Source organism: Streptomyces sp. NPDC046335 (genome assembly GCF_055587985.1).
Window position 1 is genome coordinate 1 of sequence record NZ_JBVJFF010000019.1, and the last position, 57671, is coordinate 57671.

General features: G+C 68.8%; 41 protein-coding genes and 3 pseudogenes (1 of these 44 running past the window's edge). 20 read left to right on the forward strand and 24 right to left on the reverse strand.

Translation table 11 applies throughout. The features are described from left to right. Positions 1-32: 32 nt before the first annotated feature. The 3 genes and pseudogenes from ACZ6JY_RS35940 to ACZ6JY_RS35950 all read left to right on the forward strand — a co-directional run. Positions 33-149 (forward strand): annotated as a pseudogene (locus ACZ6JY_RS35940) (AAA family ATPase); the annotation flags it as partial. Between the two features lie 68 nt (positions 150-217). Beyond that, positions 218-583 carry a hypothetical protein gene (locus ACZ6JY_RS35945; protein ID WP_469202947.1) on the forward strand — a complete coding sequence of 122 codons (366 nt, stop codon included), beginning with the start codon at positions 218-220 and terminating at the stop codon, positions 581-583. 111 nt (positions 584-694) lie between these two features. Beyond that, positions 695-1261, forward strand: coding sequence for a hypothetical protein (locus tag ACZ6JY_RS35950; protein ID WP_469202949.1), 567 nt, complete (start codon positions 695-697; stop codon positions 1259-1261). Between the two features lie 125 nt (positions 1262-1386). On the opposite strand, the gene ACZ6JY_RS35955 is transcribed toward ACZ6JY_RS35950, so the two are convergent. The 8 genes and pseudogenes from ACZ6JY_RS35955 to ACZ6JY_RS35990 form a co-directional block, all read right to left on the reverse strand. Further along, entirely contained in the window at positions 1387-4926 is a 3540-nt protein-coding gene (locus ACZ6JY_RS35955) for a DEAD/DEAH box helicase (protein ID WP_469202951.1), read from the reverse strand. 982 nt (positions 4927-5908) lie between these two features. Beyond that, complete coding sequence (locus ACZ6JY_RS35960) at positions 5909-6454, reverse strand: Lsr2 family DNA-binding protein (protein ID WP_469202952.1); 546 nt, start codon at positions 6452-6454, stop codon at positions 5909-5911. Next, positions 6430-7238, reverse strand: a protein-coding gene (locus ACZ6JY_RS35965; RefSeq protein ID WP_469203216.1) for an IS5 family transposase whose coding sequence is annotated in 2 segments (ribosomal slippage) — positions 6430-6885 and positions 6888-7238 — 807 coding nt in all. Because the reading frame shifts where the segments join, the coding sequence is not laid out codon by codon here. Before ACZ6JY_RS35965 ends, ACZ6JY_RS35960 begins: the two co-directional genes overlap by 25 nt. Before the next feature lie 178 nt (positions 7239-7416). Further along, positions 7417-8829 (reverse strand): annotated as a pseudogene (locus ACZ6JY_RS35970) (restriction endonuclease); the annotation flags it as partial. 330 nt (positions 8830-9159) lie between these two features. After that, positions 9160-10698, reverse strand: coding sequence for a hypothetical protein (locus ACZ6JY_RS35975; RefSeq protein ID WP_469202954.1), 1539 nt, complete (start codon positions 10696-10698; stop codon positions 9160-9162). A gap of 1032 nt (positions 10699-11730) precedes the next feature. Further along, positions 11731-12390: a hypothetical protein gene (locus tag ACZ6JY_RS35980; RefSeq protein ID WP_469202956.1), complete on the reverse strand. Its 660-nt coding sequence runs from the start codon at positions 12388-12390 to the stop codon at positions 11731-11733. 47 nt (positions 12391-12437) lie between these two features. Beyond that, complete coding sequence (locus tag ACZ6JY_RS35985; RefSeq protein WP_469202958.1) at positions 12438-13355, reverse strand: 5'-methylthioadenosine/S-adenosylhomocysteine nucleosidase family protein; 918 nt, start codon at positions 13353-13355, stop codon at positions 12438-12440. Continuing rightward, positions 13352-14608, reverse strand: coding sequence for a hypothetical protein (locus tag ACZ6JY_RS35990; RefSeq protein WP_469202961.1), 1257 nt, complete (start codon positions 14606-14608; stop codon positions 13352-13354). The genes ACZ6JY_RS35985 and ACZ6JY_RS35990 overlap by 4 nt, the downstream gene beginning before the upstream one ends. A 577-nt stretch (positions 14609-15185) precedes the next feature. Here ACZ6JY_RS35990 and ACZ6JY_RS35995 point away from each other — a divergent pair. Beyond that, positions 15186-15908, forward strand: a complete 723-nt coding sequence (locus ACZ6JY_RS35995) for an NUDIX hydrolase (protein WP_469202963.1) — start codon at positions 15186-15188, stop codon at positions 15906-15908. Between the two features lie 1176 nt (positions 15909-17084). Here ACZ6JY_RS35995 and ACZ6JY_RS36000 read toward each other — a convergent pair. Beyond that, positions 17085-18301, reverse strand: a pseudogene (locus ACZ6JY_RS36000) (CoA transferase). 689 nt (positions 18302-18990) lie between these two features. On the opposite strand from ACZ6JY_RS36000, the gene ACZ6JY_RS36005 reads away from it, so the two are divergent. Then, the gene (locus ACZ6JY_RS36005) at positions 18991-19200 is read left to right on the forward strand and encodes a hypothetical protein (RefSeq protein ID WP_469202965.1); all 210 of its coding nucleotides are present in this window, start codon (positions 18991-18993) and stop codon (positions 19198-19200) included. Between the two features lie 203 nt (positions 19201-19403). Here the strand turns inward: ACZ6JY_RS36005 and ACZ6JY_RS36010 are convergent, their stop codons facing one another. After that, the gene (locus ACZ6JY_RS36010) at positions 19404-19973 is read right to left on the reverse strand and encodes a hypothetical protein (RefSeq protein ID WP_469202967.1); all 570 of its coding nucleotides are present in this window, start codon (positions 19971-19973) and stop codon (positions 19404-19406) included. 570 nt (positions 19974-20543) lie between these two features. On the opposite strand from ACZ6JY_RS36010, the gene ACZ6JY_RS36015 reads away from it, so the two are divergent. From ACZ6JY_RS36015 to ACZ6JY_RS36040, 6 genes are all read left to right on the forward strand, one after another. Then, on the forward strand, positions 20544-21689 hold the full coding sequence (locus tag ACZ6JY_RS36015) for a hypothetical protein (RefSeq protein WP_469202969.1): 1146 nt from the start codon (positions 20544-20546) through the stop codon (positions 21687-21689). A 358-nt stretch (positions 21690-22047) separates the two neighbouring features. Further along, the gene (locus ACZ6JY_RS36020) at positions 22048-22737 is read left to right on the forward strand and encodes a hypothetical protein (RefSeq protein ID WP_469202972.1); all 690 of its coding nucleotides are present in this window, start codon (positions 22048-22050) and stop codon (positions 22735-22737) included. Between the two features lie 662 nt (positions 22738-23399). Beyond that, on the forward strand, positions 23400-25697 hold the full coding sequence (locus ACZ6JY_RS36025; RefSeq protein ID WP_469202974.1) for a sensor histidine kinase: 2298 nt from the start codon (positions 23400-23402) through the stop codon (positions 25695-25697). Further along, entirely contained in the window at positions 25694-26098 is a 405-nt protein-coding gene (locus ACZ6JY_RS36030; protein WP_363311559.1) for a roadblock/LC7 domain-containing protein, read from the forward strand. Before ACZ6JY_RS36025 ends, ACZ6JY_RS36030 begins: the two co-directional genes overlap by 4 nt. Continuing rightward, the gene (locus ACZ6JY_RS36035) at positions 26098-26469 is read left to right on the forward strand and encodes a DUF742 domain-containing protein (RefSeq protein ID WP_469202977.1); all 372 of its coding nucleotides are present in this window, start codon (positions 26098-26100) and stop codon (positions 26467-26469) included. The genes ACZ6JY_RS36030 and ACZ6JY_RS36035 overlap by 1 nt, the downstream gene beginning before the upstream one ends. Next, positions 26456-27070 carry a GTP-binding protein gene (locus ACZ6JY_RS36040; protein ID WP_469202980.1) on the forward strand — a complete coding sequence of 205 codons (615 nt, stop codon included), beginning with the start codon at positions 26456-26458 and terminating at the stop codon, positions 27068-27070. The genes ACZ6JY_RS36035 and ACZ6JY_RS36040 overlap by 14 nt, the downstream gene beginning before the upstream one ends. A 145-nt stretch (positions 27071-27215) precedes the next feature. Here ACZ6JY_RS36040 and ACZ6JY_RS36045 read toward each other — a convergent pair whose 3' ends face one another. The 3 genes from ACZ6JY_RS36045 to ACZ6JY_RS36055 form a co-directional block, all read right to left on the reverse strand. Continuing rightward, on the reverse strand, positions 27216-28082 hold the full coding sequence (locus ACZ6JY_RS36045; protein WP_469202982.1) for a carbohydrate ABC transporter permease: 867 nt from the start codon (positions 28080-28082) through the stop codon (positions 27216-27218). Then, positions 28079-29050 carry a carbohydrate ABC transporter permease gene (locus tag ACZ6JY_RS36050; RefSeq protein ID WP_469202984.1) on the reverse strand — a complete coding sequence of 324 codons (972 nt, stop codon included), beginning with the start codon at positions 29048-29050 and terminating at the stop codon, positions 28079-28081. The genes ACZ6JY_RS36045 and ACZ6JY_RS36050 overlap by 4 nt, the downstream gene beginning before the upstream one ends. A gap of 91 nt (positions 29051-29141) precedes the next feature. Next, on the reverse strand, positions 29142-30461 hold the full coding sequence (locus ACZ6JY_RS36055) for an ABC transporter substrate-binding protein (RefSeq protein WP_469202986.1): 1320 nt from the start codon (positions 30459-30461) through the stop codon (positions 29142-29144). A gap of 270 nt (positions 30462-30731) precedes the next feature. On the opposite strand from ACZ6JY_RS36055, the gene ACZ6JY_RS36060 reads away from it, so the two are divergent. Together ACZ6JY_RS36060 and ACZ6JY_RS36065 are read left to right on the forward strand one after the other, a co-directional pair. Further along, positions 30732-33167 carry a glycoside hydrolase family 2 protein gene (locus ACZ6JY_RS36060; protein WP_469202988.1) on the forward strand — a complete coding sequence of 812 codons (2436 nt, stop codon included), beginning with the start codon at positions 30732-30734 and terminating at the stop codon, positions 33165-33167. Continuing rightward, complete coding sequence (locus tag ACZ6JY_RS36065) at positions 33164-34201, forward strand: LacI family DNA-binding transcriptional regulator (protein ID WP_469202990.1); 1038 nt, start codon at positions 33164-33166, stop codon at positions 34199-34201. Before ACZ6JY_RS36060 ends, ACZ6JY_RS36065 begins: the two co-directional genes overlap by 4 nt. On the opposite strand, the gene ACZ6JY_RS36070 is transcribed toward ACZ6JY_RS36065, so the two are convergent. The 9 genes from ACZ6JY_RS36070 to ACZ6JY_RS36110 all read right to left on the reverse strand — a co-directional run bounded on the left by ACZ6JY_RS36070 (position 34202) and on the right by ACZ6JY_RS36110 (position 43981). After that, positions 34202-35221 carry a LacI family DNA-binding transcriptional regulator gene (locus ACZ6JY_RS36070; protein ID WP_469202992.1) on the reverse strand — a complete coding sequence of 340 codons (1020 nt, stop codon included), beginning with the start codon at positions 35219-35221 and terminating at the stop codon, positions 34202-34204. It abuts the gene before it with no gap. Positions 35222-35311: 90 nt separating this feature from the next. Beyond that, positions 35312-36667 (reverse strand): cellulase family glycosylhydrolase, encoded by a 1356-nt coding sequence (locus tag ACZ6JY_RS36075; protein WP_469202994.1) that lies wholly within the window; start codon positions 36665-36667, stop codon positions 35312-35314. A gap of 343 nt (positions 36668-37010) precedes the next feature. Continuing rightward, positions 37011-38864: an asparagine synthase (glutamine-hydrolyzing) gene (asnB, locus tag ACZ6JY_RS36080; RefSeq protein ID WP_469202996.1), complete on the reverse strand. Its 1854-nt coding sequence runs from the start codon at positions 38862-38864 to the stop codon at positions 37011-37013. 29 nt (positions 38865-38893) lie between these two features. Beyond that, positions 38894-39589, reverse strand: a complete 696-nt coding sequence (locus ACZ6JY_RS36085; protein ID WP_469202998.1) for a DUF2461 domain-containing protein — start codon at positions 39587-39589, stop codon at positions 38894-38896. Then, entirely contained in the window at positions 39579-39920 is a 342-nt protein-coding gene (locus tag ACZ6JY_RS36090; RefSeq protein WP_469203000.1) for a TfoX/Sxy family protein, read from the reverse strand. The genes ACZ6JY_RS36085 and ACZ6JY_RS36090 overlap by 11 nt, the downstream gene beginning before the upstream one ends. 14 nt (positions 39921-39934) lie before the next feature. Then, positions 39935-42415 (reverse strand): DHA2 family efflux MFS transporter permease subunit, encoded by a 2481-nt coding sequence (locus ACZ6JY_RS36095; RefSeq protein ID WP_469203002.1) that lies wholly within the window; start codon positions 42413-42415, stop codon positions 39935-39937. A gap of 38 nt (positions 42416-42453) precedes the next feature. Continuing rightward, positions 42454-42786: a YciI family protein gene (locus ACZ6JY_RS36100; RefSeq protein ID WP_469203003.1), complete on the reverse strand. Its 333-nt coding sequence runs from the start codon at positions 42784-42786 to the stop codon at positions 42454-42456. Positions 42787-42845: 59 nt separating this feature from the next. Beyond that, positions 42846-43628: a class I SAM-dependent methyltransferase gene (locus ACZ6JY_RS36105; RefSeq protein ID WP_469203005.1), complete on the reverse strand. Its 783-nt coding sequence runs from the start codon at positions 43626-43628 to the stop codon at positions 42846-42848. Positions 43629-43651: 23 nt separating this feature from the next. Further along, the gene (locus ACZ6JY_RS36110) at positions 43652-43981 is read right to left on the reverse strand and encodes an SCP2 sterol-binding domain-containing protein (protein WP_469203007.1); all 330 of its coding nucleotides are present in this window, start codon (positions 43979-43981) and stop codon (positions 43652-43654) included. A 384-nt stretch (positions 43982-44365) separates the two neighbouring features. Here ACZ6JY_RS36110 and ACZ6JY_RS36115 point away from each other — a divergent pair, with 384 nt between their 5' ends. Further along, positions 44366-45184, forward strand: coding sequence for an AfsR/SARP family transcriptional regulator (locus tag ACZ6JY_RS36115; RefSeq protein ID WP_469203009.1), 819 nt, complete (start codon positions 44366-44368; stop codon positions 45182-45184). A gap of 53 nt (positions 45185-45237) precedes the next feature. Here ACZ6JY_RS36115 and ACZ6JY_RS36120 read toward each other — a convergent pair whose 3' ends face one another. Next, positions 45238-46083, reverse strand: a complete 846-nt coding sequence (locus ACZ6JY_RS36120) for a TetR/AcrR family transcriptional regulator (protein ID WP_469203011.1) — start codon at positions 46081-46083, stop codon at positions 45238-45240. Between the two features lie 173 nt (positions 46084-46256). On the opposite strand from ACZ6JY_RS36120, the gene ACZ6JY_RS36125 reads away from it, so the two are divergent. Beyond that, positions 46257-47120, forward strand: coding sequence for an AfsR/SARP family transcriptional regulator (locus tag ACZ6JY_RS36125; RefSeq protein ID WP_469203013.1), 864 nt, complete (start codon positions 46257-46259; stop codon positions 47118-47120). A gap of 6 nt (positions 47121-47126) precedes the next feature. On the opposite strand, the gene ACZ6JY_RS36130 is transcribed toward ACZ6JY_RS36125, so the two are convergent. Beyond that, entirely contained in the window at positions 47127-47504 is a 378-nt protein-coding gene (locus ACZ6JY_RS36130; RefSeq protein WP_469203015.1) for a nuclear transport factor 2 family protein, read from the reverse strand. A gap of 386 nt (positions 47505-47890) precedes the next feature. Between ACZ6JY_RS36130 and ACZ6JY_RS36135 the strand changes: the two genes are divergently transcribed. The 5 genes in view from ACZ6JY_RS36135 to ACZ6JY_RS36155 are tightly spaced (at most 35 nt apart) and all read left to right on the forward strand, a layout consistent with a single transcriptional unit that may run on beyond the window. Continuing rightward, the gene (locus ACZ6JY_RS36135; protein WP_469203017.1) at positions 47891-49741 is read left to right on the forward strand and encodes an NAD(P)/FAD-dependent oxidoreductase; all 1851 of its coding nucleotides are present in this window, start codon (positions 47891-47893) and stop codon (positions 49739-49741) included. Continuing rightward, a complete protein-coding gene (locus ACZ6JY_RS36140; RefSeq protein WP_469203019.1) occupies positions 49734-51425 on the forward strand; it encodes an NAD(P)/FAD-dependent oxidoreductase in 1692 nt (563 codons plus the stop codon). Before ACZ6JY_RS36135 ends, ACZ6JY_RS36140 begins: the two co-directional genes overlap by 8 nt. Positions 51426-51460: 35 nt before the next feature. Next, positions 51461-53176 (forward strand): NAD(P)/FAD-dependent oxidoreductase, encoded by a 1716-nt coding sequence (locus ACZ6JY_RS36145; RefSeq protein WP_469203021.1) that lies wholly within the window; start codon positions 51461-51463, stop codon positions 53174-53176. Further along, complete coding sequence (locus ACZ6JY_RS36150) at positions 53173-54051, forward strand: thioesterase II family protein (protein WP_469203023.1); 879 nt, start codon at positions 53173-53175, stop codon at positions 54049-54051. The genes ACZ6JY_RS36145 and ACZ6JY_RS36150 overlap by 4 nt, the downstream gene beginning before the upstream one ends. After that, a protein-coding gene (locus ACZ6JY_RS36155) for a type I polyketide synthase (RefSeq protein WP_469203025.1) crosses the window boundary here: on the forward strand, positions 54048-57671 show its 5' portion. The gene runs 2007 nt beyond the window's last position; the window shows 3624 of its 5631 coding nt (coding positions 1-3624); its start codon is at positions 54048-54050; its stop codon lies off the right edge, out of view. Before ACZ6JY_RS36150 ends, ACZ6JY_RS36155 begins: the two co-directional genes overlap by 4 nt.

The window sequence follows — 57671 nt, forward strand, 5'->3', positions numbered from 1 at the left end:
TTCACCACCAAGCCGAGCACGAAGGAATCGTCTTGAGCGAGCTGGTCTCCACCCGCATCCGCAACACGGCCGGCAAGCTGGGACTGCCCCACCTGGCCAAGGCCCTGACCCAGTACGCCCAGCGGGCCGACGAGGCCAAGATGGGCTGGCGAGGCACGTCACCGGTCGCGGGTGGCGTGCTACTAGCGTCGCGTTCGAGACCACCCGCCCGTGCACGGTGATTGATTTCACCCGACTGGCGCCGGTGTTGACCCTCTTCGACACAGATCGGTCGCATGTGCGGCATGCGCTGAACTTCCTGCACGAGTTCACCGAGCGAATTAGCGCCGACACTGACGGCCACGAGTATCTCGCCTATGTGCCCACACAGATCGTCACCGAGTACCTGCTCAAGGTGTTTGGTGCGCAACGCCCCGTCGACGGGCTCGTCTTCACATCGTCCGCGGCCATCGACAGCGGCGTCTGTACCGTGCTCGACATCCCGCAGAACCGCTGCTTCGACCCCACCGGCCCAGAGCCCGACGGTCATCCCGCCCTGCGGATGGTCCCCAGCACACTGCTATCCGATCAGCCCCTGCTGTAGCGGCGGGCAGTGCACCAATAAGCGCCCACCCGCGCATCGATAGAGTCGGGCGCAATCCACATTCGGGGCGAGCGCAAAGGGGAGCGTGTGGTGGGTAAGGAGTGGGTTACTTTGGCGGCAGCTGTAGCTGGTGTTCTGGGCACACTCGGCGCGGCTCTCCTTACGCAACGACGGGCGGACCAGACCAAGCGGATGGAGCTGCAGGCCGTTGCATCCGCCCAGCGAGAAGAACGTCAGCACACCGAACAGATGCGGCGGGCCGAGCTGGCGGAGGCGGCGCGTCGCGAACTGATTGATCTGAGACGTGCTTGCTACATCGGCTTCAATACGGCAGCTCGCCAATACCAGACAGCTCAGGTCAACCTGATGCATGCCCTGCGCTCCAGTACCGATGCGGATGAGTGCAGGGAGCAACTCGAGGCCCGGCGTCTGGCCCATCGGGACAGCTATGCGGAGGCGCAGATGATTCTGCCTCCGGGAGTATTCTCAGCGGCACAGGATGTGAACCAACAACTTAACGCCAGCTATGGTCGACTCATACGACTCCATGGGCAACCACCGACGAGTGAACGTGAACTCGTAGCGTTCGAGGCGGACATCGAGGTGTCCTGGACGTTGCTGAGCCAACTGCGGCATGCCATGCGGCACGACCTCGGTGTGGATCAGGCCTCGATCTGAAGCCGCATTGCCGGGTACTGCTCTCGGCCCGCCCGACGCTCCGTCGATACGGAAAAGGATCATGGTGATGGCAAGAGGCGCCGAAGCAGGGGGCGTTTCCTGAGGGCTCTGTCAGGCCTTAGAGATCACTGCTGCCAGTCGGCCGCGTTCGCGTGATGGAGCAGCGGATGTGCGGCGAGGGCGGAGAAGTATTGGTGGCGCGACCAGGTCGTCCGGTCGCCGATGACGATCAGTCGGCGGCGGGCCCGGGTGACGGCGACGTTGAGCAGGTTGGGGCTCTTTGTTGCCCACTGGCGTGAGCCGGCTGCGTTCGCGGCCGTACCGAGCACGATCACGACGATGTCGGCCTCCTTGCCTTGTGTCGTGTGCACGGTGCCCACGCGTGCCTGCGGTAACTGTGACGCGGCCGAGCGGCGCAGTGCTGTCGAGACCTCGCGGAAGGGGCTCACCACGAACACCGACTCCCCGAGGCGCCGGGGGATATCCGCGTGCTCCGCCCCGGGCTGTTCCGCGATTCGCTGCTCCACCAGTCGCAGCGTCTTCTCCAGACAGTTGCCCTCTTCGGGGTTCCATTTCCCGCCAGCGGACGCGGACGGCACGTGCAGCCACACGCTCCGGTGGAGGGGCACCCCGTCGTCGTGGCGCTCGTTCACCCCGTAGACCATCATCCCGTCGTAGGCGATTTCGTTGCTGACGTCGAACATCAGCCGGTCGCAGCGCCGGTGGACCCGAAGCGGTGAACCGACCCACACCGGGCCCTGCTCCTCCCCGCCGAGCCACGTCCCGTACCGCGTCTGCCGGTCGGCAAGGCTCTGCACCGAGCCCGCCCCCGGCGCCCACTGCCCGTCCACACCGAAATGGCGACAGAGCCGCTTCTGCGCGGTCAGCGGCAGCGTCACGACTGGCTCGAGCTGTAGCGGATCGCCGACGATGACAGCTCGCCGACTACGCCAGAGCGCCCCCACGGCCTGCTGCGGGGCGGCCTGTCCCGCTTCGTCGATCAGGAGCCAGCCGATCGACTCACGGCCGATCCCTTCGAACATCCGACTCAGCGAAGCGAAGGTGGTGGACACCACTGGGACGACGAGGAACAGCATCTGCCAGGACGCGAGGATTGTCGCGGCCGGCAGGCCCGGCGGAGCCGACCCCTTGATCACCTCCATCGCGGCGAACAGGTTTTCCCGGACGGTCTTCGCGGCTCCGGCGAGCAGAGCCTGGTGCAGGTCGAGGGCGGCTAGGAACAGCTGGGTGCGAGCAGAGGCGAACTCCGGATCCATCCATGGCGCCGACAGCTCCCGCGTCTCCATCGCCGCCCGGTCGTCCGGGCCGGCCAGCCACTCCTCGCCCGGGAACGTTGCCCCCCACCGCTCCCGAGTCCGATCCAGCTCTTGCTGTTCCGCATCGAGCTTCGCCAACCGTGCGTGAACCTGTTGCTCACCGGCGGCCATATCCGCCCTGGCCCGCTCCAACTGTCCCAAGACCAGGCGGGCGTCGCGCTGCAGGGTATCGGTCGTGGCAGTGAGCTGCTGAAGCCGGTAGCGCTCGCCGAGCAGCTCGTGATCGCGCTGCCCGTGTGCCTGTTCCGCTTGCCTTAACAGCTCATCCGCTTCGCAGAGTCGCGCGACGAACGGCGCCCGTTGGGCTTCCCAACGAGCCACAGCGCCGCGGCCCAGGACGCGGCGAACCAGGCCGGGAGGGGGGTGGCGGGCATCCTGCTCTCGCAGCCGGGCCTCGGTGTCCCCGACTGTCCCGGCTGCTCGGCCTACGATCTCTTCCGCCGCCCGCCAGACCTCCACCGCTCGTTCAACGTGACGGCGTTGCTCTTCGGCCCGTCCGATGGCTGCAGCGATAGCGGCGCGCTGCCGCTCGTACTGGTCCTGAAGGCCTGCGAGCGATCGGCGGAAGTCCGCGACGCCCGAGCGGAGCGACTCCAGGAGCGGGTCGGGCACCGCCAGCCGCTCTGCCAGATCGGCCAGGCGGGTCCGCTCCCGCACGAGAGCGTCGACCTTCGCCCGCGCGGTGCGGAAGCGGGCGGTGGCCTGCGTCCAGGAGAGCGCGGACAGCGGCGGATCATCCTGCGCTGCAGCGGTGCCGCGCTCGGCGTTGATGTGATCGGTGAGCAGTTGCCGAAGGCCCCGTGGCGGGCTGCCGCTGTCGGCGGCCTGGGTCCGTCGATCCTTCGGCTGCCCCCACCAGAACGCCTCGACGAAGTCGGAGCGCAGCTGCCGCTTGCCCAGGCATGCGGCGACCGCGCCCCAGGCCGGGGTGGAGTCGAGCAGGAGGCCGGCGGGTTCCCGGAGGTAGGCGGCATGCCCCTGCCAGCTGGGTCCGACGGATTTCTCGGCAGGGATCTCCAGTGTCACGTTCTTCACCGCGCCGTTGTTCGACGAGGCGATCACCATCTCAAAGCCTGTGAGGTCGTCGATCAGCGGCCGGAGCTTCCTGACCGATCTGCGTCCACTCACCGGATCGGTCTCCCAGGTCAGTGGCTTCTTGCGGAAAGCGTCCTGCGGAGTCGCCAGCTCGGCGAGCCGCTCCGCGCGGCGCACCACGATCGCGGCGACGAGATCCCGCAGCATAGTCGTCTTCCCAGTGCCCGGCGGGCCGTTCACCGCGTACAAACCGGACGCGTCTGCCCCGCCCAGCCGGTTCATGATCTGGTTGACGGCGAACTGCTGGCTCAGCGCAAGGGGCTGATCCGTCTCGGCCGGCCACCGGCCCGCAGGTGTCAGGTCGGGCCGAACGCCACCGAGTACGTCGAGGAGCCCGGTGCGTACGTCGACTCGGGTGGCCGGATCAACGGACTCCTCGGGCGTGAGGAAGTTGACGAGAGCTTGACCTGCGTCGCCCCCGGTGACGGCGTCGGCCACCCGGGCCAGGTCTTCGGCGAAGAAGCTGTTCATGAGCGCATCACTGCCAGCCTCGTCCGCCCGATCCTCCCGCACTTGCTGGCTCTTGACGCGAATCGAGTCGGGCGCCAGTGCCTCGCCGACGCCCAGCTGCTGTGTCACCCAGCGGGTGATAGCGACGAGGTCATGAATGTCCAGGCGCTTGGTGCCGACCTCGGGCGGGGGCTCGAGCCGGTTTGCCGCCCTCTTGCTGCCGTCGTTGTCCCCCTGGCTGCTCTGCCAGGCTCGGTTGAGCAAGGCGTCGCTCAGCTCCTCGGTGATGTTCGCGGCCGCCGCGCCCGCAATGGGCCCGAGCCCAAGCCCTGCCGCAGCAACGTCCGCAGCACCACTGATTCCACCCTTCACCGCGGCAGTCACCAGTGAGGACATGAGTCCGGCGACGGGACGGCCCGACAGTTCCGGAGCACCCTCGCCACGTGCGAGATCACCGTACGGCCCGTTCTGACTTGGGGCCGCGGCCGCGGCCGGGGCCGGGTCCTGGTGCACTGGGATGTGGCCGTCGGCCACATCGAGCAGAGTCTCGACGAGGGTGCGCTCACTGACCTCGAAGCCTTCCAGCCACGCCTTGTCATGAGGGCCTGGTGCCAGCGTGCGACTCACCGCCCAACCGCAGGACGACAGCGTCACGCTCCCTTTGATCAGCCGACCGTCGTGGTTGATGGTGAAGCTGAGCAAGGCGCTCTGACCCGAGATTCGGCCGTCGAAGTCGGCTTCCTCGCCCGGCGAGCGGAACGCCTCCATCAGGACGTCCCGCATCCTGGAAATGTCAAAGACACCCGCGTAGACGGTGTGTTGCCAGACACAACGAGGATGCAGGGTCCGGGAGGACAGCGGCGAACCGGGCTCCCAGGCTAGCGGCCGCCCCGGACGCGCCGCGAAGACACCCTGGGACGGATCAACCCGATCCACAGCGGGCGGACTGAAGTACTCTGCCGCCCGCCACATCTGGAGAATTCCAGCGCGGCGCTCTTGCTCGGTGCGCGATCCGCTTGCATCGGCCGCTGTCGTCGACGTACGGCAAGTGCCAGGCCATCCTGAAGAACTCACGGTATCCCGTTCCCACCGTCCTGTCGGGTCGGTGACGGCTTGTCATGTCAACAGTCCGTGCAGCCTAGCGGTGTTGATCCGTTTGGAGTGATCATCATTAAGAGTTCGGGCAGGTTGAGTGTCATCCAGGCGGCCGCTGCCTGGACGGGCGGTTCGCGCGCGTTCGTCCTCGCTCAGCCGGTCTCTATGGAGTCCGTGTCGGACGCGTCGAAGGGGAGGACCCGGTGTCCTGCCAGAGACTGACGATGCCTGCGTACTGGTGCACGTCGTTGTCGAGGGTGTTCCGATGCCGTTCAGGGCGTTGTCGAAGAACAGGAGGACGTCATGGTCTTCGAGGAGGAGTTCGCGGGGCGGAGCCCCAGGCCCAGTCGGAGGGGTGGTTGGGTAGGCCGGCCAGGGCGCGGGTGACGATGTGGAGTTGTTCGGTGCGCAAGTGTGGGGCGCGGACCAGGGCTAGGTGCAGCGCCATTTCCTCGCCGGTGCAGCGTGGGCGCGGCTCACCGTCCTGGTCGAGGTTCTTGGCCAGGTCGCGGAAGGCCCGAGCGAATCGGGAGCGTTAGGCAGCGGACCGGCCGAAGGTGAGGCGGAGGGGGGTGAGTTCAGGACGTGGGCTACTGACTCACGTGAGTCGGTAGCCCTGATCCCATTGAACGTTTGGTTCAGTGAGATTTGAACCACCCTGCTCGGTCATTCATTCACGGCCGTGGACCTGTTTGTACTCCTTGACCAGGTTCTGCGGCAGTCTGCCCCGTTCGTTGACGGCCCGTCCCTGTGCCTTGGCCCAGGCGCGGACCAGAGGCGCTGTGACGTCTGCGCACGAATCCTGTTGCCGCGGCACAGACGGATTCCCAGACGGCTCAGGATCTGATCCTTTGAGAGGAGTGGGAGGTTCCTCTCCTCTACGCCTCCAGCGAGGCCCTTCCCCGTCGGCCGATTCAATGACAGCAGCCAGCGCCCGCAGGCGGGAGGCGATCAAAGAGGGCGGCGCCGTGGCGACATGGTTACCGCCCTGCCGTTCCACTCCAGCGATGAGAGGAGACACCAGGAACGTCAGAGCCTCCTCGATCTCGCTGCTGTCCAGAGGGGTTTCAAGTACTCCCTTCGTTTCTCGCCAGATGTCGCTGACCCCCAGCACCCCGGCGGTGTAGCGGATGTCAACAGGATCGTTCCCGCTCTTCCACAGGGTGTGCAGTACCAGGCTTAGACGCCATTTCACTTGGCGAGGCGGCGATGGCATATGAGGGTCGCGGCGATGGCGGTGAAGGCGAGGAAGTGTTCCGGCTTGCGTTCGTAGCGGCGGTGCAGACGGCGGCAGCCGGACAACCAGGACACGGTCCGCTCTACGACCCAGCGGTGCCGGCCCAGGCGCTGGGATGACTCGATGCCCTTGCGAGCGAGGCGATGTCGGACGCCGCGGGAAGCGAGCCACCGTCGCAGGTGGCGGTAGTCGTAGCCCTTGTCACCGTGCAGTTTGCCGGGCCGCCGGCGTCGTGGGCCGCGACGGGAGCGTATGGGCGGGATGCCGCGGACCAGGGGGATGAGGGCTTGGCTGTCGTGGAGGTTGGCAGCCGAGATGCCGATCGACAGGGGCAGGCCCTGGCGGTCGACGATGAGGTGGATTTTCGATCCCTTCTTGCCACGGTCGGTCGGACTCGGTCCCGTCAGCTGCTCCCTTTGAGAGCCCGGACGCTGACGGAGTCGATCGCGCACCGTGACCAGTCCAGCTCGCCCCGGGCACCGAGTTCGTCCAGAACCAGGCGGTGGAGCTTGGCCCACACTCTGGCTTCGGTCCACTCGGTGAACCGTCGGAAGGCGGTCACCCCCGACAGTCCAAAGCCCGGCGGTAGTTGGTTCCAGGTGCAGCCCGAGGTGGCCACGAAGGCGATCGCGGCCAGCACCTCGCGGTCCCCGCGCCGGCGGTGCCCTCCGCCCTGCGGGCGAACCGGCGCCGGCGGCACTACCCGCTGAAAGAGGCTCCACAGGCCTTCTGGCGCCATCCGCTCGACAAGCGCAGCAGTCATCACTCCAGACTGCCGCAGGATCACGCCAAGTGAAATGGCGTCTTAGGGCTTCCTGCCGCCGCTCCGCCTCCCGCCAGGTGAGTTCCAGTGCCTCTGCTTCTTCTCCGGCGGTCACCATCGCCGCGATCTCGCGCGGCGAGAGCGGTGTACGGCTGTGGCGCGTGACGGCATCCGCGAGCTCTCGCGCGGTGAGCAGAGCCACCTTCTCCCTTGCCGCTTCCTGCGTGACCCGGGCGTCGAACTGGGGGCCGACCAGGAGGGTGCTCTGGGCCAGGTGGCGTTCGCGGTGTTCACCCAGTCTCCAGAATTTGACGTCCTGATCGGTCACCAGTCCTGCGCCGTCCGTCTTGGCTTCCACTGCGACGCGCTGCCGGTCGGTCGGCGACTGCCATAGCTCGATGACCACATCGGTCGTCTTCGGCCCGCCGTGTGTTTCGACGTCGACACCAAGTGCATGAAATGCAGCCGCAACAGCCTGTTCAAAGCGTTGGTAGTCGGCGCTGTCGGTGGCGGCCTGTACGACTTCGGCAGCCAGCAAGCCGAAGCTGCGCTTGCCGGTATCGGTCAGGGCAGCTTCGTCTGAGCCTCCTTGGGAAGCACCTTCATCAGCGTTGCCGGGGTAGTCGGAGGTCGCGGGCTCGAGGAGTGGCAACGTGTGGACCAGTGCGGTTCCCAACTCCGTTCGCCGGACGGTAAGTCCGATGCGCTCGGCGAGGCCGGTCTCCAGGAAGAGCGCGATGCGGCGTGTGACGTCTTCCCGTGTGAGCTGCACGTCGGGGTATCGCTCTGAGAGAACGCGATGGAGTGTGGCCGTGTGCGCCTCGTCTTCCAAGGCATCAAGGGTTTCTCCCAGCAAGGCGACGCTGAGGTGCAGCAGACGAACGAAGTCCAGAGCCTCGTCGGACGCGAGGCAGCTAGCGGCGAGTTCTGTTGCCGCGAAAGTATCGGTGCCTACCTGAGTCAGGAGACCGAGTGAACGCAAAGTTCCGAGCGTTTGTTCGGCGGAGGATTCCAGAACGCCGTATTCTCCGGAACAGAAGGCCGTAAAGTCACTTCGCTTGATCGCAGGCACGGCTGCGTTCACCAGGCGGGCCAGTGCTTCCACCCGTGTGCCACCAGCAACATAGCCCAGTGAACGCTTGCGTGACTGCAGTGCGGCCTGACCGGCATGGGTCAGCTTGTCGGACAACGGGCCCGGTGGCGGGGGGAGTTCGAATGTCTGAGCGGAAGTTTGACGGCGGTGAGGAAGTTGATCGGGGTTCACCAGTTCCAGACGGTCGAGGAGCCGCAGGCCGCGTTCCGCAGGGACGACCTTGCCGTTGGTCCAGTAGTCGACGAGCCCGGCTGCGCGGAGCCAGTACACACGTCGACGAACCTGGTCGAGCGAGTTCCAGCGGAGTCCGTATTCCTTTGCTGCGACCTCATTCAACTCGTTATGGGAGAGCCCTTCACCCAATGCGGCGAGCGCTTCGCCGAAGAACCTGACGTGCGCATGGAAAAGAGCGGTGAGATAGAGCTCGTCTCCGGAACCCAGAAAGTAGCTGGCCTCGTCAGTGAGGGACAGACGTGTCGGGCGCCCCTCCCGTTTCACCAGTCCGCACGCACCGAGCGCATGAACCGCCGCCCGCAAGGAAATCGAGTCGCCGGCCTTGGGCCAGATGACGGAACGTTCGATTGTCCCGTCCTTCGCGATCTCCGCCAGGAGGGTGCGGAGATTGCTGATGATTTCTGGCGGACTACCAGGGACGTGGGGTGTGGCCCCGGCTCGTGTCAGCCATGGGAGCGGCGCTGGGAAGTTAACTCCGGGATCTTGCTGCCGTGGTGAGCTCAATGATCCTCCTCGTGATGGACGCGCTTTGAGGCTCAATGAGTCTTGATATCACTACAGTGTGAGTTCAATCAATCACGCTGTGTAGTGGATCTAGATGCAGCCCTCGCTGCCTTGGCGCCATGGCACAGTTGCGGCTTGGCTGGCGGGGATGCGCAGTGGTGCCCCGGTCGCGCGGTTCCACAGGACGAGTGAGCCGTCGGTGTCGCCGAAGGAGAGGTATGGCGTGGCGGGGGAGAGGCGGCCGCCCTTCGTGTCCAAGGCGTGGGCTGCGACTGTCGGGTTTACGCAGACCCAGTCAGCCTGGATGCCGAAGTACGGTGGTGGGTCGGTGTGTTGTGCAGCGGCGCGGCGCAGCCCGTCGGCTGCCGCCACCGGGGAGTGAAGAGTCGCCGAAGCGGTGGCGAGGAGGGCGAGCGCCAGCAGGCAGCCCGTGGCCAGTCCCGTGAGGAGTGATCCGGGGCGTAGGAAGTGGAAGTACCGCAGTATGCCCCAGCCTGCGGCGAAGAAGAGGGCTGCGCCGAGAGAGGGCCAGACCAGCTTCACTGCTGCGGCTAGTTGCCAGAACCCGCTGACAGCGGTCTCCTGCGGTGTGAGACCGAGTTCATCGGCGTAGCCGTCGAGCAGGATGTGCCCGGTCAGCGGCAGCGAGGCCACGGTCAGTGTGGCCAGGAGCGGCAGTGCGCCGGCAGTAAGTAGGTGCCACTTCCATCGCCGGACGAGCATGACTAGGCCGATCAAGTAGTAGGCCGAAGCCGTGAGTTGGATCGAAGTGACTGGTTCTATGCCCGCGTGCAACCCCGGAACGCCAGCCGCGTACGCGATCACAGGCAGCGTTGTGGCGACACATAGGCCGACGCTGCGCCGCCAGGTGGAGGCGACGGGCAGGGTCAGGGCGGTCCACCAAGCGCTGCCTGTGAAGGCAGCGGCGAGCAGCCCGAACAGCACGGCACCGAGGGGCCGGGAGTGCAGCGCCAGGACCAGCAGAACTCCCATGGCGAGCATCGGGCCGCAAAAGAGGACCAGCGCGCGGTTGAGAGCGTCCTCGCCGTGCTGGGGTGTGTGAGAGCGGCCGCGACCGTCGAGAGGGCGTACGTCGAGCCCCTGCCGGGGTATGGCCGTGTCTAGGCGCTGGGTTATGTACCGCGTGGCGTCCTGGGGGCCGTGCATGAGTGTACCGGTGTCGTGCAGGCCCGCACGCTCGGAGACCCGCCGCAGATGTCCGTTCAGGCGGCGTAGACCGGAGCGCGCACTTGAGGAGGAGTCGGGTCCAGGCCGCCGTACCTCGTGCACCTGCCACTCGGGCTGTAGCTCCAGGTCCACCTCCTCACTTCTGAACAACCGGCCAACCGTGACGGTGCCCGCGGCGCGGCGTAGATCGGTGATGCGCCAGACTGCCTCCCGGTTCGCGCGCCAGGGGGACCCGGTGACCGGTACGTCCACCCATAGATAGCGCGTGTCGCGGCGGTCACGTCCGTATGCCCGGTGCGCGATCCGGCGCTGTCTTGGGGTGGCTTCGCGATGTGACCAGCCCCATTCCGCTAGCTTCCGGTCGGCCCTCTCCCAGCCGACCGGGCCGCCACGGATCTCGGCCAGTACGGTCACGACGCAGTCGTGGGTGGTGCGTGCCACGGCACACCTCGCCTTCGCTTGCTACTCCTGTAGGCCGGTTGTGTCCCCAGAGAGGTGCGGGTAGTGCGAGCCGGTTGCGGTCGGGTGCGCTCTATCGCCAAACCTGTCCCCTGTCTCGCTTGTGGTCACGGCTGCGTGAGAAAGGGGCGCGGTGGTGGATGGCTGCTTGGGCCGGGGCGCCTGGTCAACGTCAGCGACGATTCCGTCTACAGGTACGTCCGCTCCGGCAACGCCAGCACCCGGGGGTGCGGATCGAAGGCGGCGCTGCGGGGAACCCCTCGGGCACCCAGGCCATGCTCGCCGCGACGCTGAAGCGCCTTCAGCAACTTCAGGACGGCAAGGCCGCAACTGTGACGGCCTCTGGACCAGATCGGTATCTGCTTCCTTCTGCAGGGCGTTGGACCACGCGTCGACGCAGGCTTCCCGCTGCTCAGTGGCCGAGAGTGAAGGCGTCTTTATGGCGGTTGCGGTGGCTTTCGGCGGTTCGCTTTCCGCAGTGCTGGAGCAGCTGGCCAGCGCGAGCGCAGAGGCGGCGAGTAGAGCAACGGGGGTGCGGTGCATGGTCTTCCCAAGGAGTGTGTTGAGGGCCGGATCGTAGCGACGTATGGGTGCCTCCTGCGGAAGAACGCATGGAGTGACGTCAGGTGGGCGGTGTTGCGATACACGTGGAGGGGGCGAGCCCTGTTTCGCCGGTAGACGGAGACTGCCGTCGTCGGCCGGGTACGCCCCGACAGGTCGGCCCGCGGCTATCCTTCCCACCGTCTACTGGCAGAAGGGGCGCCCGGCGCCTGTCGCACATCGAGCGGGATGCCCTCGGCACACTGCGCGGGGACTGCCATGCGGTGGACTTGCCCGGCCCTGACTCGCCTTCGTGAGGTGCTCGGGAGCGAGTGAGACGTGCGACAGTGCTCCATGGCAAGGACCCCTCCGAGACCCTCGCCCCGGACCGACGGGCTAGCGCCGGGGACACTGAAACTGGTGGCGGGGAAGCCCACCGTCGGGATGAAGCACCTGCCAAGAACCGTGCCAGAGCTACGGCGTCCGGAGTGCGGGCGAGCTGTTCCTCCAGGCTGCGTCGAACTGCTGCAGGGCGATGGAGTACAGGAGTCCGGATGCCCGGGTGTAGAGACACGGGGAGTTCCTGCCGTGAGCGGAGCTGTTGTAGAAGGTGAGGTAGGCGGCCCGGTCCGTTGCGATTACGCGGCAGCTATTCGGCAGGTTGAAGCTGCGTAGCTCGAAGTTGCGTTGTGTGCGGGTTGCATGGGCGAGGTAGTCCATGTTCGCCCGGACCTGGTTCCTGAGCATGTCCGGAGTGAAGCCGGGATCAAATAGGCGTATGTCGTGTGAGCGCCGCTCAAGCCAGGAGTCGGCTTGCGTGCGAGGGTCGGGCAGCAGAACCTGGACGGACTCCGGGGACAGTTCGCCCGACCACAGAGGAGAGAAGACCTCACGGGTGAGCACGTTGCCACGCCCTGCCATGACCTTGATCCAACGAGCCCGGCCAAGGTCGCGTGCGATGTCCCGCTCGGCGGACGACTGATGGCGGTACACACGGCCGAGTCCAGTGCCGGTGCACCAAGAGCAGACGGCGACCATCCACCACAGTGGGCGTGCACCGCGTAGGAGGCCGAGGAGGAGCAAGATTGCACTGGCTGCCAGAGAGCTGAGTATCCCGAACAGAAAAGCAGTCATGTGAGCCTCTCCCTGTGTTGCGTGATCACGAATATTTGACTTCGTGGTCAGCAGAGATAAGGCAGGAGCTGCCGCAGGATGTGTGCGGCGTTCCGGGCCGCGAGTTCGTGATATCCGTGGCCCTTTTCGTCGTCGGCGTTGTCGGATACGCCCCGGATGACGATCCAGCCGGGGTTGATTCCGTCGTGGAGAGAGTTTTCCTGCCAGTGCTGGCTCAGTCCGCCAGCTTCCATGTCTACCGCCAGGACTTTCTCGTGGTAGTCCGTGAGGTAGCTGCGGATCTCGCTCTCGCGGTCGGCGATGACGGCTTCGCCGGACCCGATCACTCCCGGGTAGACCTCGAACTCCTCCGAGGCGTGCGTGGATAGCTGACCGAGGATGCGTGCTGGGGTGCCGTGATCCGCAAAGAAGGCGTTCACCGCATGGACGACCGGTGCTGGTGACTGCCGGTGCTCCCCGCGGCGGCGGACGTCCTCACGTGGGTTGATCTTACGATTCTCGTAGTAGACGATGTCGGTGGAGACGATGACATTGCCGATGCGGGCGTGCTTGTCATGGATACCGCCGGCTACTCCTACCAGGGCCCACAGCCGAGGCTCGTAGTGGCGGCGCAGGTTCTCCAGGGCAGCCATCGCCGATCGTTGTCCCTGGCTCTGGCTCTGGGTAGCCACGATGCGAACGGTGCCTTCCGGGGTGGTGTGTTCACCTCGGTAGAAGTACAACCCGCCAGGTTCCTTGTGGCGCACCAGATTTAACTCATCGACCACGGAACGCAGTTCCTCGCTGAGGATCGTTACCACTCCGACGTCCCACACGGTGGTCCGTTCGTCGGCCGTTTCGGTGTCGGTGGGGCGGTCGGCGTGGTGGGGAGGGCCAGCCACGGAGACATGAGCGTGTTCTCCGACGGCGTTGTTGTTGAAGTTGTTGTTGTCGCCGTTGCTGACGATGCCTCGATTGGTGATCACTGACTTCCTCCACCGCTGGGGTTGTTGGGGCCTGCGGGCTGGTTTGCGGAGACGCCGACCTGTGCTGCGTTGCCCACGGCGTTGTTGTTGAAGTTGTTGTTGTCGCCGAAGTTGAAGATGCCGCTGTTGATGATTTTGAGTGCGCGGTCATTGAATTCGGATATGTCCACATCGTTGGCGTGCAGGAAGTCGCCGGCGGCGTGAAGTAACCGTTGTTCGATTGTCTTCATCCGGCCCAGGATGTCGCTCTTTTCCAGCTGAATCTTGGACCATGCCTGGGCTGACCTCTCCCGTATGCTTACCCGGCTGCCGATCAGGACGTTGCGGATTGGTGTGGAAGTGAGGTCACGGGGGAACACGACTGCCTTGCTCAAGAAGTAGAGGTAGGGGACGAGCCGCCATGAGCGCTGGATCTCGGTAGGTAATGTGGTCAGTTCGCGGAATGCTGCCCAGACGACGGCGGTGAATCCGTGATGGCCGAATTCCGCGGTGCGCTGGAAAGATCTCGGCGTGTGGGCGAGTACGCACGCTGCCGTGGAGATACTCAAGGTGCGCCCCTGCAGGCTGACGTGCAACAGGACGGTCGCGACGAACTCCGCCCCCTCCGCAGGAGTTGTCACCTCGAGGAAGTGGTGCTGCTTGGATCCGGGCGTGTTGATAATGACGCGCAGATCGCCCTCACTGAACTCCTGTGGAAGAAGTGAACGGTCCATCGCCACGTCCGTTTCGGCTACGTAGACACGGTCGCGGACCTGCGCGGGAAGCCGCACGTCCGCGCTGTCGGTATCCAGCAACTGAACCGCCTCGCGCAGGTACTCGACCAGTTCATGTGCTTGGAAGGGCGGTACTGGATGCTCGCGTTCATGGAGCGGTGCATCGTCGTCGCCGGGACGCAGCAGTTGGATGCTCATCGGCGGGTTCCACTGGTAGACGAGTTCGCCGGCCCCGACGAACGGTGACTCGTCCCCGAAGAGCGTGAACACAGTGATGTCGTCCTCGTCCTCATCCTCGCTGTGACGGGGGCGGCGGTATACGGCGCAAAGATGCTGCTGCTGTACATCAGCAGCTCGTTGACGACCGGACAAGCGTGCGGGCCGAAGAGTCGGCGCGCGCAAAATGTGGTTGAGCATCAGCTGACGCGTGGCTCCGATACCGAGGCACACCAGCGTGATTCCTACGGCTACGTGGAGGGCCGTGGTGGCGTGGTCCGGATGGGTAAGTGCGATGGCCAGGCCCGCCACTGTCAGGGACAAAGCGGCCGACCCGATACGTCTGAGTGCACGCGCCCTCTCCGAGTGCCTCCGGGGGAATAGCAGCCTGAAGAGGCGCCGACGGCCGCCTCGTACCGGCCCCAGGCCTCGGCGTTTGGACTTCCGACGAGGCCTCGGCTCCCGGTCAACATCCCGGAGCAGCGCGGCGAGCCGGAGCAGCCACAGGAGAGCGAGGCCGCAGGTGACGAGGACGGCGGCAGGCAGGGCGCCCGCGACAGCAGGGGCTATCACCGACCCGGCCACAGTCACGCGTAGGAGTGCGCTCAGCGCGGCGGCCCGCCACGCGTGGTGCATGACAGGAACGATGTCGAACCCGTAGGACGGGGCGACCTTTCGGTGTGGCGCGGTGCACACCTCGTTGATCACGAGGTCTCGAAAGCGTTCGTCTACGTACACGCCAGTGCATAAGTGGCGGGTGGCAGCAGTGGGTTTATCGGTCGCTGCCTTGGCCGGTGGCGTATGGGAACTGAACATGCTCTGCCCCTGCCTCGTAGGCTTAAGGTCTATGGGACCATAAGCGTCGAAGGTGTTTAAGTCAATGCGACCTTTAGGGGTTCTCGTGGATGACTGGCTGAAGGACTCCACTGAGGTGGAGGTGTCGTGGGTGACCGTGGACCTGGCGATCTTCACGGTCCGGGGCGATCAGTTGATGGTGCTCCTGATCGAGCGTGGGCTGGAGCCCTTCATGGGCTGGGCCGCGCTGCCCGGCGGCTATGTACAGAAGGACGAAACCCTGCGCGAGGGGGCCCTGCGGGAACTCCGGGAGGAGGCCGGCATCGACGGCAGTCGGCTACACCTGGAGCAGCTCGGCGCCTACGGAGATCCTCGACGCGACCCGAGAGGGAGGGTGGTCACGATCGCCTATCTCGCGTTGGGGCCAGATCTTCCCGCTCCCGTGGGCGGTACCGACGCCCGGCGAGCCTACTGGGCTCCCGTGTCACAGCTAGCTAAAGAAAAACAGGGGTTGGCGTTCGACCATTCGGCCATCCTCGCGGAGGCACTGGAGGAGGTCCGCAGGAAGCTCGAGTACACCGCTGTCGCGACCGCCTTCTGCGGGGAGTGGTTCACCCTGAGTGAGCTGCGCAAGGTCTACGAAGTGATCTGGGGGCAGTACTTGGACCCGAGCAACTTCCGCCGCAAAGTACTCAACACCGCAGGGTTCGTGCAGCCCACGGGGAAACAGCGGCTGCCCTCCACCGGTCGCCCAGCCGCCCTCTACCGTCGGGGGAACGCATGGCTGCTCAATCCGCCGCTTATGCGCGGCCCCGGGTGTACTACGTAGCCTGCCTCGGGTGTCAACCGACACGCGAGAAGTGTTCCGGCCGTGAACGACTCAGCGAACGTCCCAGCGTGTCTAGCAATAGCGAATAGGAAGTGTTCGGTAGTCATCGCCGGTCCCGGGTTCGTGACCCCGAGCTGGGTTACCGGCAAAGGCGATCAGGGCCGCTCCCTGGGTGTTCCGCTTGCTTGATACACCAGTTAGCAGGACGCCAACCACATTTGGGATCTCCTTCTCGGGGCCCCTGCGACCGCACGACCGGACAGCTACCCGCATCTCTCCCCGGTTAATCTGCGCATGCCTTGCCCGCGACGCACCCGCGGGACGATGCGGCGCGGCTGCAGCCACGTGACCTACCCGGACGCGCGCGCAGACTTCCCTGGCCCTTGAGCCCGGGCCTCGCACGGTATGGCGTCATACGGGCGTCAACGAACCTTCAGAACTCCGAACCGAAAGCATGCACTTGACTGGAGGGCAAGGGGTCGCAGGTTCAAATCCTGTCGTCCCGACTGGAGACAGTCGCAGGTCAGGGCCAGTTTCGGAGACATCCGAAACCGGCCCTGACTCATTCTCAGCTGGGCGGTGGCGTCGATGCGGTCGGCCAAGGCAGGGCGAGAGCGTGTGGGTGTCCGAGATCGCTCCCTCCACCGCTGACCCACAGCGTCCGCGCCCTGCGGCACCACCTGTGCAGCGGTGCCGCGGGCGCGGCGGTGGCCGCGAAGGGCGCAGGCGGCCCACGAGCGGGAGCCATCCGGTGCGGAACGCGGCGCCGGCGATGGTCATCCGGTCTGCGGTGGTCCGACTCCATGTTCGGCGGCCGTAGACGGGGTCCGGCCAAGATCGCCCGCCGTCCCACCGGGCGGGGCCTCATCCGCGGCATGGTGTCCATCACCGCCCGCCCCGCCGAGGTCGAGGACCGCAGGGTCGCGCACCAGCCGCAGCACGACCATCGTCGCCGGCATCAAGGCCGAGCAGGTCACCCCGTGCCTCACCAGGAGCCTTCTCGGTATCCCGTATCCCGCCCCAACCGGCGGACGCTCACCTGGGACCGCGGCCGGGAGCGCGAGACACACGGCTGCCGCACTCCGGCAGAGGTCTACGCTGACCCTGTGAACAGCGGTGATGCGCTGCCCACTTAAGCTCGCCATGGTTATTCGAAGGCCCAGTGCCGTCGCGTTCTTAGGCCCAGTTCGGCAGGTCGGTGCCCCACTGGGTCGGTGCGTGGTCCCAGTTCACGGGTGCGCCGTTGTAGTGGACCGGGGGCAGGGCATAACGCAGCAGTCCGTAGGGCGATTCGGTCTCGGTGAGCCAGGATCCGGAATCGTAGGTGTCGGCTTCGCCCTGTGCGGGGGAGGGCGGATGTCGTGCAGCAGCCAGAACGCTGTGCCTGCCAGGGAGCGGCGAAGATGACGCCCACCGCCGGTGGCCTGGTGGTCGCTCAGTGCATGCAGGACGGCGGCGGCGAGCAGGTACCCGGTTCCGTGGTCCAGCGCCTGTGCGGGCAGTACACCGGGGCGGCCGTCGGCTGTGGCCTCGATCGCGGCGATACCGGTACCGGCTTGGACCAGGCTGTCGAAGCCGCGGCGCTCGGCCCAGGGGCCGGACCAGTCCCAGGCGCTCAGTTGGGCCACGGCTAGGCCGGGGTACCGGTCCGGGGGCACGTCGGGGGTCAGTCCGTGCCGGTCCAGGGCACCGGGGCGGTAGCCGGTCACCACGACATCCGCCTGGCTGAGAAGGTCCTCGAAGGCGTGCAGGTCGCCAGGGCTGCTGAGGTCCAGCAACGTGGAGCGATTGCCCACGCCGGTGTCGGCGTGAGCATCCGCGTCCTCGGGGGCTGGGGGGCGTCCACGCGCAGCACGTCGGCGCCCAGCAGCGCCAGTGTGCGTGTGGCAACGGGGCCGGCGATGACGCGCGGCAGGTCCAATACCCGCACGTCTTGGGCCGGTACGGATGCGGGCGCCAGCAGCCGAGGGCTGCTCTGACCCACGTGCCGCGTCTCGACCAGGGCGACCCCGGCCGCAGCGGGTGCCGGAAGCCACGGCCACGGCCAGGCCGCCTGCCGCGTAGATGGTCTCCTGGACCTCCCCGGCCGGACGCGATGCCAACTCCTTCGGGAGCACACCCACCAGCGCCTGGTCCCCTCCCGTGTCCGCGATACCCAGAGCGCTGAGCAGCCGGGCTCGGTGGTGCGGGTGGTTGGCGTGGGGGCGAACCCAGCCGTCGGCCGCCTGCCAGAACTCGGACAGCGGGGCGAAAGACGTCGGGGCCCGGCCGTCGATTCGCAGGTGGCGTTCACTGACGAACGCGGTGGCCACCGCCGCCTCGTTCACTCGCACTGCGGGCACCGGCACGCGGTTGCGCGGCGCCGGCAGTTCCGCCGCCGCCGGCGAGGACACTCCGACGCCGGCCCGCGCCAGTTCCCTCATCGGCAGACGCGACGGCAGGACAGCGCCAGCCCCCTCGAAGGACACGCTCTGAACCAGTTTGCTCCGGCCCCCCAGGGCCGCCCAGGCGTGTGCGGTGGCCGCGTCCTCGGTATACGTCATCCGCATATCGTGCGCGGGTTGGACAGCATGCGGGCCGCAGTGGAAGGTCTGGGCGGATCCCGAACGGCCGAGGGTGCCCGCTACGAGCCCGTCCCCCAGAGCAACGCAGCCCCTGATCCTCGCCCGTCCCCGCGGCCTGCGCGTTGACGGGCACGCCCGCGCGGTCGAACGCGGAGCCGAAAACCTCGCGCTGCACAAGGACCCCGCGTGACAGTGGCGAGCCTTAGACGCCACAGCCGCGGCTCGTCCTGGTACTCGGCGGTCCCGCGGCCTGGCCGGCCGGGTGCCGCTGCGGCCTTCCGGCGGGGCAATGACGCCGTGCGGACGCCGGGGTGCCGGATCGACGTCGAAGCCACAGGCCAAAGCAGCCAACTGCTTGCGGTGCGGCCTTTCGCCCGGCGCGAGTCTGGTCCGCATTGCCCGCTTCCCGGCCAGGTGTGGTTTCAAGGCCGCGGGCCGAAGGGCCTCGGGGCGCATCGCGATGCCCTTGCCGTCGACCTGGAGGACGACGCGGTGGCGGCAGTCGTCGGCACCGGTACTTGGCGCTGGTAGAAGCTGTCGATGTCGCGGTCTGCGTCGACGACGAGTTGTTCGGCGTGGTGTTTGCCGAGTTCTCTCCCGCACCGGCTATCAGTCGCTTCCTTCGCCTGGCCGTAGGAGCAGCAGGCCGCTTCCAGAACAGCCAGGCGGCGCAGACCGTAGGAGTGCTGCCGCCCGGCCGGCAGCGAGAGGTCCGCGTCAGCCGGTGACGTTGGTCGTCGACTCGCCCCGCCCCTGGGGCCCGCACCACGGTGACCGTGCCGAACGCAGGCCAGCAGGCGCGAATGCCCTGTCTCGCGATGTGGTCGCTCGCCCGTCCAGGGGCAGGTCCACCGTGACGCCGAGCGCGTGGGGCAGGCGTCGACGGTGACAGAAGCCCCGCAGATCCGGGGCCTTGGCCCTAGCTGAAGGGTCAGTGGTCGTCGGTGATGCGGGTGGCGATGCCGCTGCTGATCTTCACCTCGGCGGAGACGCCCTTCTGCGCGGCAGCTTCCAGCTGCTGTTCGGTGCACTTGGTGGCCGACTGGCCGTTCTCGTCGCCGCAGATGTCACCCGCGCCCCAGATCTCCGTGTTGTCGGCCGTGAAGAATGCCTGCTCCTCACCCTTCGGGCCGGAGACCGTGTACTTTCCGGGCGCCAGGTACGACACATTCCCGAACCACGTGCCGCTCACGCTCTTGCCCCCCTTGCCCTGGCCGGCTCCGTCGCCGGCGCTCCCGGGGGTGGATCCCGAGGCGGCCTTACCACTGCCGCTGGAGTCACTCTCCGCCTCTGCGGCCGGTGCCTTCGTGCCGGAGGGGGCCGACGCGTCGGCGTCGTGGTCCGCACCCGATGAGTCCTCAGCCTCGGCAGCCGCCTCCGGCGAGGAAGCGGTGGCCGTGGCGGCCTTGTCGCCCGTGTCGCTCTGGCAGGCCGTCAGCAGAGCGGTTCCAGTGACGAGGGCGGCGGCGAGCAGAACGGAACGAGTACGCAGGGAGGCCATGAGGGGGGATCCTTCGAAGGATTGGCGCAGCTGACATCTGTGAACTGCTTGTCCATGCACTATGCACCATGTCGTACACCGAGAACGGGATGTCCTTGATCCACGACGTCCCTGTGACCGTTCACGGACACACCGAAGGACCGCCGTCCGGAAAGCGGGGATACCTTCGTCCGCTGCTCTCCGGACGGAACAGCAGCGAGGCGATCTGCCGCGACCGTGCCTCCGCCTCCGCCTCCGCCTGCGCGCCTCCGCTTCAGCCGCCTCCGCCACAGCGTGCTGCTACCGGTGCTGCCGGCCGCCATGCCGCACACCAGCGACGACCGCGCAGTCGGGCGCGCCGCTGCGAAGGTTTGAACCCTCGGTGGGCTGCCAGCAGATGGGAACGGGCACGACCAGCGGGTTTCCGGTGGGCGGGTCACAGCCGCGGCAACATGTGACTTGCTGTAGCGGCCTCGATCGCGGGTCCGGCGGGGTGTTCCTCCCCATTGCGAAGCAGCCGCCCGGTCCCGGTATCGCTCAGGTGAGCTGCTCCTGATGGGGATACACTCCGCCGTCGGAGGGGATCACGGGGTGAGTGAGAAGGACGAGGCGCCCGCGGCGCCGGGGCGGTTGCGCCGTGCGCTGCCGCGCAGCAGGCGTGGTCGGCTGCTGCTGATATCCGCACTGGTGCTCGCACTTGCGGGCACAGGGCTCGGTACGTGGGCGGCGGACACCTGGCTGTGGCCGAAGGACCGCTACTGCTGGGACGCCTGGGAAGCGGACAGCGGCCCGGAATTCCTCGGCGACGAGGTCTTCGGCGACGATGACGACGGGTCACGCACCGCCAAGGAGACGGCGCCCACCCGCGAGCGCCCGACCGGCAGCTGTGATGTCGCCATCGATGCCGACTACAAGAGCAGTTACGACGGCGACGATGTCTCCGTCAACCAGCGGGTGTCCGTCCGGTACGGCCCGGTCCCCAAGGCCGCGGAGGCCCGGCTCTCGATGGTCCAGGACGGATTCCTGGGCGGTGACATGGTCCCGCTCCCGGACGGCCTGCCGGGCACGGTCAACGGGCGCGGCGGCTTGCTGGTGCTCCCGAAGTCCTGTGATACGGAGGAGGGTCGGCCAACCGTGGTCACCATGGAGGCGTCCGGCAGGTACTCCAGCGGCCCCTCGTACGCCAAGAACGATCCGCCCGACCTGGGCGGCGCCCGGGAGGCCGCGGTGCTGCTCGTCGCGGCGGCCAACCGCGGCATGGTGGCGGCCGGTTGCGCCCCGGACGAACCGCTGAGGGTCAGCTCGCCGGTCTACGACCTGCCGGGCAAGGAGGAGAACATCTTCAGCGCTTCTGGCGACGTCTGCGGCATCCGCGGCCTGCGGCTCGGCACGGACGACATCGAGGACCAGATCGGCGCGGTCACCCGCGAACTACAGACGTGCAGCGTCCGCGGCGATCGTGACGACGTGCCGCACCTGGACCTGGCGATGGTCGCGCAGCCACGACTGGCCGCGGTCTTCGACGGCATCGTGGGCGAGCGCCCCGCGGCCCGCGGCTGGCGCGGCACGGGCACCATCGGTGAGAAGCACGCGATCGTACGGGCCGACTGCGCCGGCCGGACCGTCACCTTCCTGATGGGCGCTTCCAGCGACCCCGGCCATCTCGCCGCCTTCGCCAACGCGGCCGCGGCCCGCCAGGGCTGCGCCCCCATCGCCCCGAAGGGAGCCGCCCGGTGAGCGGCACTGAGGACGAGCCGAACCGCTACGAGCAGCCGCTGCTCGCCGAGCGAGAACTGCTCAGCGAGCGGCGCCGGCACCACCACCGGTGGCAGTGGCGCCGACTCCTGCGTGGCCGGGTCCGGCCGCTGGTGGCCGCGGGTCTCGCCGGGGTGCTGCTGGGCGCCGGTGGCATGGCCTGGCAGGCTGAGGCCGGGCCGTTCGCGCCGGACGACCTGTGCTGGGGCGCGCTGTCCCGCGACGACCTGGCCCCGTTGTTCCGCGAGCCGGAGGACGTCAAGGCGGTCGAGGCGCCAGTGCTGCACGGTGCACGTTCCTTTCGGCCCGCCTCACTCCGCTCGGCGGCGGCCTCCTCGGCATGGCCTCGGACAACCGTGCCTGGCTCGCCATCCCGGACGGCTGCCTGGGCCGCCCCGGTGACACCCGTGGGCCGACCGTCGTGGACATCGCCGGGGGCAGCTGGATCAGCGACCTGGAGCCGCGTACCAAGGAACGGGACGGGATGGCCCGCTTGGTCGTGAAGCTCGTCAACAAGGTCAGCGCCGACCTGGGCTGCACCGGTACGATCGCCGATCCGGTCGAACGCCTGCCGAAGGCCGCTGGCTACACCCGCACCGAGAAGTGGGACGCGCTCTGCGGCATCAAGGGCTTGACGCTGGGCAAGAAGGGCAGGCCGAACAAGAACCCCATGATCACCGTCGGACACGGGCCGGTGCGCACCTGCGACCGGGACATCACCGGCTCGCAGCCGAGGCAGCGCATGATGACCGTCGAGGACCCGCGGCTGGCCGGGATCTTCACGAGGAAGGCGCTGTACGAGGGCGACCAGGTACGATCCACCTCCGGCTACGGCAGCCTCGGCCCCAACCTCGGTGTCTTCCGGGCCCGTTGCCAGGCGGGCGAGACCGTGTTCCTCGTACAGGCCAACGACAGCGGGGCTAGCACGGAGGTGCGCACCCTCTTTCCCCGCTACGTCGAGGCCGAGGCCGCCCGTCTCGGCTGCGGCCCGCTGAAGCTGAAACTGCCTGGGCCGGGCGGGAGCCGCTGACTCCCGCGAGGATCTCCGCGTCCGTGTCGCGGTCGCTCATCGGCAGCCATAGTGCACGGGCGCAAACTCGCCCGGATCCTTACGTCCACGTGTGGGGTTCGTGAAGAGGGCTGTCGCACAGGTGTGCCGACAGGTGACCGTGGAGCCGTCGCCGGGCCTCATCGGCGCCGCGGTCCGACAAGCGGGGGCCCTGCTGCCGACGCGACGAAAAAGGCGCACTCGCAGAGCACCAAGTGCCCCCCGATAGCCGCTTGTTCACCTTGAGGCTCAGGAAGCAGGCATACATCAGGGCAGGCACGTTGCCCCGTCTGTACGAGCGCGTCTGCCCCCCGCATCAGGTGAACACCAACGCCCAGCGCGCAACGTTTCGCCGCCCCTACCACACCCCGTCAATGGAAGCCATCTCTCCGTTTCTCCAGTGCGGCTGGTTATGATCGGAACCCCCACATCGCGTCAGAGCCGAACCGGACTTCCCCCAGCCTTGTACCCAGGGCTGTGTCCGGGCTCGGCTGTTGAGCCGTCCCCGCTGTTTCCCCGCTCCCCGAGGACCGATGTCTCCCACAGAACCCGAAGGCGCACGAGGAAAGTCGCCGACTCGTCGGCGACGTACCCTGCGTCTGCGCACGCTGCTCATCTGGCTGGCAATCGTCCCTATTCTGGCGATGAGCACCCAAGTGGTGATAACCGCACAACGGCTGGTCCACGAATCGGAGCAACTGCGCGCCGATGTGGCAGTCGGTGAGCGGATCGACGCACCCCTGACCAGGCTGATGGCCAAAGTGCAGGCCGAGCGGACGATGACCGCCACACGGTGGGCGGGCGGCTCCGTCGCCGAGAAAGAGGTGCGCGAGCACCGGGCGGCCACGGACCGGGCCGCCGACGAGTTCCGCCGGGCGGCGGACGGAGCCCTGGCCGCGAACGGGCGCGAGGACGAACACTACGTCGCGGAGCTGAAGCACGGCCTCACGGATCTGGCCGCGTACCGCAAGCGCGCGGACGCCCGCAGCGGGAGCGCCGATCGGACGATCGGCTACTACTCCGACCTCGTCGACCGCATCATCCGGGTGTACCAGAACGAGTTCAGCCACGCGGAAGACGCCGAGCTCATCCAGGAGAGCGGCGTGGTCGTCACGGTGTTCACGGTGTCCGAGATGGTGGCACGCGAGACCACCATCCTCGCCATGGCCGGGCCGTCCAAGCGTCTGAGCCCCTCCGGATTCGCCGAGTTCGTCAACTCCGTCGGATCTCAGCGATACCAGTACGACGAGTGGGTCGCGCCGTATCTGACGGCCAAGGACAAAGCGGCCTACGACCGGGTCTTCGCCTCGGACGGCTGGAAGACGAAGGTCCGCATCGAGGACGCGGTCATCTCCCACCACCAGAACACCGCGTCCGGCATCAAGCTGCCCGATGAGGCCGACGACTGGCGGGCCGCGTACGACAAGTTCGCGGAACGCGTCGCCGAGCTCGACGCGGAACAGGGGCGAGCGCTGCTCGTGCGCGCCGACGCCAAGGCCACGCAGCTGGAGAACGAGGTCATCTGGCTGACCGTCGGAAACGGCGCGGCCGTCCTCGCCGTCGCGGCCGTCATCGTGCTCACCACGCGCTCCGTGCTCCGCCGCCTGCGAGGACTGCACCGGCGTACGGTGGCCATGGCCGAGGACACGCTGCCGGACGTCGTGGACCGGCTCCAGCGTGGGCTGCCCGTCGACGACGACGCGCTGCCCGCGGTGAGCGGAGACCAGGACGAGGTCGGACGCATCAGCGACGCGTTCGCCCGGGTCGTCTCCGTATCCGTCGACGGGCACGCGCGGCTCGCCGCCGAGCGTCAGGGCTTCGGCATGTTCGCCGCGGGCATCGCCTCGCGCACCGGAAACCTGGTCAGCCGCCAGTTGACCCTCACCGACGAACTCCAGGACGCCTTCGGCCACGACGAGGAGCTGCTCGCCCGGTTGATGCGGTCCGACCAGTTGACGGTGGGCATGCGGCGGCAGATCGAGAACCTGCTCATCCTGGCGGGCGGGGAGATCCCCGATCCGCACACCGAGCCCATGCGCGTCGCCGACCTGCTGCGCGAAGCCGCCGCGGAAGTCGAGGACTTCCGGCGGATCGAACGCCAGGCCCTGGACGAGATCAGCGTGGTACCGCGGGTGATCAGCGAGGTCAGCCACCTCCTGGCGGAACTCCTCGACAACGCCACCCGGTTCTCCCCGCCGCAGTCCAAGGTGGTCGTCCGTGCGGAACTGGTGACGGACGGGCTGTTGGTCGACATCGAGGACCGTGGGCCCCGGGTGACCGCCGCGACCTACGAGGAGATGAACGGGCGCCTGCGGTCGGCCCCGCCGTACTCGGTCCTGGCACAGAACGCGCACCGGCTCGGACTCTTCGTGGTCGGCCACATAGCCGAACAGCTCGGCGCCACGGTGACGCTGCGCCGCTCGGTGTACGGGGGGACGTCGGCCGTGGTGATCCTTCCCGGGGAACTCCTTGTGCCGACCGAACCGGTCCGGGCAGGGAAGGAAGCGCCGCGCGCGGCGGCGGCGATGCCCGCCCCGGCACAGGGCCCGCTCGACGAACGCAAGCCCGAGCTGGTCCTGCACGCGACGACCGGTCCTGCCACCGGCACCATGACGACGCCGGAGCGCCTGCCCGAGCGGCCCGTGGGCAGCAAGCGGGCGGCGGACAGCAAGCGGCTGGACAGCAAGCCGCCGGTGGAGAGCAAGCCGTCGGCGGACAGCAAGCCGTCGGGTCCTGCCGTGGCACGGGACGGTGGCGCGAAGCCGGCCCTCCCCGAGCGGGTCCCGCAGACCCACATCGCCGAGCAGCTCCGCGCGCCGCACGCACCGAAGACCGCCGTCGACCAGGACGCGGCGACACCCGAGGAAGTGGCCGACGCCTGGGCGGACTACGAACACGGGACTCAGACAGTGGAAGCAGAACTCCGACAGGATCAGCCATGACGACGACACCGAACGACATGATCTACAGCGTCCTGGACAACAACCTGAGCCGGATCGCCGGTATCCAGGGAGCCGTACTCCTGTCCAACGACGGGATCAAGCTCAGCTCGTACGAGCTGGAGCGGGACCAGGCGGAGCGCATCGCCGCCGCGTCCTCCGGCATCGCTTCCACGATGAAGGCGATCTCCAGGGAGGTCGACGGCGGCCGGGTGATCCGCCAGCTGGTCGAGATGGACGACTGCTACCTCTGCATCGTCGGGTGCGGGGAGGGCAGCACGCTCATCGTGGTGACCTCCCGCAAGGCACGGCTTGGGGAGCTGGGCGGGGAAGCCGTGCGTACCGCGCAGGCGCTCGGTGAGTGGCTGAGCACGCCTGATCGCGGCCAGGCGCAGCCGTCGTAATGGCGGACGAGCCCGGGCCGCGAGAGGGAGGCCACCGCCGGACGCGGCTGTACGCGCTGACCGATGGGCGTACGGCGGCCGCGCACACCGTCCTCACCATGGACACCACGATCACGGCGGTGGCCGTCGCGGACGGCCACGGCGGTCTGCCCAGCGAGTGGCAGGCCATCCTCGCGATGTGCTCGCCTCCGGGCGGCCGGGCGGTCGCCGAGATCGCGGCGCGCATGGGCATCCGCCTCACTCCCATGACGCTGCTTCTCGGCGAACTCGCGGAGCGGGGGCTGATCGAGCACCGGCCGCCCCTGGAAGAGACCGAGACCACCAATGTCCACCTGCTCATGAGAATCAGGGACAACCTTGCCCGGATATGACATCCCTGCCCCTGCCAAGGAAGCAGGCCAGGAAGCGGCCCCCGTCAAGATCCTTGTCGCCGGGGGATTCGGCGTGGGCAAGACGACCCTGGTCGAGACGGTCTCCGAGATCGAGCCGTTGCGCACCGAGGAGCGGTTGACGAGCGCGGGCGTCGGCGTCGACGACCTCGACGGCATCGAGTCCAAGACGGCCACCACCGTCGCGATGGACTTCGGCCGCATCACCCTCACCGACGCACAGGTCGTGCTCTACCTGTTCGGCACACCTGGCCAGGAGCGCTTCTGGTTCATGTGGGACGACCTGCTGAACGGGGCGCTCGGGGCGATCGTCCTCGTCGACACCCGACGCCTCGACCGCAGTTTCGCGGCCGTCGACTTCTTCGAGAACCGAGGGCTTCCGTTCGTGGTCGCGGCGAACTGCTTCCACGGCGAACAGCCCTACACCGACGAGGAGATCAGGGCGGCGCTGCATCTGCGTGACCCGAACACACCCATCCGCATGCTCGATGCCCGCTCCGTTGAGGACGCGCGCGGTGCGCTGCTCGCGCTCCTGGACATGCTGATCACCAAAGCCGGGGTCGCGGCGACGGCGACGGGCTGACACCCGCCGCCATCCGCCGACGACCCCGGCGCCTACCTGTAGACGCTGTTGCTGGCCATGACCGCCTACGGCGTGGCCAGTTGCCCGCAGGGCCTGCTCAGTCGTGGGGATCTCGTTCGGCTACGCCGACGAGAACGCGCCGGTGCTACTTGGTGGCCCCCTGGGCGAACCCGTTGTAGATGTACCGCTGGAGGAAGAGGAAGATCAGGAGCGTCGGCAGGATCACGAGGATCGCGCCGGCGGAGATGTTCTCCCAGTGGGCCCCGAAGGGGCCCTTGAAGCGGAACAGCGCGGTGGAGATGGTCCCCTTGTCCTCGGAGGGCATGTAGAGGAACGGGATATAGAAGTCGTTGTACGTCGTGATGCCCTTGACGATGACGACCGTGGCGATGGCCGGCTTGAGCAGCGGCAGGATGATCTTGCGGTAGATGGTGAAGGTGTTCGCGCCGTCGAGCCGGGCCGCCTCGTCCAGCGAGGTCGGGATGGAGCGGATGAACTGCAGGAAGATGTAGATCGACACGATGTCGGTGCCCGTGTAGAGCAGGATCGGCGCCCAGCGCGTGTCCACCAGGCCGAAGCTGTTGACCACCTGGAACGTGGCCACCTGCGTCGTGACGCCGGGCACGAGCGTGGCGATCAGGAACAGCGCCATCACCGTCTTCTTGAGCCGGAACTCGAAGCGGTCGATCGCGTACGCGGTCATCGAGCCGATGAGGACGGTGCCGGTGATCGAGAACAGCAGGATGAAGGCGGTGTTCCCGAAGGCGGTCAGCATGTGGCCGTCGCGGAACGCGGTGACGTAGTTCGAGAAGTTCAGCCAGTCGTCCGGCAGGCTCAGGGCCCCGCCGTCGCTCACCTCGCGGGAGGACTTCAGCGAGGTGAGGAAGACGACGACGAGCGGGACCAGGACGACCAGCGAGGCGATGACCAGCGAGAGGTAGGTCAGAGCCGTGCCGATGCGGGGCCGCCGGCTTCCGGCCCGGGTCCGGTCGTCAGTGGTGAGCGTGGTCATACGAGGTCCACCTTGTCGTCGGGCACGAGTCGCCGCTGAACCCAGGTGACCACCAGGATGATCAGCAGCAGCACGACGGCGCAGGCCGAGGCCAGCCCCGTTTTGTTGAACTGGAAGGCGAGCTTCACCGTCTGGATGACGAAGGTCGAGGTGCCGGTCGCGCCGCCGGTCATGATGTACGGGATCTCGAAGACGGCCAGTGAGCCGGAGATCGCGAGGATGACGCTGAGGCTGAGCACGGGCCGGATGCTCGGCGCGATGATGTGCCGGAACTGCTGCCAGCGGCTCGCCCCGTCGAGCTGGGCCGCCTCGTACAGTTCGCCGGGGATCGACTGGATCGCGCCGAGGAAGAGCACGAAGTTCAGGCCCGTGAAGCGCCACACCGACACCCCGGCGAGCGAGGTGTTGGCGGACTCGGGGTCACCCAGCCAGGCGTGGTCGCCGCCGATGCCGAACCAGGACTGGATCGAGTCGAGGGTGCCGCCGTCCTGGAAGAAGTACAGGAAGACGAAGCCGATGGCGACGCCGTTGATCAGGTAGGGGAAGAACAGGATTCCCTTGAAGAAGTTGCGGAACCGCAGGTCGAAGCTGAGAACCGTCGCGAAGTACAGCGCGATCACGATCTGCGCCGCCGAGGCCGCCAGGTAGTAGAAGCTGACGAAGAACACCCGGAACAGCTCGGGCCGCGTGAAGAGCTGGGTGTAGTTGTCGAGTCCCGTGAAGTTCCGGTCGGGGCTGACGCCGTCCCAGTCCGTGAAGCTGTAATAGATCATGTTGCCCACGGGGACGTACGTGAACGTGATCAGCAGGGCGAGCGGCGCGAGCAGGAACAGCCACGGTGTGATCCGCCGCAGCGGATGGTCCCGCCAGGAACGGGTGGCAGGAGAGTGGTGCCGCGCCCGGCGCCGGGGGGCGGTGGAGGCACGCCGGGCCGGCGTGGGCGGCGCTTTGGACGTGGTGTCGGTCATGTCGGACGGCCTTTCGTGATCCGCGTCGAGCGTGTTGCAGGCGTGGGGCCCGGCCCCGCTGGCGGTGCGGGGCCCCGTGCTCGTGTTCGGGTCAGTTGCCGGCGGTCGCGGCGGCTTCGGACCAGCGCTTGTCGAGCTCGTCGAAGTAGTCCTGAAGGGACCCCTTCTGAGCCCCACGGGCGATGTCGATCAGCTTCTGGCGGTAGTCCTGCTTGGCGAGGCCGATCTCGGAGGCGTTGTCGATGGCATTGACCTGCTCCGTCTTGGCCTCGGAGCGCTCAATCAGCTTGACATCGTTGTCCTGGTAAGGCTTGAGGACGTCGGGGAAGCTCATGGACGACAGGGCCGAGACCCCGCCCTCCTTGGCGGCGAAGCCCGACTTCTCCGTGAACCAGTCGATCCAGGCGCGAGCGGCGCCCTTGTTCTTGGAGTGCGTGTTCACGGCCAACTGGTAGTCGGAGAGCATGGTGGCGCAGAACGCGCCGTTCTTCTGGACCGGGACGGGCATGAAGCCGATGTCGTCCGGGTTCTCGCCGGCCTTCGTGGCGGCGTCGCGCATCTGGTTCACGGCCCAGGAGCCGAGCAGCATGCTGCTGATCTTGCCCTTGGCCAGCTCGGTCTTGGAGGTCTCCCAGTTGGTGGTGGTGGGGTCCTTCTCCGACAGGCCGTCGTGGACGATGTCGTGGAGCAGGGAGTCCAGGACGTTCAGGTCGCTGCCCTTGGCCCACGGCTTGTCGGAGGTGGCCAGCGTGTCGGACGCCTTGACGTCACAGCTGACCGAGCCGACGCTGTTGGTCCAGGGGCTGCTGAGCGGCCAGCCGTCCTTGAAGTTCGTGTAGTACGGCGTGGCGCCCGTCCTGGCCTTGATCTGCTTCAGGTCGCCGAGGAACTCCGCCGGAGTGGCCGGCCAGTCGGTGATGCCGGCCTTCTTCCACACCGCCTTGTTGTAGACGAGGCCGTTGACGGTGCCGAAGTTCGCGATGCCGTACGTCTTGCCGCGTACGTCGGTCTTGCCGGTGAAGCGGTAGTTCTTCGCCATGGTCTTCGTGTCGCCCAGGGGCGCGAAGAACTTGGGGTAGTCGCCCTTGGCTATCACGGAGGGGATCAGGAGGACATCGCCGTAGTTCTCGGTGTTCATCCGGATCTTCACCTCCCCCTCGTAGTCGGTGACGCCCTGGAACTTCACCGTCACCTTGGGGTAGTCCTTGTTGAACTGGGCGGCGTACTTCTTCATCGTGCCGTCCTGCACGAGGTCGGTGCGGTTGCTCAGCACGGTGATCGTGCCGGACACCTTGTCGGGGTCCGAGGGAGCGGTGGCGGCCTCCCCGGACGAGGACCCTCCGCCACCACACCCCGCGACGGTCAGCAGCGCGGTGGCAAGCAGCACCGTACTCAGCGGCTTCCTCCTCATGTGCCCAACTCCTTTCAAGGGTTACGGCTCAGGCCCCAGCGGCTGACGGCACTATGTCAGCGATCCGTGAACCGGTAAAGCATTCATTTCCTGCGCGATACCTAATCGTTACCGGTTGATTCCGCGCAGGTTCTGGGGGAGCGGCTCTGGTCTGCGCTGTTGTGTGTGAGCGTGATCGCTCATGGGGACTGGACCGGTTAACCAACGGAAGGTTAGGTTGACCGACGTCGCACACCACCAGGTTCTGCGCCTGTCCGATTGGAGCCGCTGATGAAGCACATCGTCCAGCTGACGGAAGGCTGGAGACTCAGTCACGAGGGGGCGCTGCTCGAAGCCCGCGTGCCCGGCTGTGTCCACACCGATCTGCTCGCCGCGGACCTCATCCCCGACCCCTTCCTCGGCACGAACGAGCGGTACGTGGACTGGGTGGGGCGTCAGTCCTGGACCTACACGCGCTCGCTGGGCGACGAGGCGTCGAGCCCGTCGCCGCACGAGCGCACCGACGTGGTGTTCGACGGTTTGGACACCGCCGCCCACATCTCCCTGGACGGCGCGGAGTTGGGGCGCACCCGCAACATGCACCGCTCGTACCGGTTCGACGTCACCGGCCGGACCGGCGAGCTGAACGTCACCTTCGCCTCCGCCTACGCGGAGGCCGCGGCCGTGCGGGAGCTGACCGGCGAGCGCCCCAACGTCTATCCGGAGCCGTTCCAGTACATCCGCAAGATGGCGGCCAACTTCGGCTGGGACTGGGGGCCGACCGTGGTCACCGCGGGCATGTGGCGCCCGGTCCGGCTCGAACACTGGTCGACGGCGCGCATCGCTCGGGTGCGTCCGCTGGTGACCGTGGACGGCACCCGAGGCCGCGTGGAGCTGCGCGTCGACATCGAGCGCACCGCGGCCGGCGCGGACCGGCCGCTCACCGTGCTCGCCACGGTCGCGGGCGTGACGGCGCGCGCCGACATCGGCGGCGAGGTCGGAGGCGACGGCGACGGTGACGGCGTCACGATCGTGCTCGACGTGCCGGACGTACGGCTCTGGTGGCCGCGCGGACACGGTGAACAACCCTTGTACGACGTCGAGTTGACGCTCCTCGCCGACGATGCTCCGCTGGACACCTGGCATCGGCGGGTGGGGTTCCGCACCGTCGAGCTGGACCGGAGCGCCGACGAGCACGGCACCGGGTTCACCTTCGTCGTCAACGGCGAGCGCGTCTTCGTACGCGGCGTCAACTGGATCCCCGACGACGTGCTGCCCTCGCGCATCACCCCCGAGCGCTACCGCACCCGCCTGGAGCAGACCGCCGCGGCCAACGTCGACCTCGTCAGGATCTGGGGCGGCGGCATCTACGAGGACGACGCCTTCTACGACGCCTGCGACGAACTCGGCCTGATGGTCTGGCAGGACTTCCTCTTCGCCTGCGCCGCCTACCCCGAGGAGCAGCCGCTGCGCGGCGAGATCGAGGCCGAGGCCCGCGAGAACGTCGTCCGCCTCATGCCGCACCCCAGCCTCGTGCTGTGGAACGGCAACAACGAGAACCTGTGGGGCTTTCGCGACTGGGACTGGGAGGAGCCGCTCGCCGGCAACTCCTGGGGCGAGGGCTACTACCTCGGGGTGCTGCCGCGCGTGGTCGCCGAGCTGGACCCCACACGCGCGTACAGCGCGGGCAGCCCGTGGTCCGGCTCCTGGGACCACCACCCCAACGACCCGGACCACGGCACCTACCACTCGTGGGAGGTCTGGAACCGGCAGGACTACACCGAGTACCTCGCGAACGTCCCGCGCTTCGTCTCCGAGTTCGGCTGGCAGGCACCCCCGGCGATGTCCACACTGCGGCGCGCCCTGCCCGGCGAGACCCTCGCGCCGGACTCACCCGGAATGCTGCACCACCAGAAGGCCGAGGACGGCAACGACAAGCTGAACCGCGGAATCACCCGGCACTTCGCGCCGCCCGGGGACGACTTCGACCGCTGGCACTACCTCACCCAGGTCGTCCAGGCCCGCGCCGTCGCCACCGGCATCGAGCACTGGCGCGCCAACTGGCCGCGCTGCGCGGGCACCATCGTGTGGCAGATCAACGACTGCTGGCCGGTCAGCTCCTGGTCGGCGATCGACGGCGACGGCCGCCTCAAGCCGCTCCACCACGAGCTGCGCCGCGTCTACGCCGACCGGCTCCTCACCCTCCAGCCGGGCACCGAAGGACCGGAGCTCGTCCTGTCCAACCTCGGCTCCCGGCCATGGAGCACCGACGTCACGCTGCGCCTGATGCGGACCGACGGCACCGTCTCCGCCGACGTCCCGCTCGGGCTCACCGTGCCCGCGGGTGAGGTGCTTCGACTGCCCGTGCCGCCGGAGGCCAGGCCGTCGGCCGGAGCGACCAAGGAGTACCTGGTGGCCGACGCCGACGACCTGCGCGCACTCCACCTTCCGGTGCGCGACAAGGAGTTCGGCTACCCGGCGCCGCGCTTCGACATCGCGGTGGAGACCGTGGGCAGCAGCCGGGACACCGTCGACGTCGTGGTCAGCGCCCGGACCCTCGTACGCGACCTGCTGCTCCAGCCCGACCGCATCGCACCCCACGCGACGGCCGACCGCGGCCTGATCACCCTGCTGCCCGGGGAGCGGACCCGCATCCGCGTGCGGGGAGCCGGGGGCGCGGGCGCCAACGCGATCCGCGAAGCGCTCTTCTGCGTGGAACCGGCGTGAGCGCCCCCACCCAGCGCATCACCATCAAGGAGGTCGCGGCCGCGGCCGGGGTGTCGAAGGGCGCGGTCTCGATCGCGTTCAACCACAAACCCGGCCTGTCCGAGGCCACCAGGGAACGCATCTTCACCGCCGCACGGGAGCTGGGCTGGGCACCCAACTCCTCCGCCCGGAGCCTTTCGACACAGCGGACCGACACCATCGGCCTCGCCCTGTGCCGGCCGGCCAGGCTGCTCGGCCTCGAACCGTTCTACATGGAGTTCATCTCCGGCATCGAGAGCATCCTGGCCGAGCGGTCCTGCTCCCTTCTGCTCCGGCTGGTCAGCAGCCTGGACGAGGAGATCGCCGTGCAGGAGACATGGTGGCGCGAACGGCAGGTCGGCGGGTCCATCCTGGTCGACTTCCACCGGGACGACCCCCGGATCGGGCCGCTCACGAAGCTCGGCGTCCCGGCGGTCGCGGTGGGGCACCCCGACCTGACCGGAGGCATCCCGGCGGTATGGACGGACGACGCCACGGCGATGGCCGAAGCCGTGCGGTATCTGGCCGCCCTCGGCCACCGGCGCATCGCCCGCGTGGGTGGCCCGCCGGGCCTCGGGCACAGCGCCATCCGTGAGCGGGCCTTCGAGGACACCCTGCGTGACCTGGGTCTGCGGCCGAGCCCCCCGGTGACGACCGGGTTCGCGGGGGAGGAGGGGGCACGGGCGACGCGGTCCCTGCTGCTGCGGCCCGAGCGGCCGACCGCCATCGTCTACGACAACGACATCATGGCGGTCGCCGGGCTCGGGGTCGCCGCCGAGATGGGTGTCACGGTGCCGGACGAGCTGTCGCTGCTGGCCTGGGACGACTCACAGTTGTGCCGGCTGACGCATCCGACGCTGTCGGCGATGAGCCACGACGTGCACGGCTTCGGCGCCGAGGTCACCCGCGAGCTGTTCGCCGTCATCGCGGGCCGGGAGGTGACGCCGCACCCGGTACGGACCCCGTCGCTGACGCCCCGCGCCTCCACGGCCTCCCCGCGCGCGCCGCAGACCTGATCAGCGTGAGTGAGGTGGGCTGGTGCTCGCCCTCGGCACGAGCCGGGCGGCGGGCATCTGCCGGTGCCCGACGGGTTCCAGGTCGACGGCGGCCAGCAGCGTGCGCGCGGCGCAGGCCCCGTACTCGGCGATGTCCCGGGTCAGAGCGGTGAGCTGCGGACGCACCGCCTGGGTGAAGGGGGAGTCGTCCCACGCCACGAGGGAGAGCCGGCGCGGCACCTCCAGGTTCAGCTCCTGCGCAACCGACAGGCCCGCGACGGCCATGATGTCGTTGTCGTAGACGATCGCGGTGGGACGTTCCTGGGCGATGAGCAGCCTGCGGGTGGCCCGCGCCCCCTCCTCGCCGGAGTAGTCGGTGTGCACCACGACGGGCTCGGGCAGCCCCGCCTCACGGCAGCTCTCCGCGAACGCGGCATCCCGTACGGTCGTGTGCGCGAGCTGCGGCAGTCCCGCCACGCGCGCGATGCCGCGGTGTCCCAGAGCGGCCAGGTAGGCGACGGTCTCGCGGATGCTCGCACCGTCGTCGGACCAGACGGCGGGCAGGGCCCCGGTGGCCCGCGGCGGCCCCAGGGCCACCACCGGCAGGTCCATGGCCGCGAGAGCGGGCACCCGTACGTCGTCGTCGTGCAGGTCCACCAGGAGCGCGCCGTCCACCCTGCCCTCGCCCCACCAGCGGCGGTAGAGCTCGACCTCGTCGTCGTGGCTGGTGACGGTCTGGAGCATGAGGGCGATGGAGCGCGGCGCGAGTTCCGACTCGATGCCGCCGATGAGTTCCATGAAGAACGGCTCGACGCTCAGCGTGCGGGCGGGACGGCACACGGCCAGGCCCACGGCACGGGCCTGGGCGCCGTTGAGGGCGCGGGCGGCGCTGCTGGGCCGCCAGCCGACCTCCGCGGCGATGGCCTTGATCCTGGCGCGGGTCTGCGCGGAGACGCCCGGCTGGTCGTTGAGCGCGTAGGAGACCGCGACCTTGGAGACTCCCGCCTGGCGCGCGATGTCCGCGATCGTCGGCCGTTTCATGCGCCCTCCTGCTGTACCGGTTCCGCACTTCAGCGGCCGACCTTACCGGTCGGCCGCTGGAGCGCGTTCATCCGGCCACTGAACCGGGGCTCAGGCGGCGGCGCAGGTCTTGCCGCCGAGCGTGAAGGCCGCCGGTGCGGTGTTGGTGCCGGTGGAGGAGCCGTTGAGCCCGAACGACACCGTGCCGCCCGCGGGGATGGAGTCGGTCCAGGGCTCGGGGGTGACGCGGACGCCGGCGCCGTCCTGGACCGCCCTGGCGTTCCACACCGAGTTGATCTTCTGCTGCCCAGGGAAGGTGAAGTCCAGCTTCCAGCCGGTGACGGTCCGGTCGGACGTGTTGCGGATGGTGACGTCGGCGTTGAACGAGCTGCCCCAGTCGCTCAGGCGGTAGGTGACCGCGCAGGCGCCGTCGCCGCCGCCCTCGCCGGTGCCGGCGAAGACGCTCGCCTCCTTGGCGGTGGCCTTGATGCCGTTGGCCCCCTCGAACAGGCGCCGGCCCCAGCCGGAGAGCCGGCTCGCGTCGAAGTCCTGCACCAGGTCGAGGTATTCGACGCCGCCGCCGTTGCCGCTCCAGGACCAGCCCAGGTAGCCGATGCCCTGTGACTGGGCGGTGGCCATGATGGCGTCCTCGTCCGGGTTGCCGTCGGAGTGCATGTCGCCGAACTCGCCCACCACGATGGGCAGTTCGGCGTCGGTGAACCGGGTGAGGTAGTCGGTGACCTCGGCCGGTGTGTCGTAGACGCCGTACATGTGGATGTCGAACATGACGTTGCGGTCCGGGTCGGCGGCCAGCACCCCGGCGGCGTTGTCCCGCATGGTGAAGGACCAGTCCTGGCCCCAGTTGGGGGCGTCGACCATCAGCGTGTGGTCCAGGTCCGCCCCGCGCAGCCGGCCGATGGCGGTCTTGGTGTCCTTGGTCCAGTCGGTGTAATTGGTGTTGCCGTAGGGCTCGTTGCCGATGTTGACCAGGACGTACTTCTCCTGGCCCACGAGAGCGTCCTTGACGCTCAGCCAGTAGTCGACCGCCTCCGACAGCGGGACGGCCGCGCCCGCCTCGCCGTAGCCCGTCGTGTCGTGGGCCTCCAGGACGCAGATGAGCCGGTTCTTCTTGCACTCGTCGACCACGCGCCTGACATCGGCGGTGTCGTTCTTGGCCCACTGGCCACCGGTGCTCAGGACGATCCGCACGGTGTTGGCGCCCTTGGCCTTGATGTCCTTCAGCGCCTGGTCGGTCTTGTCGGGGTACCAGGTGTGCGCGTGGTTGACCCCGCGCATCACGAACTCCTTGTCGTTGGCGTCCAGCAGCCGGCCGTCCCGGATGTGGAAGCCGGGGGTGTCGGCGGCCTGGGTCGACGGGGCGGCCTGGGCGGACGGGGTGGCGGTGAGGAGTGCGGCGCAGGCGGCCAGCAGGGTGGCCGAGGCGACGGCGGCTCGTGTTCGTCTCATCTACTGCTCCCGGTTCGGTCGGTGCGCGCCGGTTCTCGGGCAGCCGACATCGGCGGCTCCGGGCGCGAGGTGTCATCAGCCGGGCGGCGCGGGCCGCGCTCTCTGTACGACACACCGCCTGACCTGCGTAAACGCAGGGGTGGTGGCCGCTTTTGATGCTTCCGTCCGGCGACGGCCACGACACTAGGGGCCACGGTTCCCGAGCACAATGGTTTCTACGGAACCGGTTAAGTGATCCCGACGCGTGGACGTACAGAAGGGGCCGTACCGGAAAATCTCCGGTACGGCCCCTCGTACGCCGCCTCTCGTGCGCCCCCTCGTACGGCCCCTCACGCGTTCCCCACTACGGCAGCTCCAGCGAAGGCCGGTACACCTCCAGCCACGTGGACAGGTCCAGGGTCCGTTCCAGGCCCAGCCGGGTCAGGCGGTCCATCGTGGCCGCCTCGCCGCCCACCACGGTCTCCAGCCAGCGGCGGTCCACCAGGTCGAAGACCGCGTGCCCGCGGTCGGTCAGCAGGTCCTTGGCCTGCCGCTGGAGCTCCTCGCCGTAGTAGGGGTCCTGCGTCGAGGGGTAGGCGCTCTTCGGGCGCCAGGTGACGGACTGCGGCAGCATGTCCTTGACGGCCCCGCGCAGCAGGCTCTTCTCCCGGCCGTCGTACGTCTTGAGCGCCCAGGGGGCGTTGTACACGTACTCGGCGATCCGGTGGTCGCAGAACGGCACGCGGACCTCCAGGCCGAGCGCCATGCTCAGCCGGTCCTTGCGGTCGAGCAGGAAGCGCATGAACCGGGTCACGTGCAGATGGATCATGATGCGCATGCGGTACTCGAAGTCGTCCTCCGAGTCGAAGTCGTCCCCGGCGCCGAGCCGTTCGACCTGCCCCACCGCGCTCGCGTACGCGTCCCGCCGGTACTCGTCGATGCGCAGCGCGGACCAGAGCCGTGGATCCATTCCCGTGCCGTCCTTGTCGAAGGCGCCGATGTTCAGCGCGATCCACGGAAAGGCGCGGGCCTGCTGGATCTGCGGGACGTGCATGTGTTTGTAGCCGCCGAATATCTCGTCCGCGGCCTCGCCGGACAGCGCCACCGTCGACCGCTGCCGGATCTCCTTGAAGAGCAGATAGAGCGAGAAGTCGAGATCGCCCATGGTCACCGGCACATCGCGGGCGCTGATCACGGCCCTGCGGATCTCGGGGTCGGCCAGCGTCTTCGGGCCGATCACGATGTCGGCGTGGTCCGAGCCGACATGCTCGGCGACGTCCTTCACGTACGGCGCGTCCGGGGTGTCCCGCAGATCGTCCGACTTGAAGTTCTCCGCGTGGTCCATGAAGTCGACCGAGAAGGTCCGCACGCGCTCCTCGCCCAGGTGGGCGGCGGACAGCGCGGTCAGCGTGCCGGAGTCGATGCCCCCCGAGAGCAGGACGCACCGCGGCACGTCCGCGACGAGCTGCCTGCGTACCGTGTCGTCGAGCAGCTCGCGGACGCGGCCGACGGTGGTCTCCACGTCGTCGGTGTGCGGACGCGTCTCCAGGCGCCAGTACGTGCGCTCGCGCAGGCCGGTGGGGTCGAGCGTGACGATGGTGCCCGGCTCGACCTGCCGCATGCCCGACCACATGGCGTGCCCCGGCGTGAAGCAGTACGAGAAGGCCTCGCGCAGCCCGTCCGCGTCCACCACGCGCTTGGCCAGCGGGTTGGCGAGGATCGCCTTGGGCTCGGAGCCGAAGAGCAGGCCGTCGGCGGTGCGGTAGTAGTAGAAGGGCTTGATGCCGAGCCGGTCGCGGATCATGACCAGCTTCTGGTCACGCGCGTCCCATATCGCGAACGCGTACATGCCGTTGAGGCGGTCGGCCAGCGCCTCGCCCCAGCGCAGGTATCCGCGCAGGACCACCTCGGTGTCGCTGGCCGTGTCGAAGCGCTCCCCCCGCCGGATCAACTCCTCGCGCAGCTCGACGTAGTTGTAGGTCTCGCCGCTGTAGACGAGCGTGACCTCGCCGTTCGGTGTCCGTACCGTCATCGGCTGTTTGCCGCCCGGCAGATCGATCACCGCGAGCCGCCGGTGGCCGAGGGCGGCGTGCCGCTCGATCCGGGTGCCGGAGGAGTCAGGACCCCGGCACGCCATCGTCCGGGTCATCGCCTCCAGGGTCTCGCGCTCGCGGGTGAGATCACGGTCGTACGCGACCCAGCCGGTCAGCCCACACATGTGTCGTCCTCCTGTGCTTCGCGGAATGATCAGCGGCGTGGTGTCGCGCTCTCGCCGACGTGTGCGTCGATCCACTGCTTGAGCGGCGCCGTGGCCGTCCAGAGCGCGCGCACCGCCTCGATGGCGTCCGGCTCGTGCATCCAGTCGGCCAGTTCGTACTCCTTGACCACCACCGCGCCCTTCCAGCGCAGGATTTCGGCGCGCGGGTGGTCAGGGGGGAAGCCGCTGGGGACGCGCTTGAGCACCGGCGGCATACCGGGGCCGACCGGCAGCCCCTGGTCCCCGAGGCTCTTGCGGATCTCGTCGAACTCCGCGGCGGGCTTCTCGTCGCCGATCGCGGAACGGAACCGTTTGATCTGGTCGGGGGCCAGTGCCATCGCGCCGCCGGCCAGCCGCATGCCGTCGGCGTCCAGCCGCAGGAAGGCGCCGACGCCCCCCACCGCCCGGTCGCTGGTCGTGACCCCGACCCAGGTCTTGTACGGGGACTTGTCCTTGGAGAACCGGACGTCGCGGTGGGGCCGGAAGGTGCGCAGCGGCCCGAACTCGTCCTCCAGGTCGGCCATGAGCCGGTGCACCGGGTCCTTCACGGACGCCTCCCAGACCGCCCGGTGAGCCTCCCAGTACGTCTTGGAGTTGTCCTTCTCCAGGCCTTCGAGGAAGGTGAAAAGCTCCGGTGGGAAACCGCCGAACGCCGGGGTGACGTGTGCCTGCTCCTCAGTCGCCACTGCCGCTCACCCTTCCGTTGTAGTCGAGGGCCTCGGCGATCCAGGCGTCGAACGCCTCGTCCGACTCGATGCCGTAGTCGGCGACGACGATCCAGCCCTTGCTCATCCGCTTGCCCTGCATCACCGGCCAGTCGGCGCCCTCGCGCCCGAGCAGCTCCTCCGTCCGCGCGGGGTCGCAGCGGAGCATGAGATGGCCGTCGGGGTTGGCCGTCGCCGCCATCTTTCCGTTGACCATGAAGGCGAGGCTGCCGAACATCTTCACCTCGCGCACCTGGGCCTCGCCCGAGAGCGCCTCCCGTAAGCGGTCGGCGAGTTCCTTGTCGTATGCCATCGTCGACGGTCCTCCTAAACCGTGGTGGAGAGGGGCAGCGAGGGGTCGCCGCTCCATTCCACGAGGCCGTCATCGTAGAGAGCGACGTCGCGTACGCCCAGTAGGTTGAGCGCGAACGCGTCGATCGTCGCGTCGACCCCGGCGGCGCAGTAGGCGATGATCTGGCCGGCCTCCGTGGCGCCGACCTCGTCGAAGCGGGCGGCGAGCCGGCGCGGGGGGAGGAAGCAGCCGGTCTCCGGGTCCGTCAGTGCCGCCGCGGGGACGTTGACGCTGGAGGGGATGTGGCCGATCCGGCCGTGCGCGACCGGGATGCTGCCCGCGTGCTGCTCGGCCGAGAGCGCGTTGATGAGGCAGACCGAGGGTGCGTCGATCGCCCGCTGCACCTGGTCGCGGGTGACGAACAGCTCGGGGCGGGGCTTCGGCACGAAGGTGCCCCGGCGCGTCTCCACCGGGCCGGTGGAGACCGGGTGCCCCTCGGCGGTCCACTGGCGCCAGCCGCCGTCGAGCACGGCCGCGTTGTCATGGCCGACCGACCGCAGCAGCCACCACAGACGGGTGGCGAACGCGGTGTGTGCCCGGTCGTAGAGGATCACCGTGTCGCTGTTGCTGATGCCGAGCCCTTCGAGGGCCGCGGCCAGCGCTTCGGCGGGCGGAATCGCGAAGGGCTTGGGCGCGGTGAGATCGGCGATCTCCGTCAGCAGGTCGGCGAAGACGGCACCCGGGATGTGGCCCTCCTCGTACCCCGCACGTCCGGGGGCGAGGTCGACCCCGCCCTCCGGCAGCGGCCGGAGGTTCACCGTGCAGTCGACGACGACGACCCCGGGCCGCTCCAGCCGCTCTGCGAGCCACGCGGTCCCGACGAGCGGCCCGGGCAGCCCGGCGGCGACGGGACCCGTGGTCTCGCGGGCGCCACCGTCCTCCGCGGCGTCCGCGAGGCCGGGGCCGCCCGCGGCGGCGCCGGTGGGATCGGGCAGCTGCCCGCGGGTCATCAGGAGGGCGGCGAGCACGGCGATGAGCAGGGTGCACCCGGCGCAGATCAGGAACACGGTGTGGATGGCGTCGACGAAGGACTGGTCCACGGCCGACGCGAAGGCGGTGCGTCCCACGGGCAGATCCTGGATCTGGTCGGCGCCCTGGCCCGCGTTGGCGCCGGAGCCGCCGACGAGGTCCGCGATCCGGTGACTGACGGGCCCGGGCGCGCCCAGGTCGGTGAGGGCGGAGACGATCCTGTCCTTGAACCCGGACACGATGACCGTGCCGAGGACCGCCGCACCCGCCGTGAAGCCCGCGATGCGAGTGGTGTTGATCATCGAGGAGCCGAGGCCCGCGCGCTCCGGGGGAGTGGAGGCCATGACGGCGAGTGTCAGCGGGGCGAACATGCAGCCGATGCCGCCGCCGACGAGTGCGAGCTTCCACCACACGGCGCCGAAGCCGGAGCCCGGCTCGACCGTGGTCAGCAGGAGGAAGCCGCCGGTCACCAGGACCGCGCCCACGATGATCGGGATGCGTGGTCCGAGCTTGCCCGCGATGCCGCTGGCGGGCGGCGAGAAGAAGAAGATGCCGAGTGTCAGCGGAAGCAGCCGCAGGCCGGTGTCCAGGGCCGAGTGCCCCTGCACGGTCTGGAAGTACTGGGCCATGAAGAACATCGCCCCGACGATGATGAAGCCGAGCAGTGAGGCGATGACGCTGGACACCGCGAAGGTGCGGTTGCGGAACAGGTCCAGCGGCAGCAAGGGCTCGCGGCCGCGCATCTCCACGGCGAGGAACGCCGCGAGCAGCAGCACGGAGCCGACCAGCAGGCCGATGATCAGGGGTGAGCCCCAGCCCTCGCGCTCGCCCTGGATCAGCCCCATGATCAGGCAGAAGAGTCCGGTGGTGACCAGTACCTGGCCGGGGACGTCGAGACGGCCGGCGTGCGGGTTGCGCGACTCGATGAGCCGGCGGACGCCGAGCACCAGGGCGATCACGCCGAGCGGCAGGTTGATCAGGAAGATCGCGTGCCAGCTGAAGGACTCGATGAGCACGCCGCCGAAGAGCGGGCCGAGAGCCAGCGCCACACCGGAGACCGCGGTCCAGATGCCGATCGCCTTGGCCCGCCCCGGCGGGTCGCGGAAGGTCGACACCAACAGGGACAGGCTCCCCGTCTCGATGGCGGCGGCGCCGACGCCCTGGAGGACCCGGCCGACGATGAGCACGCCGAAGCTGTCGGCGAAGCCGCACAGGGCGGAGCCCACGACGAAGACGACGAGGCCGGTCAGGAACACCCGTTTGCGGCCCAGCCGGTCACCCAGGGTGCCGGTCATCAGCATCAGCGCCGCGAACGGCAGTGTGTAGGCGTCGACGGTCCACTGCAGTTGCGATATCTCCGCGCCGAGATCCTTCTGGATCTCGCCGAGGGCGACGAAGATGATGGACCCGTCGAGCAGGACCATGAACGACCCCAGGCTGGTGACCAGAAGGGTCAGCGCTCTGCGGCTGCGAGAAGTTGTCTCCATGGTGCGTGAGCTCCCTGAGAGATGGCGTGCGAAGGGCCTCAGTCGGCGGCCGGTTGCTCCTGGAACTTGGGGAAGAGGCCGAGGAATTGCGGCGGCACGAGGAAGGGGTGCACTTCCACGCGGTCCCAGACCTTGTTGATGATGTAGGGCTCGTTCTTGAGCCATTCGTCGATCTCTTCGCGGGTCTCGAAGTCGACGACGAGGACGCCGCCGGACATCTTTCCCGCGCCGTCCAGGATTCCGCCGCCGAAGAGGAAGGAGCCGTCGGCCATCATCTTGTCGCCGTTGGCCATATGGGCCGGGCGGACGCTCATCCGCCGCTCGAAGGTCCCGGGTTCGGTGCTGTCATGGGCGATGACTGCGTACAGCAATTCCACTGTCCTTTCCGTGCGTGTCCGTGCGGGTCCGTGCGTCCCGCAGGGCGCGGTGGTCAGTCCTCGGAGCGCCGGCCCCAGACCGAGACCGTGATCGGCGTGTAGAGGACCGTGTCCGAGGGCTGCCGCAGCAGGTCGAAGGCGGCCTCTACCTCCTTCTGGCCCATCAGGCCGACCTTGGTGATCATCGGTGCGAGCTTGGCGAGGCTCAGCGCGATCGTCTCCATCTCGGGCGTCCCCGCCTGCACCGCGGTGAGCTGGCAGTCGGTGCCCGTCAGCGTGAGCCCGGTACGGCGGAAGGCCGGCAGGAGCTTCATCCCGTATCCGGGGTCGGCGCCGCCGAAGTAGAAGAACGTCTCCAGCGCACTGGCCGCCCGGGTGAGCAGGGGCGAGGGCGGATCGACCCGCTGAATGCTGCGGATGTCGGCCTCCTCGACCAGCAGATGGCCGCCGGGCTTGAGGGCCTTGGCGAATTCCCCGAGAACCCGCTCGCGGTCCGCCAGGTGCATCAGAAGGATCTTGGAGTGGATGAGGTCGTAGGCCCCTTCGTCGAGCGGCGTCGTGGTGATGTCCTGCTGCCGTATCTCGAGGTTCGGCGCGGAGAGACCGTTCATGTACGCGGTCTCGATGTCGATGGCGTGGACCTTGCCGAAGTGACCGACCCGGTTCGACAGCCAGCGCGCGATCGATCCGGCGCCCGCCCCGACCTCGGCGCAGGTCCATCCCTCGCCGACGCCGATCTCCTCCAGGTAGCGGATGGTCGCCGGGTCGGTGAGGGCCGCGACCTGCTCCAGGCGGACCTTCTCGGGGTCGGTTTCGTGCTCAGCCAGTTTCTGCACGTCGTCTCTCCTCAAGGAAGTCGTCAGACGCCGGTTTCGAAGAGCTTCGGGACCTTCATCGCGAGCATCATGTCGCCCTTGACCTTGAGCTTTCCGGTCATGAAGGCGCGCATCGCGTCCTGGCGGCCCTCCGCTATCGCCATCCAGGTCTCACTGCTGGTGACGAAGGTGGTGTCGGGCTCGGCGACCCCGCCGGGGATGAGGCGGCCCTGTCCGTCCTTGATCTCGAAGGCCCAGACGCCGGGGTCCGCGTCGGTGATCCTCCACTGGAGGGTCCGGTTCAGGCCGGCCGCGGCCTCGTTGTTGAACCGGGTCGAGAGGGCAGCGAACAACTCGCCGACGGTCATGGACATGGATCGCCTCCTTGTGGTCAGCCCAGGCCGCACCGGGGCGGTGAAGTGTCCGGACAGCCCTTCAGCGGCTGTCGGGCGAAACTATTGCCGGTGACTTACCGGTTGCTTACGGGTCGCGAAAGTGGTGTTCTCGGTGCCGGAGCAGGGATTACGGCCGGCTTACACCGGAGGTAAGCGAGGCCGGTTGACGACCCGTGATGCCGCCGCGCCGAAAGGCGTCCTGCCTGGCAGCCGCGCCGGAGGTGGTGGCAGCACTCGAACCGGCTCTCGTCATGACATGGCACATAAGTGTTGCGGTATGTGCCGACGGTGGTTTGGAGAGCGTTTACTGGGGCACCATCGGTCGCACACTTGGCGGTGTAAACCGGGGTACGGGGGACAGCAATGGATCAATCGCCGCGAGTTTCGACCACACCGTTAACCACCACGCGGCCCGAGTACGAGGCCTGGCTCTTCGGCCCCTTCCGCGTGCACCGCGAGGGCGCTCCCCTGGGGGACCCGCGGGGAGGCCGGGCGGCCGCCCGCACCCTGCTCAAATGGTTCCTGCTCAACCCGGGCCAGGAGTTCCGCGACAGCGAGCTCGCGGAGGTGCTCTGGCCCGGCGGCGCGGCGAACCGGGCCAACAGGCTGCACGTGACGCAGCACTCCCTGCGCCGGGTCCTTGAGCCCGAGCTCGCCAGCCGGCAGCCGTCGCGGTTCATCAGGTCCGACCCGAACGGCCGCTACTGGTTCGAACCGGCCGATTACTGGTGGACCGACGTCGAGGACGTGGCACTGCTGACGCGGTCGGCGGGCGCCGCCCAGCGAGCGGGCGACACGGCGGCGGTGACGGAGTGTTATGAGCGGCTGCTCACCTACTACGACCGCGGGTTCCTGCCGGAGGAGGTCTACCAGGACGCCTTCGCACCCTTTCGCGCGGCCCATGAGCACGGACACGAGGAAACGTTGCTCCACCTGTTACGCCTGCATCGGCGAGCCGGGCACCTGTATGAGGGGCTGACCTGTGCGATGCGCATCCTGGACCGGGACCCCTACTCCGAGGAGGCGGCCACCGCGGTGGTGGAGATACACCTGGAGCAGGGCAGCCTGACGGGCGCCATCTCGCAGCTCGAACAGTTCGTACGCACCCTCCGGGAGGACCTGGGGGTGGCTCCGAGCCCCCGGTTGCTGGCGCTGCGGGAACGAGTGAGGCACGCGCGGTGACGGCCGCCGCGCCAGAGCGGACAACCCGGCGCGCACACCCTTGTGACGGTACGTCAGGCGCGCCGGGCGAGGATCTCGCGGCTGACCTCGGTCAGCCGGTCCCAGTCGTCCGCCATGCCGGCCCGCGCGCCGATCTCGCGCATCACGGCGGTGAACAGCGCTCCGGAGTCGACCAGTTGGGGGCGCACGTGCCCGAAGACCTCCAGGGTCACGATGCCGTAGAGCTGGGCCCAGGCAAGCTCGAACAGCCAGATCAGCCCCAGCCCGTCCGCCCCGAGGAGGGCGACGAGGTCCGGCTTGCCCGGCCCGCCCGGGGAGTGCACCGCCACGAACTCCTCGTCGAGTTCCGAGCGGGCGGGCACGGGGAACGGGCGGTGCCGGGAGAGCCCGATGAAGATCCGCCCGAAGAACTCGGCGAACATCTGCACCCCCGCCGCCGCTCCCTCGCCGGTGGCCGGCGACAGCGGATGGAGCGGCTTCCCGGCCTCCGACCGGGCCACGTGCTCGCCCGACAACGAGCTGGTGTGGAAGACCAGCTGGAACTCGTCGACGTGGTCGAGCGCCCAGCAGCGGAAGGCGGTGGCTGCCGCGACCATCTGTGCCGCGGGGTCGTCGTCGCCGTGCGGTTCGGCGGCTGCCGCCATCTCGCGGACGATCTCGGCGAAGATGTCGTTCGAGAGCAGTTCGTTCAGTGCGGCGACATTGCCGATGTAGCGGTACAGCGCGGGTGCCGTGAAACCCATCTCGGCGGCCACGGCGCGCAGTGTCACCTCCCGGCCCTCGCGCAGCAGCGACCGGCCGGCCTCGATGATCTCCTCAAGTGTGGACTGCCGCTGACGTTCGCGGCGGTTGAGCACCGGACGCGTTCTCTCGACGCGGCCGGATTCGACCTGGCTCATCCGGCACCTCCAAGTCCCTTGTTGCAGCGCGCTGTTGGGCTCATGTGCGTTCCAGCGGGTTCAACCGTAACGCTTGACAATCTCCGTGAACACCCTTCACCGTAAACGCTAGTAACGGAATCTATACCCATTCACGATCGCTGCGAACAACGGGGAGGGCGATGGTGCACGGTATGACATCAGCGGAGACGGAAGTCCTGGGCCACGAGTGGGCCCATCCTCACGGCCGGGAACAGGGGGCCACGTACCGCGCGTACTTGTTCGGTCCCTTCCGCGTCTTCATGGGGACCGAGGCCCTGGGCCGGCGCAGGCACCGCAGGGAGAAGGCCCTGCTGCTGCTCAAGTGGTTCCTCCTGAACCCGGGCAAGCCGGTCTCCATGGACCAGCTCATCGACATCGGATGGCAGGACACCGCGCCGCAGAAGGCGGCGAGCGGCTTCCACGTCGGCATGCACTGCCTGCGGCGGATGCTGGAACCGGACCTGCGGCCGGGGCAGGAGTCGTCCTTCATCCACCGGAGCGGCACGAGCTTCTACCGCTTCGAGCCGGGCGAGGGCTGGTGGAGCGACGCGCACGAGGTGGAGCGTCTCTTCGAGCAGGCGCGGGCCGGTGACGCCCACGGCGACGCCCGGCGCGCCTGCTTCTACTACAGCCGCGTCGCCGCCTACACCGTCCGCCGCTTCCTGGAGGACGAGGAGCCCCAGCAGCGGTGGCTCGCGCCCTACCGCAGGCAGTACGAAGGTCTCTGCTCGCAGGCCCTGATCCGCCTGATCCAGATCCACAGCGCGCGAGGAGAACTGGACGAGGCTCTGGAGTACGCCTACGAGAAGCTGCGCCTGGACCCGTACAACGAACTGGCTGTCGCCACCATCATCGAGGCCCACCTCCAGCTCGGCCGCCCCGACGACGCACTGCGCCAGCTCTCCCTGTTCCTGCGGTCGGTCGAACGCGACCTCGGAGCCGTGGCGGGCAGCGGGCTGCTCGCGCTGCGGGAACGCCTCACAGCCGCGCCGCCCATGGCCTCGGCGGGCGGCTGAGCCGGTTCAGGACCCGGCCGTGGCGTTCTCCGCCGCGATGAACGGCGCCTGGTCGAAGATGATGTGCATGTGCCTGATGGTGCCGTCACGCACCGTCAGGCACTCCGCTCCCGGAGCGCTCTCGACCGGGAGCGTCTTGGTGCCGTACATGAGCAGCGCGGTCGTGGCGTCGCCGAACGCGGAGATCAGGTGCGATCCCGTGAGGATCTGCGTGAAGGGCTCCATGAACCCGCGGAAGGCCTGTGCTCCCTCCAGGCGGCCCGACGGTGCCTCGCAGACGATGTCGTCGGCGATGTAGGTCATGGCACGGTCGAAGTCGTGGCCCGTCCAGGCCCGGTGGTAGGCGAGGGCGGTCTCCAGGGCAGGGCTGGGCGCTTGTGTCATGGCGGCTCCCCTTTCGTGTGAGCTGTGGAACGCGGGCGTCCGGCCGGAAACCCGACGTCGACAGATGCCCAACGGGGGAAAACCCGTTCGGGTCACGCGGCAGCCCCCCGATTCACCCTGCCGGGCCCGGTGATGGATACCGGCCCCGTGCCACTCCGCGAGCGCCCGACTCTTCGCGGGAATTCGTCTCGCCATCGCCGTTCATCCGTGGCCGGACGCCACCCGAAGACGCAACACACGACTGCTCGTGTGTCCCCTGTTACGCAGGTCAAGGCATGTGCCGATCCATCGCGCCGGACGAGCGCGAACCAGGGCCTCAGCTTGCACGTGAAGTAAGTCGTCCGTAATCCCACCCTCCGAAAGTCGTCCGGGATGAAGGGGGACGCATGACCCAACCAGCACGGCACCGGATATCCGACCTGTCCGCCGAGAAGCGGGCCCTGCTCACCCGCAGACTCCGTACCCGCCTCGCCGACGGCGCCGCCACGCCCGACCACTACGACGTCGTGATCCTGGGTGGCGGAGCCGCCGGCCTCACCCTGGCGCTTCATCTCCGCCGGGCGCGGCCGGGCATCCGGGTGCTGGTCGCCGAGCGGCAGGAACACCCCGTACCCGAGGCGGCGCACAAGGTCGGCGAGTCGACCGTCGAGATCGCCGCCCACTACCTCCGCGACGGCCTCGGGCTCGGCGAGCACCTGGAGAGGCGGCAGATCCGCAAGTTCGGCCTGCGGATGTTCTTCAGCGGCCAGGACAACAAGGACATCGCCGAGCGCGTCGAACTGGGCAGCTCGGTCTTCCCTCCGCTGGCCACCTACCAGCTCGACCGGGGACGCCTGGAGAACGAACTCGGGGCCGCCTGCGCACGCGAGGGCATCGAGTTCCTCCCGGGCAGCAGAGCCCTGGAGGTCACACTGTCGGCCGACAGCTCACCGCACCACGTCCACCTGCTCACCACGGCCGGCGAGCGCGACGTCCACGCCAAGTGGATCGTCGACGCCACCGGACGCAGCCACTTCCTGCGGCGGCGCCTCGGCCTGCGCAAGGACGTGGGACACAAGGCCAACGCCGCCTGGTTCCGGGTCGCTCACCCCATCGACCTCGGCACCTGGAGCGACGACGCGCAATGGCACGCGCGGCTGAGCGAAGGCCGGCGTGAACTGTCCACCAACCACCTCATGGGACCCGGCTACTGGGTCTGGCTCATCCGGCTCGCGTCCGGGTCCATCAGCATCGGCATCGTCGCCGCGGCCGACAGCCACCCGTTCGACGGATTCAACACCCTGGAGCGGGCGCTGGAGTGGCTGCGCCGGCGGGAGCCGCAGTGCGCGCGGGCCGTGGAGGAGCACCGCGACGAGATCCAGGACTTCCGGGTCATGAAGGACTACTCCTACAGCTGCGAGCAGGTCTTCGACGGTCCCGCGCGCTGGTGCATGACCGGCGAGTCCGGTGTCTTCCTCGACCCGCTGTACTCACCCGGCCTCGACCTGATCGCCATCAGCAACGGCCTGGTGACCGACCTCGTGAACAGGTCGCTCGACGGCGAGGACGTCACCGTACGGGCATCCATCCACGACGCGCTCTACCGCCGCGTCACCGACATGTGGCTCGCCGTCTACGAGAACCAGTACCCCCTGATGGGCAACGCCCGCGTGATGGTCTCGAAGGTCATCTGGGACACCGCCTTCTACTGGGGCGTCTTCGGCCTGCTCTTCTTCCAGGACAAGTTCCGCACGGTGGCCGACACCGCCTCGGTCGCCGCCGACCTGGAACGCCTCGCCGGGATCAGCAACCGGGTGCAGGCCTTCTTCCGGGAGTGGGCGGCCATCGACGACTCCGCCCTCGACGCCCGCTTCGTCGACCTCTACTCCCCGCTCGACTTCATGATGAAGCTGCACGCGGGCATGGCCGACGACCTCACCGACGAGCAGTTCCCCGAGCGCTTCGCCGCCAACACCAGGCTCTTCGCGCAGCTCGCGGGCCAGTTGGTCACCGCGGTCATCGACTCCCACGGCGACCGGTACGGCGAGGACCGCGTGATCGCCCAGGTGCAGAGCTGGCAGCGCGACCCGCTGATCGCCGAGCTGATCGCCACTCACCGCCAGGAGCGGCACCGCAACCCCACCAGCGACCGCTGGATCGCCCCCCGCGCGTCCCGCGCGCCGATGGGCCCCGGAGACCGGAAACCGAACGGAGCGGACAGCATGGACAAGGACACCAGCGAGGTCAGCTATGTCTGAGACCTCCGAGCGCTTCGATGTCGCGATCCTCGGCGGCGGCATCACCGGACTGACCCTGGCCCTACAGCTCAAGCGCGCCGAGCCCGGACTGCGCGTGACGGTCATCGAGCGGCAGCGGCACCCCGTTCCCGAGGCCGCCCACAAGGTCGGCGAGTCCAGCGTGGAGGTGCAGGCCCACTACCTCCGCGACATCCTCGGCCTCGGCAGCCACCTCGACAACGAGCAGCTCCACAAGTTCGGCCTGCGCATGTTCCTGACCCACGGGGACAACACCGACATCGCCCGCCGCGTCGAGTACGGGCAGATCGCCGAGGCACCCCTCGCCTCCTACCAGCTCGACCGCGGGCGCCTGGAGAACGCGCTCGGCCGGCTCGTGACCGGCCTCGGGGTCGACTTCCGGACGGGCGTCAAGGCCGGGGAAGTGGAGCTGCGCACCGCCGACGACGACCACGTCGTACACATCGCGGGCGAGGACCAGCACCCGCTGCGGGCGCGCTGGGTCGTCGACGCGACGGGACGCGCGGGCCTCCTCAAGCGCAAGCTCGGCCTCGCGAGGCCGCTCGGGCACCGTGCCAACTCCGCCTGGTTCCGCATCGAGCACGAGGTCGACGTACAGCAGTGGTCGCAGGACGAGCGGTGGCGGAGCAGGGTCGCCGGCGGACTGCGACGGCTCTCGACCAACCACCTCATGGGGCCCGGGTACTGGGTGTGGCTCATCCCGCTCGCCTCGGGGTCGACGAGCATCGGCATCGTCGCCGAGGACTCGGCCCACCCCTTCGAAGGCTTCAACACCCTGGAGCGGGCCCTCGGATGGCTCGACGAGCACGAGCCGCAGTGCGCCGCCGAGGTCCGGCGCCACCTGGCGAAGATCCAGGACTTCCGGGTGATGAAGGACTACGCGTACGGCTGCCGGCAGGTCTACTCGGAGGACCGGTGGTGCCTGACCGGAGAGGCGGGCGTCTCCATCGACCCGCTGTACTCCTCCGGCGGCGACCTGATGGCCATCAGCAACGGCCTGATCACCGACCTGGTCACCCGGGACCGCCATGGCGAGGACATCGCCGAGAAGACCGTGGCGCACAACCAGGTCTACCTGGTGCTCAGCGAGATCTGGCTGGTCGCCTACGAGGGCCAGTACCCGGTCATGGGCAACGCGCAGGTGATGGTGGCCAAGGTCATCTGGGACACGATCATCTACTGGGCCGTGCCCGGACTGCTGTTCTTCCACGACAAGTTCCGCCGCCTCGGCGAGAGCCCGGCGGCCTTCGCCAACCTGCATCGCACCTGGCTCCTGCACACCCGTGTACAGGAGTTCTTCAGGGAGTGGCACCTCGCGGGCAACGAACCGGCGTCCGACGTCTTCGCCGACCCCTACAGCCTCCTCGAATTCATCGTCGACCTGCACAACGGAATGGCCGCGGGACTCGACGACGACAAGCTGGAGGAACAGTTGGGACGCAACGTGGACCTGCTGGAACAGCTCGCAGGGCAGCTCGTGAGCACGGTCGCCGAGCGGCTTGAGCAGCGTGCCGGCGACGACACGGCACGCGCCCTGACCGAGCGGTGGCGCACCGACGAACTCCTGGCCGAAGCCGTCGCGCGGTACGAGGAGCGCGACGGGTCCGACCCCATCGACAGCGCCTGGATCACCCTCGGCACCCGGAACGAGGCGGTGAGCCCGTGAACGGCATGGACGCGGCAGAGAACGGGAACGCAGGGGTGACTGCGGCAGTGGACACCGTCGACGTCGCCGTGATCGGTGGCGGAGCCGCCGGACTCACCCTGGCCCTGCACCTGCGTGAGCAGCGCCCCGGCACCCGCATCGTGGTCCTCGAACGCCAGACGCACCCCGTGCCGGAGGCCGCCCACAAGGTGGGGGAGTCCACCGTGGAGATCGCCGGCTACTACCTGCGTGAGGTCCTCGGCCTCGAAGAGCACCTGAGCTCGGAGCAGCTCAAGAAGTACGGGCTCCGGGTGTTCTTCTCCAAGGACGGCAACGACGACATCACCCGGCGCGTGGAACTGGGTCACGCCGTGCGCCCGCCGGGCGCCGTCGGCACGTATCAGCTGGACCGCGGACGTCTGGAGAACGCCCTGGGGCGCGAACTGGCCGCGCGCGGCGTGGAGTTCCTGTCCGGAGCGAAGGCCGAAGCCGTCGAGCTGCTGCCCGAGGAGGAACACCACCGGATCAGGGCGCGCACCGAGGACGGCGCCGTGCGGGAGATCCGCGCCCGGTGGGTCATCGACGCCACCGGCCGCGCGTCGCTGCTCAAGCGGCGGCTCGGCCTCGCCAAGAAGGTCGGCCACAGGGCCAACGCGGTGTGGTTCCGGGTCGGCTGCCCCATCGACGTCGACGAGTGGTCCGACGACCCGCGGTGGCGGGCACGGATCGAGGAGGGCAGGCGTGAACTGTCCACCAACCACCTGATGGGGCCGGGCTACTGGGTCTGGCTGATCAGGCTCGCCTCCGGCTCGACCAGCGTGGGCATCGTCACCGACCCGGACTTCCACGGCTTCGACGGACTCAACCGGTTCGACCGCGCCCTGGCCTGGCTCGACCGCCACGAGCCGCAGTGCGCGGGCGTCATCCGCCGGCACCGCGACGAACTGCAGGACTTCCGCGTCATGAAGGACTACGCCTACAGCTGCGAACAGGTCTTCTCCGTGGACCGCTGGTGCCTGGCAGGCGAAGCCGGGGTCTTCCTCGACCCCCTGTACTCCCCGGGACTCGACCTGATCGCCATCAGCAACGGCCTGATCGTCGACCTGCTCACGCACGCGCTCGACGGCGACGACGTCGAGGAGACCGCGGCCATCCACAACCAGGTGTTCCTGCTGGTCGCCGAGGGCTGGCTGAGCATCTACGAGAACCAGTACGCGCTGATGGGCCACGCCAGGGTCATGCTCTCCAAGGTCATCTGGGACACGGCCGTGTACTGGGCCGTGCCCGGGCTCCTCTACTTCCACGACGCGCTGCGGCACCTGGTGGACCGGCCCGACATGGTGACGGGCCTGGCCCGGTTCAGCGCGGCCAGCCGGGAGGTCCAGCGCTTCTTCCGCGAATGGGGCGCCATCGACGACGAGCCGCACGACCAGACGCCCTTCGTCCGCTTCTACGACTTCGACTTCATGCGCAGCCTCCACATCGGCATGACGGCGGGCCTGTCCGAGGAGGAGCTGACCGTCCGGTTCGCCGACAACATCACCTTCATCGAGCACCTGTCGGGCCAGCTCGTGGCGACCGTGCTCGCGGAGTTCGAGGCGGAGCCCTGGGACCGGGCCAAGGCCGAGCAGGCGAAACGGTGGCGGGCCGACGAGGCACTGATGGCACTCGTCGACGTCCACCTGCACGAACGGCGGGCGAGGCCGCTCGACGACCAGTGGATCCGGCTGCGGCCCGCCGACGAGGCGGTCGGCACGGGGGAGGCCCGATGACCAGCGTGCTGGGCGGAGGCGCGATCCCGCACGAGCGCGTCGCACGGCTGCCCGAGGACAAGCGCGCCCTCCTCGTCGAGCGCCTGCGCGGGCAGACGGGTGCCCCCCGGGGCGGGGACCGCTGGTTCACCCGCCACTCCGCGCCGAAGGCGCCCACCCTGCGGCTGTTCTGCTTCCCCTACGCGGGCGGCGGCGCCTCCGCGTTCCGCGCGTGGGGCCAGGGGCTGCCGGACGGAGTCGACGTCTGGGCGGCCCAGCTTCCGGGCCGCGAGTCCCGGGTGGCGGAACCGGCCCTGCGGCGGATGGACGCCCTGATCGACGCCCTGCACGAGGCCATCGAGCCGCGGCTCGACATCCCGTACGTCTTCTTCGGCCACAGCATGGGCGCCCTCGTCGCGTTCGAACTCACCAGGCGGCTGCGCGCGAGCGGGGCGGCCCTGCCCGACCGGCTGCTCCTGGGCGGCTTCCGGGCGCCCCACCTGCCCAACCCGCACATCAGGATCCACCACCTGCCCGACGAGGTGCTCAAGACCGTGCTCCGCAAGGAGGGCACGCCCCAGCAGGTGCTCGACGACGACGGACTGATGCGTGCGCTGCTGCCCACCCTCCGGGCCGACCTGGAGGTCTGCGACACCTACCGGCACCGCGAGGAACGCCCTCTGCGCATGCCGGTCACCCTGTTCGGCGGCGACCAGGACGTGCGCGTGAGCCGCGGCGACCTCGACAGGTGGCGCACCCAGACCGACGGGGAGTTCCGGCTCGTCATGCTTCCGGGCTCGCACTTCTTTCTCCACAGCTCACAGGACCTGCTGCTGGCCGAGCTCCGCCGCGCGCTCGGGCCGGCCCCTCGTACCGAGGAAGGAGAAAAGCCATGACCGACCCTTCGCCGGCCGACGTGCCGCCGGAGCCCATCGCCATCATCGGGATCGGCTGCCGCTTTCCCGGCGGCGCCACCACCCCCGCCGCCTTCTGGGACCTGCTGTGCGACGGCGTGGACGCCACCCGTGAGCTGCCTCGGGACCGCTGGGAGGCCGGGAAGTTCTACGACCCGGACGCCACCAGACTCGGCAAGACCGGCACCGTCCGCGGCGGCTTCCTGGACCGGATCGACCAGTTCGACGCCCCCTTCTTCGGGATCTCCCCGCGCGAGGCGATCTGGCTCGACCCGCAGCAGCGGCTGCTGCTCCATACCGCCTGGGAGGCCCTTGAGGACGGTGGCCAGGTCGTCGACGACCTCGCCCGCAGCGACACGGGCGTCTTCATGGGCGGCTTCACCCTTGACTACCAACTGCTCCAGAACTACGGCGTGCACAGCCGCTACGAACTCCAGTCCCACTCCGCCACCGGCATGATGATGACGATGCTGGCCAACCGGCTGTCGTACGCGTTCGACTTCCGGGGCCCGAGCCTCGCCGTGGACACCGCCTGTTCCGGCTCCCTCGTCGCGGTCCACCTGGCGGCGCGCAGCCTGTGGAGCGGGGAGTGCTCGCTGGCCATCGCGGGCGGCGTGAACGTCATGATCGCGCCCAACATGACCATCGCGGAGTCCAAGGGCGGCTTCCTTTCGCCCGACGGCCGCTGCAAGACGTTCGACGCCTCCGCCGACGGATACGCCCGCGGCGAGGGCGCGGGCGTCGTCGTGCTCAAGCCGCTGGCCCACGCGCTCGCCGACCACGACCCGGTCTACGCGCTGATCCGCGGGACGGCTGTCACGCAGGACGGGCGCAGCAACGGCATCACCGTGCCCAACGCCGAGGCGCAGGAAGCGGCGATGCGCGCGGCCTGCCGCCAGGCCGGCGTCGCCCCGCGCGAGATCCAGTACGTCGAGGCGCACGGCACCGGCACGCCGGTCGGCGACCCCGTCGAGGCGGGCGCCATCGGCAGGGTCTTCTCCGCGGGCCGCCCACCCGGGGAACGCCTGGTGATCGGGTCGGTCAAGACCAACATCGGGCACCTGGAGGCCGCCGCGGGAGTGGCCGGTCTGATCAAGACGGCACTCGCCCTCAAGCACCACCGCATCCCGGGCCAGTTGCACCACCACACACCCAACCCGGCCATCGCCTTCGACGAACTGCGGCTCCACGTCCAGACCCGGCCGGGCGACTGGCCCACCACTCCCGGCACGCGGCACGCCGGGGTCAACTCGTTCGGCTTCGGCGGCACCAATGCCCACGTGGTGCTCCAGGCGCCCCCCGACCGGCCGCCGGCCGCGCCCCGCGCCGAGGACGGCCGGCGTCACCTCGTCCCGCTGTCCGCCCGGGCCCCCGAGGCCCTGACGGACATGGCGAAAGACCTGCGGGACGTCCTGTCGAAGACCCCGTACGACCTGCGCGACGTGGGACACACCCGCGCCCTGCGGCGCAGCCACCACGACCACCGGCTCGCCGTGGTCGCGGCCACCGCGGAGGAGGCGGCCGAGAAGCTCGACGCCTTCGGCGCGGGACGCGGGACCAAGGGCGTGGTCACCGGGCGCGCACCGGCGGGGGAGCGGCCGAAGCTCGCCTTCGTCTGTTCCGGGATGGGGCCGCAGTGGTGGGCCATGGCCCGGCAACTCCTCGACACCGAGCCGGTCTTCCGCGCCGTCGTCGAGCGGTGCGACCGCGAGCTGGGCACGTACACCGGCTGGTCGCTCCTGGAGGAACTCCTCGCACCCGAGGACGCCTCCCGCATGGCCGAGACGGAGGTCGCCCAGCCCGCCAACTTCGCCGTCCAGATCGGCCTCGCCGAACTGTGGCGCTCCTGGGGCGTGGAGCCGGACGCCGTCGTCGGACACAGCACCGGCGAGGTCGCCGCCCAGTACCTCGCGGGCGTCCTCGGGTTCGAGGACGCGGTCAAGGTGAGCTACTACCGCAGCAGCCTCCAGCAGCGCGCCACCGGCTGCGGGCGGATGCTCGCCGTGGGCATGACTCCGCAGACGCTCGACCAGGCGGTGGCCGACGCCGGGCCCCTGGTCTCGGTCGCGGCCGTGAACAGCCCGACCGCGGTGACCCTGGCCGGTGACGCCAAGATCCTCCAGGGCATGGCGGACCAACTGGAGACCTTCGGGGTCTTCCACCGGTTCCTGACCGTCAAGGTGCCCTACCACAGCCACTACATGGACCCCCTGCGCGAGGACCTGGAGAAGGGCCTCGCCGACCTGCGCCCGAGGCCCGCCACGCGCCCCCTGTACTCGACGGTGACCGGCACCCGTATAGACGGCAGGGGCGCCGACGCCCGGTACTGGTGGCAGAACGTCCGCGCGACCGTGCTGTTCGCCGCGGCCTTCCGTCAGCTCCTTGCCGACGGGTACACGCACGTCGTCGAGCTCGGCCCGCACCCCGTCCTCGCCGGCCCGATGCGCGAGATCCTCACCGAGCAGGGAGTGGAAGGGCTCGTGGTGCCGTCACTGCGCCGCGACGAACCCGACGACGCCGTGCTCCTCGGCTCGCTCGGCGCCCTCTACAGCCACGGCCACGACGTCGACTGGGCGGCCCTGTACGGCCCGGACGCGCGCCCACTTGAGCTACCGACCTACCCGTGGCAGCTCAAGAGCTACTGGAACGAGTCGGCGGAGGCACACGAGGACCGCCACTACAGCGAGGTCCACCCGCTGCTCGGCCAGCGCATGAACGCCACCCACCCCACCTGGGAGCGGGAGATCAACGCCCGGCTGCTGCCCGCCCTCGCCGACCACCAGGTGCAGGGGAACACCGTGCTTCCCGGCGCCGCCTTCATCGAGATGGCCCTGGCGGCGGCGCGCGAGGTCTACGGCGAGGGCGACCACACCCTGGAGGACCTGGAGCTGCGCAAGGCCCTGGTGCTCCCGGACAGCGCCGACCCGCGGCTGCGCACCACCCTGTACCAGGAGTCGGGCCGCGTCGAGATGGCTGCCTTCACGGCCTCACCGGGCGGCGAGCGGACCTGGACCCTGCACGCGACCGCCCGGCTCGCCAGGCGCCCCGCGGCCCGCGTCGAGCGGGACCTGGACGCCGCGCGCGGCACCTGCGGCCAACCGGTCGGGCACGAGGAGTTCTACGGCCTGGTCGGACGGATGGGCTTCGGCTACGGGCCGGCGTTCCGGGCGGTCCAGGAGATCACCACCGGCACAGGGCACGCCGTGGGGCGGGTCACCGTACCGGAGTCCGTACGCGGCGAACTCGGGGCGTACCTGTTCCACCCGAGCCTGCTCGACGCGGCGTTCCAGGTCCTGCTGGCGTCCGCCGCGCCACGGGCGGCGGACGGTTCCCCGTCCTCCGCCCCCTATCTGCCCGTGGGCATCGACAGCGTCTCCGTCCGGGGCCACGCGGCCGACGAGATGTACGTGGTGGCCGAGATCGTCGACGCCGACGCCCGCGCCATCGTCAGCGACATCTCGCTCTGCGACGCGCGGGGCCGCATCCTCGTGGAGATACGGGGATTCAGGGCACAGTCCCTGGACACCGCGGCGGGCCTGAGCCCCGAACGTGTCGACCAGGGGATCTACGAGGTCCACTGGCGGCCGGCGGTGGCCGGACCG

What these genes read in the sequence shown, in the direction of transcription:
- ACZ6JY_RS35955 (WP_469202951.1), bottom strand. Translation starts at nt 4,926, where the DNA reads ATGCGGGACGTCCTGATGGAGGCGTTCCGCTCGCCGGGCGAGGAAGCC.
- ACZ6JY_RS35960 (WP_469202952.1), bottom strand. Translation starts at nt 6,454, where the DNA reads ATGCCATCGCCGCCTCGCCAAGTGAAATGGCGTCTAAGCCTGGTACTG.
- ACZ6JY_RS35980 (WP_469202956.1), bottom strand. Translation starts at nt 12,390, where the DNA reads ATGACTGCTTTTCTGTTCGGGATACTCAGCTCTCTGGCAGCCAGTGCA.
- ACZ6JY_RS36010 (WP_469202967.1), bottom strand. Translation starts at nt 19,973, where the DNA reads ATGGCCTCCCTGCGTACTCGTTCCGTTCTGCTCGCCGCCGCCCTCGTC.
- ACZ6JY_RS36020 (WP_469202972.1), top strand. Translation starts at nt 22,048, where the DNA reads ATGGCCTCGGACAACCGTGCCTGGCTCGCCATCCCGGACGGCTGCCTG.
- ACZ6JY_RS36025 (WP_469202974.1), top strand. Translation starts at nt 23,400, where the DNA reads ATGAGCACCCAAGTGGTGATAACCGCACAACGGCTGGTCCACGAATCG.
- ACZ6JY_RS36030 (WP_363311559.1), top strand. Translation starts at nt 25,694, where the DNA reads ATGACGACGACACCGAACGACATGATCTACAGCGTCCTGGACAACAAC.
- ACZ6JY_RS36035 (WP_469202977.1), top strand. Translation starts at nt 26,098, where the DNA reads ATGGCGGACGAGCCCGGGCCGCGAGAGGGAGGCCACCGCCGGACGCGG.
- ACZ6JY_RS36045 (WP_469202982.1), bottom strand. Translation starts at nt 28,082, where the DNA reads ATGACCACGCTCACCACTGACGACCGGACCCGGGCCGGAAGCCGGCGG.
- ACZ6JY_RS36050 (WP_469202984.1), bottom strand. Translation starts at nt 29,050, where the DNA reads ATGACCGACACCACGTCCAAAGCGCCGCCCACGCCGGCCCGGCGTGCC.
- ACZ6JY_RS36055 (WP_469202986.1), bottom strand. Translation starts at nt 30,461, where the DNA reads ATGAGGAGGAAGCCGCTGAGTACGGTGCTGCTTGCCACCGCGCTGCTG.
- ACZ6JY_RS36060 (WP_469202988.1), top strand. Translation starts at nt 30,732, where the DNA reads ATGAAGCACATCGTCCAGCTGACGGAAGGCTGGAGACTCAGTCACGAG.
- ACZ6JY_RS36070 (WP_469202992.1), bottom strand. Translation starts at nt 35,221, where the DNA reads ATGAAACGGCCGACGATCGCGGACATCGCGCGCCAGGCGGGAGTCTCC.
- ACZ6JY_RS36075 (WP_469202994.1), bottom strand. Translation starts at nt 36,667, where the DNA reads ATGAGACGAACACGAGCCGCCGTCGCCTCGGCCACCCTGCTGGCCGCC.
- asnB (WP_469202996.1), bottom strand. Translation starts at nt 38,864, where the DNA reads ATGTGTGGGCTGACCGGCTGGGTCGCGTACGACCGTGATCTCACCCGC.
- ACZ6JY_RS36090 (WP_469203000.1), bottom strand. Translation starts at nt 39,920, where the DNA reads ATGGCATACGACAAGGAACTCGCCGACCGCTTACGGGAGGCGCTCTCG.
- ACZ6JY_RS36095 (WP_469203002.1), bottom strand. Translation starts at nt 42,415, where the DNA reads ATGGAGACAACTTCTCGCAGCCGCAGAGCGCTGACCCTTCTGGTCACC.
- ACZ6JY_RS36110 (WP_469203007.1), bottom strand. Translation starts at nt 43,981, where the DNA reads ATGTCCATGACCGTCGGCGAGTTGTTCGCTGCCCTCTCGACCCGGTTC.
- ACZ6JY_RS36115 (WP_469203009.1), top strand. Translation starts at nt 44,366, where the DNA reads ATGGATCAATCGCCGCGAGTTTCGACCACACCGTTAACCACCACGCGG.
- ACZ6JY_RS36120 (WP_469203011.1), bottom strand. Translation starts at nt 46,083, where the DNA reads ATGAGCCAGGTCGAATCCGGCCGCGTCGAGAGAACGCGTCCGGTGCTC.
- ACZ6JY_RS36125 (WP_469203013.1), top strand. Translation starts at nt 46,257, where the DNA reads ATGACATCAGCGGAGACGGAAGTCCTGGGCCACGAGTGGGCCCATCCT.
- ACZ6JY_RS36130 (WP_469203015.1), bottom strand. Translation starts at nt 47,504, where the DNA reads ATGACACAAGCGCCCAGCCCTGCCCTGGAGACCGCCCTCGCCTACCAC.
- ACZ6JY_RS36135 (WP_469203017.1), top strand. Translation starts at nt 47,891, where the DNA reads ATGACCCAACCAGCACGGCACCGGATATCCGACCTGTCCGCCGAGAAG.
- ACZ6JY_RS36140 (WP_469203019.1), top strand. Translation starts at nt 49,734, where the DNA reads ATGTCTGAGACCTCCGAGCGCTTCGATGTCGCGATCCTCGGCGGCGGC.
- ACZ6JY_RS36150 (WP_469203023.1), top strand. Translation starts at nt 53,173, where the DNA reads ATGACCAGCGTGCTGGGCGGAGGCGCGATCCCGCACGAGCGCGTCGCA.